The organism is Burkholderia pyrrocinia (genome assembly GCF_001028665.1).
Taxonomy (GTDB): Bacteria; Pseudomonadota; Gammaproteobacteria; order Burkholderiales; family Burkholderiaceae; genus Burkholderia; species Burkholderia pyrrocinia.
The window spans coordinates 1-57,671 of sequence record NZ_CP011506.1 but is presented as its reverse complement, the minus strand read 5'-3'; the positions used below and the strand labels follow the sequence as shown (position 1 = coordinate 57,671).

General features: G+C 62.5%; 43 protein-coding genes and 1 pseudogene (1 of these 44 running past the window's edge). 6 read left to right on the top strand and 38 right to left on the bottom strand.

Annotated elements, in window-relative coordinates; genetic code table 11:
• The 12 genes from ABD05_RS34950 to ABD05_RS34905 all read right to left on the bottom strand — a co-directional run.
• Positions 1-936, bottom strand: partial view of a DUF746 domain-containing protein gene (locus ABD05_RS34950; RefSeq protein ID WP_047904773.1) — the 5' portion only. The gene continues 117 nt to the left of window position 1, outside the view; only the first 936 of its 1,053 coding nucleotides appear in the window; its start codon is at positions 934-936; its stop codon lies beyond the left edge, outside the window.
• Complete coding sequence (locus tag ABD05_RS34945; protein WP_047904772.1) at positions 936-2,696, bottom strand: ShlB/FhaC/HecB family hemolysin secretion/activation protein; 1,761 nt, start codon at positions 2,694-2,696, stop codon at positions 936-938. The genes ABD05_RS34950 and ABD05_RS34945 overlap by 1 nt, the downstream gene beginning before the upstream one ends.
• Before the next feature lie 63 nt (positions 2,697-2,759).
• A complete protein-coding gene (locus ABD05_RS37200; protein WP_082146347.1) occupies positions 2,760-3,260 on the bottom strand; it encodes an SMI1/KNR4 family protein in 501 nt (166 codons plus the stop codon).
• On the bottom strand, positions 3,257-12,856 hold the full coding sequence (locus ABD05_RS34940; RefSeq protein ID WP_158361736.1) for a hemagglutinin repeat-containing protein: 9,600 nt from the start codon (positions 12,854-12,856) through the stop codon (positions 3,257-3,259). The genes ABD05_RS37200 and ABD05_RS34940 overlap by 4 nt, the downstream gene beginning before the upstream one ends.
• Positions 12,857-13,031: 175 nt before the next feature.
• Positions 13,032-13,358, bottom strand: coding sequence for a hypothetical protein (locus ABD05_RS34935; RefSeq protein ID WP_148669218.1), 327 nt, complete (start codon positions 13,356-13,358; stop codon positions 13,032-13,034).
• Positions 13,359-13,587: 229 nt separating this feature from the next.
• Entirely contained in the window at positions 13,588-13,884 is a 297-nt protein-coding gene (locus ABD05_RS38240; protein ID WP_148669217.1) for a hypothetical protein, read from the bottom strand.
• Between the two features lie 56 nt (positions 13,885-13,940).
• The gene (locus tag ABD05_RS34930; protein WP_047904770.1) at positions 13,941-14,612 is read right to left on the bottom strand and encodes a DUF2971 domain-containing protein; all 672 of its coding nucleotides are present in this window, start codon (positions 14,610-14,612) and stop codon (positions 13,941-13,943) included.
• A gap of 78 nt (positions 14,613-14,690) precedes the next feature.
• Entirely contained in the window at positions 14,691-15,116 is a 426-nt protein-coding gene (locus ABD05_RS38235) for a hypothetical protein (RefSeq protein WP_148669216.1), read from the bottom strand.
• A gap of 18 nt (positions 15,117-15,134) precedes the next feature.
• Positions 15,135-15,575 carry a hypothetical protein gene (locus ABD05_RS34920; RefSeq protein ID WP_047904768.1) on the bottom strand — a complete coding sequence of 147 codons (441 nt, stop codon included), beginning with the start codon at positions 15,573-15,575 and terminating at the stop codon, positions 15,135-15,137.
• A 19-nt stretch (positions 15,576-15,594) separates the two neighbouring features.
• Positions 15,595-16,416 carry a hypothetical protein gene (locus ABD05_RS34915; RefSeq protein ID WP_053060046.1) on the bottom strand — a complete coding sequence of 274 codons (822 nt, stop codon included), beginning with the start codon at positions 16,414-16,416 and terminating at the stop codon, positions 15,595-15,597.
• Positions 16,417-16,460: 44 nt separating this feature from the next.
• A complete protein-coding gene (locus ABD05_RS34910; protein WP_047904767.1) occupies positions 16,461-17,234 on the bottom strand; it encodes a hypothetical protein in 774 nt (257 codons plus the stop codon).
• On the bottom strand, positions 17,221-17,700 hold the full coding sequence (locus tag ABD05_RS34905; protein WP_238594253.1) for a hypothetical protein: 480 nt from the start codon (positions 17,698-17,700) through the stop codon (positions 17,221-17,223). The genes ABD05_RS34910 and ABD05_RS34905 overlap by 14 nt, the downstream gene beginning before the upstream one ends.
• Before the next feature lie 136 nt (positions 17,701-17,836).
• Between ABD05_RS34905 and ABD05_RS34900 the strand changes: the two genes are divergently transcribed.
• Positions 17,837-20,473 carry an AAA family ATPase gene (locus ABD05_RS34900; RefSeq protein WP_047904766.1) on the top strand — a complete coding sequence of 879 codons (2,637 nt, stop codon included), beginning with the start codon at positions 17,837-17,839 and terminating at the stop codon, positions 20,471-20,473.
• 373 nt (positions 20,474-20,846) lie between these two features.
• Here ABD05_RS34900 and ABD05_RS34895 read toward each other — a convergent pair whose 3' ends face one another.
• From ABD05_RS34895 to ligD, 10 genes are all read right to left on the bottom strand, one after another.
• A complete protein-coding gene (locus ABD05_RS34895) occupies positions 20,847-21,923 on the bottom strand; it encodes a BsuBI/PstI family type II restriction endonuclease (protein ID WP_047904765.1) in 1,077 nt (358 codons plus the stop codon).
• Positions 21,920-23,707, bottom strand: coding sequence for an HsdM family class I SAM-dependent methyltransferase (locus ABD05_RS34890; RefSeq protein WP_047904820.1), 1,788 nt, complete (start codon positions 23,705-23,707; stop codon positions 21,920-21,922). Before ABD05_RS34890 ends, ABD05_RS34895 begins: the two co-directional genes overlap by 4 nt.
• A 156-nt stretch (positions 23,708-23,863) precedes the next feature.
• A complete protein-coding gene (locus tag ABD05_RS39495; RefSeq protein WP_338012480.1) occupies positions 23,864-26,698 on the bottom strand; it encodes an IS1096 element passenger TnpR family protein in 2,835 nt (944 codons plus the stop codon).
• Between the two features lie 19 nt (positions 26,699-26,717).
• Complete coding sequence (locus tag ABD05_RS34880) at positions 26,718-26,960, bottom strand: hypothetical protein (protein WP_047904764.1); 243 nt, start codon at positions 26,958-26,960, stop codon at positions 26,718-26,720.
• Positions 26,961-27,307: 347 nt separating this feature from the next.
• Positions 27,308-27,508: a hypothetical protein gene (locus ABD05_RS34875; RefSeq protein WP_047904763.1), complete on the bottom strand. Its 201-nt coding sequence runs from the start codon at positions 27,506-27,508 to the stop codon at positions 27,308-27,310.
• Between the two features lie 48 nt (positions 27,509-27,556).
• On the bottom strand, positions 27,557-27,916 hold the full coding sequence (locus tag ABD05_RS34870) for a hypothetical protein (RefSeq protein WP_238594252.1): 360 nt from the start codon (positions 27,914-27,916) through the stop codon (positions 27,557-27,559).
• A 79-nt stretch (positions 27,917-27,995) separates the two neighbouring features.
• A complete protein-coding gene (locus ABD05_RS38700; protein ID WP_167347872.1) occupies positions 27,996-28,136 on the bottom strand; it encodes a hypothetical protein in 141 nt (46 codons plus the stop codon).
• 79 nt (positions 28,137-28,215) lie between these two features.
• Positions 28,216-28,626 carry a type II toxin-antitoxin system VapC family toxin gene (locus tag ABD05_RS34865; protein WP_011695140.1) on the bottom strand — a complete coding sequence of 137 codons (411 nt, stop codon included), beginning with the start codon at positions 28,624-28,626 and terminating at the stop codon, positions 28,216-28,218.
• The gene (locus ABD05_RS34860) at positions 28,623-28,865 is read right to left on the bottom strand and encodes an AbrB/MazE/SpoVT family DNA-binding domain-containing protein (protein WP_047904761.1); all 243 of its coding nucleotides are present in this window, start codon (positions 28,863-28,865) and stop codon (positions 28,623-28,625) included. The genes ABD05_RS34865 and ABD05_RS34860 overlap by 4 nt, the downstream gene beginning before the upstream one ends.
• Before the next feature lie 120 nt (positions 28,866-28,985).
• The gene (gene ligD, locus ABD05_RS34855) at positions 28,986-29,954 is read right to left on the bottom strand and encodes a non-homologous end-joining DNA ligase (protein WP_238594251.1); all 969 of its coding nucleotides are present in this window, start codon (positions 29,952-29,954) and stop codon (positions 28,986-28,988) included.
• Between the two features lie 517 nt (positions 29,955-30,471).
• Between ligD and ABD05_RS34850 the strand changes: the two genes are divergently transcribed.
• The 3 genes from ABD05_RS34850 to ABD05_RS34840 all read left to right on the top strand — a co-directional run bounded on the left by ABD05_RS34850 (position 30,472) and on the right by ABD05_RS34840 (position 34,642).
• Positions 30,472-31,143, top strand: coding sequence for a nucleotide-binding protein (locus tag ABD05_RS34850; RefSeq protein ID WP_047904759.1), 672 nt, complete (start codon positions 30,472-30,474; stop codon positions 31,141-31,143).
• On the top strand, positions 31,143-32,108 hold the full coding sequence (locus ABD05_RS34845) for a ParB/RepB/Spo0J family partition protein (protein ID WP_047904758.1): 966 nt from the start codon (positions 31,143-31,145) through the stop codon (positions 32,106-32,108). The genes ABD05_RS34850 and ABD05_RS34845 overlap by 1 nt, the downstream gene beginning before the upstream one ends.
• A gap of 1,307 nt (positions 32,109-33,415) precedes the next feature.
• Positions 33,416-34,642: a replication initiation protein gene (locus ABD05_RS34840; RefSeq protein WP_047904757.1), complete on the top strand. Its 1,227-nt coding sequence runs from the start codon at positions 33,416-33,418 to the stop codon at positions 34,640-34,642.
• 34 nt (positions 34,643-34,676) lie between these two features.
• Here the strand turns inward: ABD05_RS34840 and ABD05_RS34835 are convergent, their stop codons facing one another.
• From ABD05_RS34835 to ABD05_RS34805, 7 genes are all read right to left on the bottom strand, one after another.
• Positions 34,677-37,826, bottom strand: coding sequence for an error-prone DNA polymerase (locus ABD05_RS34835; RefSeq protein ID WP_047904756.1), 3,150 nt, complete (start codon positions 37,824-37,826; stop codon positions 34,677-34,679).
• Positions 37,827-37,831: 5 nt separating this feature from the next.
• Positions 37,832-39,310 (bottom strand): Y-family DNA polymerase, encoded by a 1,479-nt coding sequence (locus ABD05_RS34830; protein WP_047904755.1) that lies wholly within the window; start codon positions 39,308-39,310, stop codon positions 37,832-37,834.
• Positions 39,231-39,947, bottom strand: a complete 717-nt coding sequence (gene imuA, locus ABD05_RS34825) for a translesion DNA synthesis-associated protein ImuA (RefSeq protein ID WP_047904754.1) — start codon at positions 39,945-39,947, stop codon at positions 39,231-39,233. Before imuA ends, ABD05_RS34830 begins: the two co-directional genes overlap by 80 nt.
• A 75-nt stretch (positions 39,948-40,022) precedes the next feature.
• Positions 40,023-40,934 (bottom strand): SOS response-associated peptidase family protein, encoded by a 912-nt coding sequence (locus tag ABD05_RS34820; protein WP_047904753.1) that lies wholly within the window; start codon positions 40,932-40,934, stop codon positions 40,023-40,025.
• A 697-nt stretch (positions 40,935-41,631) separates the two neighbouring features.
• Positions 41,632-42,534 (bottom strand): Crp/Fnr family transcriptional regulator, encoded by a 903-nt coding sequence (locus ABD05_RS34815; protein ID WP_238594250.1) that lies wholly within the window; start codon positions 42,532-42,534, stop codon positions 41,632-41,634.
• 315 nt (positions 42,535-42,849) lie between these two features.
• A complete protein-coding gene (locus tag ABD05_RS34810) occupies positions 42,850-43,299 on the bottom strand; it encodes a hypothetical protein (RefSeq protein ID WP_238594249.1) in 450 nt (149 codons plus the stop codon).
• Between the two features lie 36 nt (positions 43,300-43,335).
• A complete protein-coding gene (locus ABD05_RS34805; RefSeq protein WP_047904817.1) occupies positions 43,336-47,718 on the bottom strand; it encodes a beta strand repeat-containing protein in 4,383 nt (1,460 codons plus the stop codon).
• Between the two features lie 112 nt (positions 47,719-47,830).
• On the opposite strand from ABD05_RS34805, the gene ABD05_RS38230 reads away from it, so the two are divergent.
• Positions 47,831-48,088, top strand: coding sequence for a hypothetical protein (locus tag ABD05_RS38230; RefSeq protein ID WP_148669215.1), 258 nt, complete (start codon positions 47,831-47,833; stop codon positions 48,086-48,088).
• 41 nt (positions 48,089-48,129) lie between these two features.
• Here the strand turns inward: ABD05_RS38230 and ABD05_RS39605 are convergent.
• The 8 genes and pseudogenes from ABD05_RS39605 to ABD05_RS34775 form a co-directional block, all read right to left on the bottom strand.
• Positions 48,130-48,300 (bottom strand): annotated as a pseudogene (locus ABD05_RS39605) (hypothetical protein); the annotation flags it as partial.
• 135 nt (positions 48,301-48,435) lie between these two features.
• On the bottom strand, positions 48,436-49,248 hold the full coding sequence (locus ABD05_RS34800) for a hypothetical protein (RefSeq protein ID WP_047904751.1): 813 nt from the start codon (positions 49,246-49,248) through the stop codon (positions 48,436-48,438).
• Between the two features lie 38 nt (positions 49,249-49,286).
• Positions 49,287-49,559, bottom strand: coding sequence for a hypothetical protein (locus ABD05_RS34795; RefSeq protein WP_047904750.1), 273 nt, complete (start codon positions 49,557-49,559; stop codon positions 49,287-49,289).
• A gap of 60 nt (positions 49,560-49,619) precedes the next feature.
• A complete protein-coding gene (locus ABD05_RS34790) occupies positions 49,620-50,192 on the bottom strand; it encodes a PH domain-containing protein (protein WP_238594247.1) in 573 nt (190 codons plus the stop codon).
• A complete protein-coding gene (locus tag ABD05_RS38695) occupies positions 50,189-50,356 on the bottom strand; it encodes a hypothetical protein (RefSeq protein ID WP_167347871.1) in 168 nt (55 codons plus the stop codon). The genes ABD05_RS34790 and ABD05_RS38695 overlap by 4 nt, the downstream gene beginning before the upstream one ends.
• On the bottom strand, positions 50,353-51,669 hold the full coding sequence (locus ABD05_RS34785; protein ID WP_047904749.1) for a DUF1173 domain-containing protein: 1,317 nt from the start codon (positions 51,667-51,669) through the stop codon (positions 50,353-50,355). Before ABD05_RS34785 ends, ABD05_RS38695 begins: the two co-directional genes overlap by 4 nt.
• Positions 51,666-53,078, bottom strand: coding sequence for a zeta toxin family protein (locus ABD05_RS34780; protein ID WP_047904748.1), 1,413 nt, complete (start codon positions 53,076-53,078; stop codon positions 51,666-51,668). The genes ABD05_RS34785 and ABD05_RS34780 overlap by 4 nt, the downstream gene beginning before the upstream one ends.
• Before the next feature lie 10 nt (positions 53,079-53,088).
• Complete coding sequence (locus tag ABD05_RS34775) at positions 53,089-53,355, bottom strand: hypothetical protein (protein ID WP_047904747.1); 267 nt, start codon at positions 53,353-53,355, stop codon at positions 53,089-53,091.
• Positions 53,356-53,998: 643 nt separating this feature from the next.
• On the opposite strand from ABD05_RS34775, the gene ABD05_RS34770 reads away from it, so the two are divergent.
• Positions 53,999-54,379, top strand: a complete 381-nt coding sequence (locus tag ABD05_RS34770) for a hypothetical protein (RefSeq protein ID WP_020980049.1) — start codon at positions 53,999-54,001, stop codon at positions 54,377-54,379.
• Here ABD05_RS34770 and ABD05_RS34765 read toward each other — a convergent pair.
• The gene (locus tag ABD05_RS34765) at positions 54,369-57,422 is read right to left on the bottom strand and encodes a conjugal transfer protein TraG N-terminal domain-containing protein (protein ID WP_047904745.1); all 3,054 of its coding nucleotides are present in this window, start codon (positions 57,420-57,422) and stop codon (positions 54,369-54,371) included. The genes ABD05_RS34770 and ABD05_RS34765 overlap by 11 nt on opposite strands.
• Between the last annotated feature and the right edge of the window lie 249 nt (positions 57,423-57,671).

Here is a 57,671-nt window from a genome sequence, read left to right as displayed (position 1 = left end):
GCTGCCGACGCGGCCGCAGAACGGGCATGGCGTCGTCTCAGTGGGTTCGATGCCCAACCGCATCCGTGCCGACAAACTGCCGCTCGGCGCCAGTCGGTCCGCGAATTCCGTGAACATCGTGCTCCATTTCTGGATCATCCCGTGGCTTGTACCGACGAGATCCGCCGCCTGCATAACCGAGAGCGGCAACGACAGGTGTCGAATGAACAGGCGCATGCGTTCGAGCGAACTCATCTTTGTATTGACGAACGGCGTGCCTCGGCGCCGGGTGAATCTGATTCGGCAATTTGCGCACTTAAAGCGCGGAAATGCTCCATTCGGACATTCATCGAAACGCGTTTTGCGACTACCACAGTCCGGGCACGCTGGCGGCCGATGACTGAGCGAATTCAGTTCGTCGAACGCGTGTGTGAGCCTGGCAGTCAAAACGAGATCTTCGCTCGCTCCGATCTCTTGAAAGAGCAGCGGTGCAGGATCCAGCTCCGTTGGGCGCCCGCCGAGCCTAACCCGTCGCTCCCACTCTCCGGTCGAATCGATCTGCAACAGCCACGTGCGCCAGGCCATTACGCGTTTTCCAATGTCGGTTGACAGGCTTCCCATCCGTTCACCGGCGTCGACGCACGAAATCGGCCGTGATAGCAGAGACACGAACAGATCGAGCTTCTTGAGGTGCTTTTCACCGAGCGGCGTGCCGACCGTGCGACTGAAGTAGCGCCGGCACGTCTGGCACTCGAACATCGGAAGTCGACCAACGGGGCGCGTCCTGAATCCCGCGCTATTAATGTGGCTGCCGCCACAACGCGGGCAGCAGGGACGCGGATCGTGGCTTTCGGACAAGATCGCGGCGATTTGCTCGGTCAGAAATGCCGTAAGCTCAGTGTCTTCGCCGACGTCATCGGGGCCTTGACGCGCCGTTCCACTCAATCGCGCTTTCATCAGAACTGGGCCGTCACCTGAAATCCCAGCGTGACCCGGGCCGTCGGAAACCCGGACGGCTTGTACACCGGCGTGCCGGCGAACAGGTCGTAGCCGAACCCACCGTAACGCGTCGCGACGCTGCCCTTGACACCGATCACCGCACCGGCAAGCTGCGTTCCGACCAGCACGACCGGCTGCGGGCCCCACACGCGGCCGTAGTCGATGCCTGCGTAAACTGCCTGGCCCGACTGCCCGATCGGCGCCTGTAGCTCGTTGCGCCAATAGAAACCACGCGTCGCAGCGAGCATCGTTTCGCCGTCGAAGCCGCGAACCGTGTAGCGGCTGCCAATCGTCAGATCGTCGATGTAGTACAGCGTGTTGCCGGTGTACTGGCCATGAACGCTAGTCACATACCGGAACGGCTGCTTTGCGATCGCGAACGGCACCGACAGATTCGCATCCAGTACCGCCATTCGATAGCGGTAGGTCGGGCCGCCGCCAGCTGCGAGTATGTCGTCCCGCGCACCGAGTCCGCCGACACCCTGACGATAGGCGAGCGTACCGTCGAACTGTGCACCGTCGAAGTAATGACGATCGGTCAGGCCGAATTCAATAGCCGTGTTGTTGCGGCGCTGCTGCGTGATTTCCGTGTCTTCGATGAAGCTTTCACCGAAGCGCCGCGACAGACGGGCGTATCCGCCGAACACGTCGTTTTGACTGCGTAGCAGTACGCGGGACAGCTTGAAATCTAGCGTCTTTGAATTGCCGCTCGCGACAAACGTCTGGTTCACGCCCGCAATCTGTTGATAGTAGGTGTTCGTGTACGCGGCCAGCGTCGCGGTCCAGTAGCCCCACGGAATCGAATAGAAGCCGTTCCAGCCATGTGACCCAAGGCGCTTGTCGCCGAATTCGAGGTCTTGGCTGACGCCGACGTTGAATACGTCGTTCAAGCCAAGCGGGTTATCGATGCCAATCGCGAGATTGCCCTGCAGCTTGCCAGTCGCGCGTGTGCCCGAATTGTCGATCGAGGCGACGACGGTCCACGGCTTACCCCGCTTCACGTCGAGGACGACATTGCTCTCCCCCGGCACGTCGGCCGGCACGATCTGCATCGACACGTCCTGGCTCGTCACGCGCTTCATCTGCTCGAGGCCCTGTTCGAGGTCGCGCAGGTTCAATAGTTCACCGTCGCCGGTCGGGAACGCGGTCTTCCAGGTGCCGCGCAGCTTCTCGTCCGCAAGCCGCACATGCCGGATTACGCCGGGCACCAGCGCCAGCTTCAGCGTCCCCGTCGACAGGTCCTGTTCCGACAGTAGGACACGCGTCGTGATGTAGCCGCGCGCCAAGATCGCACGTGACAGTCCCTTGACGATCGTATCTATGCCTTGCTTCCCGACGCACTGGCCGGAATAGTGAGCGAGCCATTCGCGCGCGAAGGCGAATCGATCCATCGGCAGCGCGGACGCGCCTTGCGCCTTCACGGATACAGTCAAGGAATCAGGGACGTCGAGCGTGAAACGGTCGATACGAAAACACGGCTGTTCGACCGGTAGTGGAGGATACGTTTCGACACGTGGCACTTCCGACCGCACGGAAGGCGCACGCACTGCCGCGTCACGTTGCTGCGCGTCACGTTGTTGTTGTGCTTGCCGATCTTGTTCAGCGTTCGCACGTGCGGCGGCTGCCCGATCTTCAACCGTGGGAGCTTGCTGTGCGTGTACTGCGAGCGACACCAAAGCCGTAATTGGTATCGTCGTTAGCCGCAAAAGCGTTTTCATTATTTATTGATCCCGAGACGCCGTTCGTAGCGCGCCCTTTAATTGGCATATCAATTTTATTCTTTAATCATCTTTTAAATTCTTTAGAAATTCAGGATCTACCCAAACACTCTTAACTCGGGCCGGATCGAGATAAATTTCCTCGGGCTTAAATGGACGAAGGGAATCCAAAAATACAACCAATGAACTCCCAACCTTCGACAAAGCCTCATACCCGGGAATTTCATGATCCCAGAAATAAATGCACCCATAATCACCGTCATGAAGTGATATGCAAACATAGTTTCCACCTTCGGCGTGAGCTATTGGGAAATAGCCCGAAACCTCAGTCTGCTCCATATATCCGATATTTTGATGAATCTTATCAAACGGAATAAATTGACCAATTCCAGAACCACCCCCACCCGGAATATCAAACGCATTTGAGTCAAAATAAGCTCCGTTTAGTTTCTTCAGAATTTCTATATACTCGGACGGAAGCGTCCTTCCAATTTCGCGCTCGACCTTAGCAATAGCTTCAGGTGTCGGCGCAGGCAATGCGTTGCGTGTCTTAATAATCATCATTGAGCTCCTGGGGGCGGCTTTAGAACGGCACTGCCTCCGGTATGGCGAATCGCATCATGCAGGTCTTGGGGAATCAGGAGCATCGTCCCGGCATTTTCGACGTGATGCCATACATAGCCACTGGGCGTCTTCGTAAACCCTGCCGCCTGATTTGAGAGTGCAGCATCTTTATTATAGTCCCCCGTCAAATCGACGACATCGACTCGCGCCTTCGCGTATGGCGCAAAGTCGGGGAATCCCTGCGAGTTGAACTTGACTCCTTGCGGATACTTCTGCTGAATTTCGGTGGGAAGTTTGTCCATCGGAAACTGCTGGTCCGCGTATTTGCTATTAATTGGGTAGCGCCCGTTAATCAGGGGTAACCCATTGCGACCAACGCCAGTAATGGCCGCCGCCACGCCGTAGCCAGCACCCGGCGACGCTCCGATCCCAAGCTCCGCAATCAGCTCCGACCCCTGCAACGACTTGAGCGCATCCATACCAGCATAGCGCGTGTAGCTCTGAAGCGCTGCTGTACGGAGCGACATCAAATTCGTGTCGGACGACTTGAGATTCAGCAGCTCGTCCATCTCGGCGGCAGACAGGCTCCCGGTATTCCGAAGCTTCTGTTGCAGTTCGTTTTCGCGAGCACCGTATTCGACTTGCTGCTGCCGAAGATCGGTAAGCACGGCCTTACATGCATCGGCACTGGCGCAGTCCTTTACCTTGGCTTCGTTCGCTTCCCAGAGCTTGCCATACTGCTGCTTGACCTTCTGGTTACACACCGACGGATCGGCTGCCGTCGAACAACTGATTTTCGCCAACGAGCGTGCGGTCTGCTCCGGCTGCGTGAGGAAGTTGTTTTCGACTTCCGTTTGACCCGCCGTCGTTGCTGTCGCTGCGTTCAGTCCGCCAGCGGTGGCAACGCCCGCGACAATACTGGAAATCAGGTTCCCCTTGGCCTGCTTCTCCGTCGCGGTTTCGTTCGGACTATCGGTGAACAGATTGCTCAACAGGCTCGACGTCGCTGCCCCCATCGCACCAGCGCCGCAATTCTGACTACTTGCAGCCGCGCCAGCACAGGCCACAATCGCATGCATTGCTGCGTGCAGCGGACTGCCTTCCGTGACCGCGCCCGTCTTGACAAGATCACCGATGTACGACGCGCCCTGTTGTTGCAAGTAGTTCACGACGCCAGCTTGAACAAACTGTCCGCTGCTACCCGTGACGTTGCCGCCTGCTGCTGCCGTCAACGCCGACAGTACCTGCCGGTAGGTCCCACCCGGCCCCCAATCTGCCATCAACTGATCGGCTTTCTGCTGCGCTGCTGCCCGTTGTTCGGGCGTCAGGTCGAGATTCTTCGATGCCGCTTTTGCTGCATCCGCTTCCTTTAACCGATTATCGACAAACGTGCCAGCCTGATTGATGAACTGACTGGTGATATCAAACCCGGCCTGCACCTTGTCCTTGTCGAAAATAGGCGCGAGCGTGCCGCCCGTATTCGACGTATCGCGATTGACGCTCGCGACTGTCTCGTCGGCAGACTTGCCAGTCATCTGCTGTTGCTTGACGTTGTCGGTGATCTTGAGCGAACCGCCACTGATCCCGCTACGCGTGGTTGAACTCGCATTGTCCGATGCGCTCAACGCAATCGGGGGAGTAGCGGAAAATCCGCCGCGATCCGGGAGGTTCGTGCCGGCAACAGGATTTACGTTATCGGCCGTTCCCTTTTGGTTCTTGCCGATGCCGCCGCCGTAACCGCCAGAAATCCCGACCGACGACGCGTCGTAAGACGCATGATTCAGGATATCGCTCGTCGTCAGCGTCGCCGTCGTCAGGCTGTTCTTGCCGTCCTGTACAGCCTTGTCGTTACTTGCGATCACGCCACCTTTCAGGTCCGTATTTCCCTTTACATCGACCTGATAACCGCCGTCGCCAGCCTTAATGCCCGACTGTTCGGCGACCGACGCGTAGTCGCTGTTCATCTTCTGCTGACTGATGTTGCCCGATACACTCGACGGGCCGGCACACAACGGCGGCACGCACACGCTGACCGATACGCCTGCGCCTTGTTGCTTCGAATTGTAATGGTCGGTGTCCTGCAAGCTCTCGACGTTCAGGTTGCCGCCCACGTCTGCGACGACTTGCTTGCCGGACGCGACCGCACCCTTGATGTTCGTATCGCCGCCGGATTGAATCGTCAGCGTGTCGCCTGCCGTGACGTGCGTATTCGTCCAAGCGGTTGAATTGCCATCGGTGTTTCCTCGATTGCCCGCGACGCCAGCCGTGAATGCAATTCCATTCTGCTTACCGCCCCCAATCGACACGCCGACGCCGAAGCTTCCGCCACTATTTTTCGATGACTGGCTGCTGGTACTTTCAGCCGCTTCCAGATTCACCTTGCCGTCTGCGGCAAGCTTAGCGTTGCCACCGGCCGAAATCGTACTACCGATTACGTCGATATTGCTATCGGCACCAGCGCCCGTTGCCTTTATCGATACGTTGCGGCCAGCCGACACCGTACTACCGACTGCCGTACTCGCTTGCGATTGCGACTGGTTGTCGCTCTTGCTCGCGCCGACGGAAATATTGATACCGACGGTCTTGCCGAGTGCCGACGGATCGCCGCCGCCCGTTGCATCATAGGCGTTCTTCGCAGCAAGGCCCGTCGTTGCGGCCGCCAGCGCGGTCAGACGTGCATCGCCCTTGGTTTTGCCGGCCGCTTCGACCATCTGCCTGCCGGTCTGTGCCAAGGCGATGACGGGGCTGGTCACGCCGACCGTCACGCCAGCCTGTCGGTATTGCTGCTGTTCCGCCTGACTCATCGTGTCGTAAGCCGAATCGATCTTGACAGTCTTGCCTTCGAGCGACACGTCATTACCTGCGTGCAACGTGCTACCGGTAGCGTGCAGGTTGCTTCCGGCGGTCACATTCAGATTACCGTTCAAGGAACCGACCATGCTGCCGGTGTTCGTGACTTCCGTCGAATGCTGCTGATCCGACATCGAGCGCGTGCCGATCGAAACCGACATGCCTCCGTTCGACATGAGGCCCGATTCCTTTTTCTCGAAGCTGTTCGCCGACTTCACCGTATCCTGCGAAGTCGTGATCCTGACGTCACGCGCCGCGTACAGATCGACATCGTTTGTGCCGACTACGTTGCTGCCCCGAACCGTGATGTCCTTGCCGGACTGAATCCTGACGGTATCGCCCGATACGGTGCTCGCGACACCGATGTTAGCTTGCGTGTCGTGCGATTCCTTGGTGGTCGAACCCGATACGAAACTGCCGCGCTTCGTCTGGACGTTCTTGTAGCTGTCGTGTTCCTCACGGCCTTCGTTGATCGTCACGTTACCGCTGCCGGCAATCGTCACACCGCCCGGCGTCACGCTGTTGGTACCCGACGTAACCGACGAGCCCGTCAACGTGACATTGCCTTTCGACGCATCAGCGATGTCGATGGCCGACAATGCTGCATTGCGACCAGCCGAGAAGGTGGTGCCGACTGCGGTTTCGTCGTAGGTATGGTCTACTTCCTTGCGCGCGCGCCCATCGGTTGCGACGTTATCGAGCTTCGCTGTGTCGGTGACCGTCGTTGCCGTGAGGTTGCCGCCAGCCAGTACTGACAAATCCTTGCCGGCCGATACATTCGCGCCCTTAAGCGTCGTATCGTTACCGCTTTGCATCCCCAGGGTACCGCCCGCGGTAATGCCGCTCGTCACGTTCTTCGTCGTGGATTCTTCCCAATGATGCTGATCGTTCAGGTACATCGACTGGTTCGTTGTGGACTGCACCGTATCGACGTTGATGTTTCGGCCTGCCGTCACGAGTGCATCTCCGCCGGCCGACAGATTCGCACCGTGCAGCGACAGGTCGCGACCGGCCTGAACCGACAGGTCGCCCGTCGCCGCGATCGAGCCTTGCTGACCGACCAGGCTTGTACTGACCTTGCTTGCGCCCGATGCACCGGTCGCGCCCACGGCATCAACCAGCGTCGTGTTGACGATATCCCGGCCGGCGCTGACCGCGACCCGGTTGCCGGTGATCATCCCCGACGCGTTCACCACGTCGTTGCTCGCCGACACGACCGTCGTGCCGTTGGCGCCGCTACTCGAAATTGTGCCGCCGCGGTTCAGGATATCGGTTGCGGTCAGCACAGTCTTCGTGCCGCCCTTGATGACACCCGTATTCGTTGTGCTGCCGGCCGTATGGATTTCCACATCGTCGGCCGCGATCAAGCCGCCGGTCGGCTGCAGGTCGTTCGCGTGGGTCTGCGCCATGTAGACGACCGGGGCCAACACATGCGTCGTTCTGCCATCGGGCAGCGTGACGGTCTGGTCGACCAACCACACGATATCGCTCGTCAGCGCGTCCATTTGCGCGGCGCTCAACGCCATGCCCGGCACCAGACCAAACTCCTTGGCGTAGTTCGCGCCGTTCGTCATCAGCGCCCGATATTCGTCTTCTGCGCTCGCATAGCCCGGCAGGAAGGTGCGCCCCGTCAACTGCGTGATCTGGTTGCGCACCATTTGCTGCTCATACATCCCGTCGCCCAAGCGCTTTTCGATGCTCGCGGGGTTCAGGTTCAATGCCCCAAGCATGTAGTCGCTCGAGATGAAATTCGTATAGCTCGTCAACCGAGGATCGGTGACGATCAAATACGGTTGGCCCGGCGCGGAGTGGATCGAGTACATGCCGCTCGTCGGCAGCGTGATCGACAACGCACCGGTTGCGCTTGCGACCGATTGCAGGGCCGGCACCGTGGTCGAACCGCTTGCCGCGCCGACCTTGTTCAGCGTGCTACCCGATACACCCTGATTCGCCGAATTGTTGCCGAGCGTGCCGCCCGTTGCGCCGGTCGCTGAATTCTGCGCTGCGACGTTCTGGTTATTGACGCTCTGGCCGGTGATCGACACCGACTGATTCGCGATGATCGTGCCGCCCGTTCCGCCAATGGCGACTGGCGTATGGACTACCGGCGGTTCAACGATCGTGCCGCGATCCTGCGTGGTGTCTTCGTTCCACGCGTACATCGACACGATGTTGTCCGTTTGGTACTGATACAACGTCTGCCCGACGTTGTTCACGACCGTGCCGCCGTAACTGCCGCTACCAACGGAACCGTTCTGCTGCGTGCTGCCGATTTGAATCGACTTGCCGGCCGCGATCACGCTGTAGTCGTTGTTGATCGTGCCGACGTTCGCCATCGTGATACTGCCGCCCGCCACGAGCTGCGCCTGCGGCGCCTGGCTCGTTACCTTGTCTTGCTGAGTCGTCGACGTGGTATCGCGCCAGATTTCAACACGTTGATAGCCGTTGTGGCCGTCGCTGCGTGTCTTGTATTCAGTATCCGGGACGTAGTTGACGTGTGGGTCGTAGGCATCCCAATAGTTGACCGTCACCGACCCGTCTGCGTTGGTCGTCAGCGTGTTGTAGTAAATCGTCTGCTGCTTGCCATTCACGTTGACGACCAGCACCTTGTCGATTGCGTTCGGTCCGGACGATTCCGATACGATCTGCGATGGGCTATAGCTTGAGGTGAGCGCCGTCTTATAGCCATTCACCCACATCGCCTGCGAGCAGCCACCGTTCGGGTCCGCGTTCATCGTCGCGCATACGATGTATTTCTGGCGCTTGGTTTGGTGCGAGGTCGTCGCGCCGGTCGTTTCGGTCGTGACTGTCGGCGCAGGACGCGAATTGGTGAACGTGCCCGCGGCGAGCTCAAGATTGCCTTGTGCTTCGATCGTGGATTGATCGTTCAGCACATTTTGCGTGCGATTGGCGAGCAATCCGTTCGCATCGCGCTGGCCGTTCGCCGCAATATTGATATCACCGACGCTGAACAGGTTCGCACCACCCGTATTCGACAATTGATTCGTCGCGTACAGGTTCAGTTGATTGGCGGCTGCAAAGACGGCGGCGGCTCCGGTGTTCGTGATCGTATTCGCGTTCGCCGTGACGTTGGCACCGATCACGGTCCCCGTGTTGTTCAACGTGGCGCTGCTGGTCGTGACCGAATCACCTTCGATGCGCCCAGCGTTATCGATCGTTCCACCGTTTGCGTTGACCGTCGTGTTCGCGGAATTCAGATCCGCACCGCTCTGGTTTTCGACATTCGCCGCATTTACGGTCAGCGCGCCGTTCGCATCCAGTACGCCCTGGTTCGTCAGCTTGCCGGACGTGGTGAAATTGAGGTTGCCATTCGCGTGAAGCCTGTTCGCGGCCGTCTGCGTGTAGTCGCTCCGGAGCGTGATCGAACCGTTACGGCCCGCGACGATGGACCCATCGCCGGACAGCGTACCGGTGTTCAGCGTCAGGTCTTGATCGCTGCCGATCGCACCGCCCTGATTCGACAGTGCACCAGTCTGAATCGACACGCTACCACCACTGCCAGCGTCATTGCCGATCTTGCCCGAGGTGTCGTCAATCGTCGCAGCGGTCAACGACAGCGCGCCGTTGGCGCGTATAGATCCGTTTTGGTTAGACAGCGCTGCGTTCGCACCGTTGAATGTTAGGTTGTTCGCCGCGGACAGCACACCGCCTGCGTTGCTCGCGTTGCCGCTGACATTCAAGGTCAGGTCGTGGCCCGCCAGCGTCTGGCCGCCTTGCGCATTGGTGAGGGTCTGCGCGGTCAACATCACGTCACCATTGCCGCCGATCGTACCTGCGCCGGCCTTACCGGAGGCATCGGTGTTCGTAATCGACGCACCACCGTTGATTGAAGTCGCACCGGTTCCGATGTTTGCGACGCGACCATCGCTGTTGTCGATGCTTGCACCGGACAGTTGCAGGGTCGACGTCCTACCGTTCGCCTCGATTTGTCCGCCTTGGTTGAGAATTGCCCCCTGCGCGCTGGCCGTCAGATTGCCGTTGTTCGCCTGGATGAGGCCTGCGGAATTTTTCAGCTGGCCATTCGACTGTACTGACAGCGATTGAGCGGCGAGCAGAGAACCATTCGAGTTGTCGACCGAACCGCCGGAAACCGACACGTCACCGTTGCCGCCAATCGTGCCGCCTGCCGTGTTCGAGAGTACGTTCGTCGTCGTGACGGACAACGCATCGGTGCCGAGCGCTTTGACGGCGCCGCCGTCGTTTGCCAAGCTATCGGCCGAGACCGTCAAGGCATGATTCGACTCGATCGCACCCGCTTGGTTGTTGACCGCTCCTTGAGATTTGATCGTCACGCTGTCGGCACCGATGTAGCCGGCCGCGCTATTGTCGAGCGATTGAACACTGAGCGTAGCCTGCCGCTGTGCGGACAGGGTGCCGGCCTGATTCGACACGGCGGCGGCGGTCAGCGCGAGCGCGCCGTTGGTCGCGATCGAACCGCCTTGATTCGACAGTGCACCGGTCCCGATGGTCAGTGTGCCGCTGCCGGCGTGCGCGATCTTGCCGTGGTCGTTGATCAGTGTCGCCGGCGTCAGGCTTAGATCGGCGCTATTCGTCTGTACCGTGCCGGAACTATTGTCAAGCGTGCCAGAAACCGCGATCGCGGTCGGGTTCGTGCCGGTCTGCGTGATCGTGCCCGACCGGTTCGCCAGGTCGGTCGCCGACAGCGACAACTGGCTGCCCTGAATCGAACCGGAAGTGTTGTCCAGATTGGACGCGCGAACGTTTGCCAATGCGCCGGCGGAAATGCTGCCGGAGGCGTTAGCCAGGTGCGTGCCGGCATCAACCGATGCGTTCTGACCAGCCGTCAGCGAACCGCTACCGTTGTCGACGGACTGCGCACCAACCCTCAAATCGGTCGCAGCGCTGATCGAGCCTTGGTTCGCGATGCTGCCGGCCTGCACCTTGATGCCGCCGTCGCCGCCGATCACACCGCCTTGCGCGCCGTTCGCGGACGTACCTGCCGCGTTCGTGAGCTGGCCGGTCGTCGTAATGGACAGGCCGTCGCTGTTCAGGGACGTCACGCGCCCGGCGGTATTCTGCAGCGAAGCGCCAGCCACCGTCATTTGACCGGCACTCTGGATGATGCCTTGGTGATTGTCGATCGCACCGCCTTCCACGTCTGCGGTGTTCTGCGACACCAGCGTGCCGGCCTGATTCGAAATCGCCCCGGACGTGTGAACGGTCAGCGGCCCCTGCGACGACACGGTGCCGTTTTGGTTCAAGACGCTGCCCGCCGTCAGCGTGACACCATTCTGGCTCGAGAGGCTACCGTGATCGTTGACGATCGCGCCCGCTGCGGTCGCACTCAATGCGCCCAGTGCGCTCGTCGTCGCGTTGGACAGGTTGATATCACCCGCTGTTGCGTTCACATCAAGCGTGCCGTTCGTCGCCGTCTTGCTGCCAGCGAGATTGACGCCGTAACCGCGAAGCGTCGTATTTCCGCCTGCGATGTTCTGGCCGGTCGCGGTCAGTTGCCCCGTCGTCGTTACTTGCAGGTCACCGGCTTGCGTGACCGTGCCGTTACTGTCCACACCCGCGCCAATCGCACCCGCAGAATTCAGCGATCCGGCATTGATGCCGACGTTGTGTTGCGCGGCGAGCGTACCAGTGTTGGCCACATCCGCGCCGGTATTCAGCGACACGGATTGCTGGCTGTAGGTCGTGCCGCTGTTCTCGATGCCGCCGCCGGCCAACACGGCGACATTGCCAGCCGAGCTGATTTTGCCGGACTGCACCAACCGACCATCGGTCGTGAGCGTCATACCGGCCGCGTCTGCCGAAAGCGTGCCGGCATTCTGGACACCGACAGCGCTCCCCGAGCTCACCAGAAAGATGCGGTTACTGTACATACCGCCGAGTTGGCCGACATCGATCGCAACCGTCGGGGCCGCACCATCGCCTTGAATCGGCGTCGCCGCGAGCGTGTCGTGATTAACCTGATTCGCACCCGCGATTACGTTCAGATTTTTCGCGTAAATGGCCGCATTTGCTTGGACGGCGCGAGCTATAATGTCGACCTGATCAATATTGGCTGCGTTCAGGCCCGATCCCGACACCGTTACAAGCCCACGATTCACGTTGAAACCAGCCACGGAACCGTCTGCGCCGTAATACGGCACACCAGTTGTCAAAACGGCGCGCGATGTGTTAACAAAGCCGCCGCCGTCGATTAGCAATCCAGCCGGATTGCTAATGATGAGTTCCGCTTTTTGTCCGGCAATCTCAACGAAACCGCGAATCGAGCTCGGATTATTGCTGTTAACTTGGTTAACGATGATTCGCGCAGCGTCGTTCGGCCCGAAGTTCGGGTTGCCGTTGATCATACCCGCTTGCTGCGTGTTAACAATCGTGGGTGAATTGTTAATTATCGCGCCAGGCTTTTGAACGTCAAACTGATTATACGTATTTAAAGAAACACCGGCACTTCCGGGCTTATTGATGTTGACTTGCGGCAATCCGTTTTGCGTTTGGATGACCGAAGGTGCATGTGCACCGCCACCCACAATCTGAGCACTTGCCAACATCGGAGTCGCGCCGGCCGCCACGAGTACCGCAAATGCTGCGTGACGCAGTGCAAACCTCGCCAACATGTTTGGCGTCGAATTGTCGGCCGCACACTCCGCCTCGCCCTTACTCGCCTTCCCCGCCGAGGTTGCGGTCTCTTCCACCGCGACCAACATGCCGCGCACGCGGTTGAACACCAGTCGATATTGATTCTTGTTCATGATTCTGGTCTACCCGGAAATTCGTGGTCCGCGCGTCACGCGATTTAGTTGTTGAATGGTCTGCTATGACACGAACACGCGACCATGAATGCGAGTCAAAGAATGTTAGACGTTGTGCGGCCGAGCCGACAATGTTGCCGCAACCGGACTGAATGTTTGCGAAGGCGGAATGGATTCAATGCATTGCATTTGATAGCCGCGTCCACTCGTCGCCTTTATGCATTGCGTGTAGTGCGTAAGCAGTGCGCAAGACATCCTCTTGCTTGCGCGCCTCGCGCTCGTACTGCTCGCTCAGTTGCTCAATGGACGCCAGCAACACGGCATGATCGATATCGGGGCACTGAACCCGGGTCCCATATCGCGCGATCGCAGCCAGACGCGCAAAATGCGTCACGCGGTTGCCGGCACTTTCCAGAGCCAGCTGCGCGATGGATTCAAGCACGGCAACGTCGTTGGTCAACGCCCGATTACGCTCAGTCAGATTATCGTTATGCAAACTCATATATCCCGGCCTCTCGGATGCTGTCGGCTGTATGGCACGAGGCCCCGACAGACGGCAACGCGCACGCACCAGGCGGTCGCGACTGAACACTACACGGGAAAGCGCGCTACCGTCCATCGGAACAACAGGGTTTTTTCAATCCTTGACGATTTCTAAATCCCTACAATTATCAACAATTGTTTGGGATATTTTTTATATATCCTATCTCGATATATAGGAATGCCGCCATTCAATTAAAAATTTCTTTATGATCGTCTTGCTGCTCCGTCTTGCGTGGCATGGCCGATCGCTCTTCCCGGGCAATACCGGCCAATGTATCGGCTTGGCTTGCAAATGCGCAGAGGCCGGGCCGGACCTTTCCCAACGCGTCGGTATTTGTTTCTGAATGATGAGATGTTCGTGACACGCCTGCTTTGCGTCTATTGGGACGACTGTCCTGGGCAGCAAGGCGATCGACCTCGGCGACGGCGGATTGACCCACTTCAACCCAACCAATGAATACGACGGAACGAAGTCGGGTAGTCAAGCCCCCCCGGGCGGTGAACCACTTCGCTGCGTCTTTGTTTTCCGTGCGTGACCGCTCTACTCCGAGCGGCGGCCAGCCACGAGAACAGGCATGTTTTTCTGTTCGACAATTTTGAATTCTTTGAACGCCAACCGTGCTTTTCGGATTTCAACGTCGTGACCAATGTCACCGATCCAGGACGCGACCTCCCCTTGTGACGTTTCACAGCGCACACCGATGACCACCTCTCGCAACGCCAGATGGTCACCAAAGTCCGCGTAGTAGTGTCCATCCTGATCCCGATCCTGAAGATCCGCCATTACCCGATACTCGCCTTCGTATCGCCACGCATCGAACTTCGTTAGCAGCATCGCTTTCACCATGTCGGGGGTAACCCCAGCGTTGTGCGCATTTAGGTCGGCGTCGAAATCGAGGCGATTTGGCTCGTAGTTGATCTTCATCGCCAATTCATCTGGTACATCGAACCCAAGACATATGCCGTAGTGCTTGTTCCCGTAATGTGCCCACATGACCGGACTTTGCCAATGCGTTGAAAAACAGATGACACCACGCTGTGTGGATAGATGCTGGCGAAGCACCTGTGCAACCCTTCGATGCTGTTGAGTAGGAAGGACGTGTGGCAGCAATTCAAAGGGATCGTTAAGTTCTTCGAAAAGCGAGATTTTCATGCGACGTTCGTCGATAATCTTCTTCGCCCATTTTTCTGCTGTCAGGTAGTAGAGTCGCATGGTCGGTCAGGCTGGAACGGAGTTGTGCATTGTATCGGCTGCCGGTAACCGATCCGATATTGAGATCGGGCCATGAATTCAACTCCTACTCGGAAAAGGTACGTAAAGTTCGGACACCCACAGCTCACCGCGGACCAGGGCAAAAAAATCGCCGGCGGCCGCCGGATGCTCAACGAAGTGCTGGACGTATGGCGGCTGCGGATACGCGACGTCGAGCAGCTCGCCGGCCGCCGTGCGGACCAGCGAGTGCGACACGAACCGCTGTTGCGCATCGTTGCCGCCATCAGCAAGCCAGCCGCGCACCGGCGTGTCGGCCGGATGCATTGCCAGCCAGCATTCGACCTGCTCGTGACAACGACCTGGTGCCGGCACCCAGTCTGCCAGTACTCCAGTTCCTGCGTAGCCGTCGATCGGGAGCGCGTCCATATAGGCACACGCGACTGCGTCGGCGAGCGTGGACGTCACGATGGACAGCGCGGCGGCCCGGTCAAAGGTAGAAGACATGATGGTTTTGCTCCCGTGTCAGGCCGCTGCAGGGATCGGCGAGCGACCGCCGGACGCCATGACACGCTGCACCTGTTCCCACGCGTCGAGGTAACGGTACGCCGGCGCCGCGGCCAGCTGTGCGTCGTGGGTGACGACCAATTCCTCGAGCGCCTGCCGCTCGGTATCCGCGACGCTCCAGGGTTCTCCGCGCTCGGCTCTCCGGATGCAGTCGTCAAGCGCCACTTCCGCGCGTTGGCAGCTGTCCAGCGCGGCGGGACCGCTATCTCGCAGGAAGAACGCGAGGTACAGCACGTTCAGCAGCGTGATGATTGCCTCGATGTCGCCGCGGCCGTCGCGTAGCATCGCGAGCGCGAGATGGTGCTTCAGCGAGAGGGCGCGCACCTGGTCGACGGGCAGCGGTAACAGCTGCGCCTTGGTCAATGGTCGCCGGGAATGAGAAAGTGGTTTTCGGGTCATCGAAGGTTCATCGATAAAGTCATCGGGGTGAGTCCACATAACGCGGCGCGATGCGCTGCGCCCGCAACCAGCCGTCGTCGGCCAGCGCAGCGATCACGGTCGGCGGCACGGTCTGCCAAGTCAGGCCGGCCTCGGCACGCGCTCGCTGCCCGAGCCAGCGGCGCCATGCGTCGTGCCTGCCACCCGGTGCCGGTATCGGCTCGATCTGATCACCGTCGACATGCCAGTAGCGATCCGCTCCTGCACTGCGTGCGCGGATCAACACGGTCTCGCAATCCGTGTTGATCGCCGCATGCACCGTCTCGCCCCGCCCCAATGCATCAACCATCACCGTCACCGCGGCCCGCTTCACGTCGTAGATCTGTAGCTCGACTTTCCGCAGCCGGGCCTCGACGCCCTGTTGGGCGGCCAGCCAACAAACGCCGGCGACCAGGCGGTGCATGCCGTTCACGCACACGACGGCGCCGCCATAGGCGCGCAGGATCAGCGGGTAGGCTGCTGCCGGCGCTGGGAAATGCGCGTCTCCGATCTCGGATTCGAAGTACGCCAGCGTATCGCTGCCCCACCCTCTACCGTGCAGTCCGTCCAGCAGCGACCGCCAGGTCGTGGCGTCCGGCGCCCAGGTCCGGTGGAACAGGCCGACCAGCGCGGTAAGCGGAACGTCAGCATAAATCCGATTTTCGCGGTTGCGGCGCAACCCGAACGTCGCGGCGGTCAGCTCACGATCGAGCGCGACTGGTCGGTCGACGATCGCGGACGGTGCAGCGTCGAGTGCGTCGTAGATGCGTTGCAGTGCCGGCGAATCCTGGTGGCGATCCGCCGACGCACGTTCGTCGCGCATTGCTTCATCTCGCGCGTTCGCCTCGCGGGTCGTGAAAGGTGCATTCATTGCGGGCGCGTAAGCGTGCGAACAAAGAGTTCGGCCCATTTCAGTACATCGAACACCAGCGGCTTGAGCACGGGCTTGCTGCCATGCACATCGCCCATCTTCGAGCGCAAGGTCTGCATCACGTAGGCCCCCCGGGTTAGTGCGCCTTTGAAGTTATTCGCGAAGATCTTCACGTCGTCTGCATCCCAACCCAGTTCACGCAATCCCGCGTCGAGATCCATAACGACCGCCACCGCGCGATTGCAGCCTTCCTGAAACGACTGGGCAGGCTCACCCAGCTGATATTCGTCATAAATTGCCGCCACCGCCGTGTCGACCGCGCCGCAGGCCGCGGCGATCGCCCCGCTCAGATCACCATCGCGAAAGCGCTGCGCGGCCTTGACCAGATCCTCTCGGGGCCCTTCTGGCAGACTTGTCAGCTCGGCCGGATCGAACAGCTCCAGCGGAATCAGACGGTTGTCGACTAGGCCCCATCCGTGCCGCGCCAGCTTCTCCTCAAGCTCTTCGCATAAATTCGGCCGGCGCGACAACACCTCCTCGGCTACGAGCATCACGAAGCGCCGACGCTCATCGGCTTCCATCAGGCCGACCAGGCCGTCGATCGCGCTGCGCAATTGATCCTTCGTGACCCCGTTCCCCGACTTTTGTTGGAGATGGGAAAGTTCGGTGACGTCTACGCCGGCCAGGCCGGCGACATCTCGGATATCCGAGAAGCTCAACTGGCCGAGGCTGGCGCGAACCGTACCCCACGCGACTTCAATGGTTGCCATGATTTCGGTCCTTGGTGTCGTCAACGATTCCCAGCGCGGCGGCAAAGCATTGTCCGACCGCATCACTCACAGCTTGCGGATCTTCGACCGCTGAAAACAAGACCTCAAGACTAGATGAGGATGCCGCGCACACCAACATGACGAGCTCCTGGGCATCGTCAATATCCTGCCAAAACTGCGCGAGATCGAAGAACCATCCGCCCTTGAAATTCCAACAGGCATGCCACGCATGTCCCGGTCGACGACCAAGCTCTAACATGCCGGGATCCATAGGCGTCGCCCAGGGACGCCGCGATACCTTGAGCCTGAAGGTGGCGTCGTACTGTTCGACTCCCTGCTTGATCAGCGAAGCGTCGTCATGGGCTCCGTGCAACCAGTCCCTGACGAGCACATCCGACCATTGCGGATCAGCCCGAGAATGGTTATTAAACGATGACATCGCGCGTACGGCAACTTTGTCGGCCAAAATAATGCTGTTACTTCAACTCCGTTCGAATTAAATTTGTCACTTTGCGTACTGGATTTCGGGACCTGTCCGTAAGAGCCTGATTCCATAGTCGTATCCCGGCATAAGTCGCAACCGGCTGATAGAGGAGAAGCCCGTGACTATCCTCCAAGAAATCCATGCGTGGTCCAAGGCTCTCGCCGTCTGGCAACAAGACGCCATCGCCAGGCTCTATGCCGACCGGGCGCTTAGCGCGGCCGACCTGGACGACCTCTACGCGTTGGCCAAAGCCGAGGTGGGCATCCCGGATCCTGAAGGGCGCCTGGCCAAAAAGCTCCACGATGCCCAAGTTGCGCCGCCGGCGAATCCGACGCGCGTCGTTCTACTGACGGCCATCAAAATGTTGGCCAACGTCAATGCGTTGGCCAATGGTGCGTGCCTGCCCGTTGCCCGGGCAGGCATCACGGGCATCTACGGTGAGAATGGCGTCGGGAAGTCGGGATACTCACGCGTGCTCAAGAAGGCATGCCGGGCGCGCGACCGGCGCGAACCCATCCTGCCCAACGCGAATCTGGAACCCGGGAAGAGCGGACCGGCCCAGGCCACGTTCGAGACGGAGATCGACGGCGTCGTGAGGGACCTTCCCTGGAAAGACGGCGCTGAGCCGCCCGAGCCCATGTCGGACATCGCCATCTTCGACTCGCACTGCGCTCGCGCCTACATCGACAACCAGGGTGATTTCGCCTACGCTCCGTATGGGCTGGACATCCTGGAAGGCCTGGTCGGCGCGTGCAACAAGCTAAAGGCTCGGGCCACGGCGGAAAAGGCTGCGAATGCCCCGAGCAATGCCGCCTATGCGGGCCTCGCCGGGGAGCAAACCGAAGTCGCCAGAAAGCTGCTCGGCATCCCTGCCAAGACCAAGGCAGAGGACATCGAGATACTGGCCACGCTTAGGGAAGCCGAACTTGAGCGGCTCGCCTTGCTGAACAAGACCTTGGCCGAAGCCGATCCGAAGCAAAAGGCCTTGGCCCTGCGGCAAAAGGCCAGCCGCCTCACCTCGCTGAAGGAACGTGTCGCCTCGGCGATCGGCGTCGTGAACGACGAGAAGGTCGGTTCGCTTCAGGCGTTGATTGGCAAGTCGAATGCTGCCAAGGGAGCGGCAGAGCTCGCGGCCACCGAGTTCAAGGCAACGCCCGGCCAACTGGTCGGGACGGGTGGGGAGGAATGGAAGGCCCTCTTTGAGGCCGCCCGAACATTTGCCGAACTCAACCATGCGGGCCACGATTTCGCTGAACTTCCGCCGGAGGCTGTCTGTCCTCTCTGCCAGAACGCCCTCGGGCAAGAGGGAGCGGCTCGGCTGCGTCGATTCGACGCCTTCATCAAGGCCACTGCCGAGAAGGCGGCGAAGGATGCGCACGAGGCCGCTGCCATCCCCTTCAGGGCGATTCAGCACGCGAACTTGGACTTGATGTTTCGCGACGCGTTGGTCGAGGAGGTGACCGAGATCGGGCCGGAAGTTGCTGCGGCCTGTACGGCCCTTCAGGAAGCCCTCAAGGTGCGCCAATCGGGCATCCTGCAAGCTGCCGGCGGTAAACTGGTCTGGGATGCGCTTCCCAAACTCTCCGACGATCCGCAGCCCGGCTTGGCCGACCTCATCAACCGCCTGCTGGAACAGTCCAAGGCGCTCGACGCCACCGCAGACGAGAAGCTCAAAGCTGCCATGGTCGCAGAGCGGGCGGAGCTCGATGCTCGCCGCAGGCTGGCTGAAGTCAAGGCTGCGGTGCTCGAGGCGATGACCAAACACGAACTCTGCCATAAGCTGCAGGCGTGCATCGATGGCATGGAGACGCGGGGTATTTCCAGGAAGTCCACGGAGCTCTCTCGCACGACGGCCAGCCAGGAACTGGCCGATGCCCTCAACGCTGAACTCAAGCTCCTCAAGGTCCATCACCTCCGCGTAGTGATGAAGCCCGAGTCGCCAGGCGGTAAAACCCAGTTCAAGCTGACCCTCCAGTTGCCGGGTGGCGGGACGCCGGCGGCGATCCTCAGCGAAGGCGAGCAGCGGGCCATTGCGATTGCATCCTTTATGGCGGAGATTCGGCTTAGCAAGGGGCGCGGCGGCATCGTTCTCGACGACCCCGTCTCGTCGCTGGACCATCGGCGCCGCTGGGAGGTCGCCGAGCGCTTAGCGAGAGAGTCGCTGACCCGGCAGGTGATCGTCTTCACCCACGACATCTACTTTCTTCTCATCTTGGAGCAGAAGGCAGAGGAGGTCGGTGCAACGCTGACCAAGAACTACATCCGGAGGACGGCAGACGGCTATGGTGTTCATTCCGAGGATTTGCCCTTCGACGTGCTGGGCACAAAGGACCGCCTAGGTCGCCTGAGGCAGCTTCTGGTCGGTGTGCGCAAGGCGGCGAAGGAAGGCGACGAAGACCTGCAGCGCCAGCTAACGGCCAAGTGCTATGGCCAACTCCGACTCGCGTGGGAGCGCTGCATCGAGGAGGTGCTGCTCAACGGGGCCGTGCAACGCTTCGGCGAGGGTGTGTCGACCCAACGCCTCAAAGGGGTGACGGTCACAGACGACGACTATCACGAGATCGACGCCGGCATGACCAAGTCTTCGAAGTTCGAGCACGACCCGGCCGCGCCTGTCGGCAGGCTTCCTATACCAGACCCCGACGAACTCAGCGACGACATCGAGCGCTTGGCCAAGTGGCGCGAGACGCTCAATAAGCGAGTGGACGGCATTGCTAAAGGCACGGCCAGTAGGTCAGCCCTTTTTACTGCCTGATCTCCCGTTTCACTCAGTCGTCGGACGCGCGTCCGTCATGAACGCCTTTCGAATCAAACCGCACAAGCTTGCTGAGCTTCAATCGATCTTGCGGGGACGTAGCGTACCGTTGTACATGGCATACGGAAGCTTTACGCATCGTACGAACGTTGAAGTTACAGGCGCTGGGAGCTTCATAGCCGGAAGCGCCTTAAACGGGTGTCGTCAGCGACGCGTACTTGCCCCGTCGGGCCACAAGCCGCGCGTGATGCTTCACCGCTTCCTGACGCAACCGCGGATGTTTCACGTTCACTGCGCCCGTCGCCAAGCGTCACCCTGTCACCATCAAGTTCAGGAATCCGTAGCGCCGAAGTAGAGCCGCGGTTCAACCTTTTTAATTGGTGAGTTTGCGGGCTTCTCCGGTCCAGAGTTCCATCACGTACTCCGGCTCTGACGCACACCAAGCGTAAGATCCCCAAGCCAGTTCCGAAATGCTCTTTCTGAAGGGTTGTCCAGAGCGATCTAGGTATGCGGTCAAAAACGCGAGGTGCCGTTCGTCGAATCCAGCCTCCAACGCCATCGAAGTAAGCGCCACTTTTCGCTCGCGAGTAATAGGACCGTCGGACGCGACCACCTCCGTGAACACTACCAGCATGTCCGAACCACCATCGTCGGCCCCCAAGTCAACGAGGATGATGTCAGGAAGCGCCTTCGTCACGTCGATCTTTAGACCCAGTTCGTTGGCGAGATTTTCGTCACGCGCGACGACTTTATTGCCCGACTCCGATAGCCAAAGCACGGTCGGCTGCTTTAAGAAGCGCGGCGCAAATACCTCTATGACCGCCTTCGCAATCACGCTCGATGGTCCTGGGGCAAGTGTCCTTGTCTCGCCGTTGGGAAAGGTTACTACAACGGCATCTTTCGCCACAGCCGCACCGCGCTTCATCAAACGCAAGCGCGACATTGCCGCTTTTGAGAGGTGGGCCGTTTGCCACGTCTCGATGGCTAAACCCAGCGCATCATCCGTCAGGTCAGGATTGAAGAGTGCTGCAAACTCGGCGTTTAGTGCGTATTTCGGTTTGGACGATGTCGTGGGGATTCCGTCGCGCTCGACAACGGCACGACAGGGAATCAAACCCGTACGGATGGTCTCATCTCGAACCGGCTCGCGACTGTTGGGGGCGTACCATGCATGCGCGGGTCGAACCTTCTTCGTCGACATGGAGTTTGCGATCCAGGCTCGACGACTACTTTCGTCGGTCTTCTCTGCCTGCTCGTCGCTCATATCGGTCACTTGGCTCGGCCGCAGCCATTCGTCTGTCCCTTCAACGGCACCGACGTAGAACATCACGTAGATCGTGCGCGCAGCCATTTCACGCACCACATAGTTGCGGTGCTCAGTACCCTCTGGAAATATAAGAGGCAAACGTTCGGCGATGATGTTGAGTGGGGGGATGGCGCAGAGCGTCACAATTCAATCGTTCCGTAGTAGCTGGCCACCGCACGCTCGACAGCCTGTTTCGAACCGGCTTTGTCGATCAACTTTTCCAAAGCGATCAACTGATCAATACTGGGCAGCGGCAATGCGTTCAGCTCATAAGCCGATACTGCCACGCTCCCGCTGATGCATCGGAAAGCGCGGTCAACTGCCTCGGTGTTCAACAACGCCTCGATCGTGCCTGGTTTAACACGGACCACATCCAGCGACGGCGCGATAATCATGTTCAAATGATTCTCAACGACGGCGCCGCCCGATTTATCCAAGTACGACTGCGGCAGCACCGCGGCCAACAGACGGCGGTTCTGCTCTTTCGACGTGGTTCGTTGAACGAGCACACACGATTTCCGGATGATCAAATGCGGCTGGTCTTCATGTACCGCAATATACGGCACGTGGTTTCTACGGTCCGCACTGAAAACGAACCCGTCAGATGTGACCGATTCCGCCCAGATCAGCGGCAGCGCACCGTCGCCTGTCTCGGTACGCAACTGCGCCTTGTGGCGGTTCCAGACCAAAGGCCCTGTTGAAACCGTGTACCCGAGGTCCGATAGCCTGGTAGGCATGCTCGCAATCGCTTTGAGGAACGATGCATCCGCTGCAGTTCTCGGCAACAACCACGGATCGCCGGTTGCGGTAAGCGACACCTCACCGACGCGTTCGATCTTCGCAGCGTTCAACCCCTTCGGCACAACCACCGAGACAATCGGAGCGAAGCAATGAGGTTTTCGCGTGTATGCCGTCAGCAACGTCTCCTGCAACACGTCATCGAACACACCTTCGCGATCGGCGACAAAATCGAATGCCACGGGCGCCGCCTCGTCGATCAGAAGTTGACGCAACGCCTTGAAATACTGCCCACCCAAAAATGACGTAGGCGTCAGGTACGCGACCACGCCGTCGGGTTTCGCCAGCCGCAAGGCAAGATCGGTGAAGAGGCCATAAAGATTCGCGTGACCGTAAAGCGACCGAGCGTAATGATTGCGCATCGGCTCGTCCAGGGTGACGCGCCCGTAAGGGGGATTGCCAATCACCAGGTCAAAGGTGCCGACGTCTTGCGGCCGCAGCGCGTCGGCGACGGTAACCAGGTCGGGTAGTCGACGCTTGGCAGCCACACAAAGCGGCATCAGGGCTGCTTCGAGCAGAACCCGCGTCATCCATGCGGCGAACGGATCAATTTCAATCCCGCGCAATCGCTTCGAAATGCGCCTGAAGGTCCATTCCGGAGACGCGCCCTTATCCCGCTGCCACATCCGTAACGCGACCGGCGCGAGAAATGCGCCTCCGCCACACGCCGGGTCGATTGCGGTGCCGTGAGTGAAGTCAAAACCTGCTTGTTCAGCGAGATCAAGCAAGCGTGCAACCAACGGCGGGGGCGTGTAATACGCGCCGAGTTGAGAACGCAGCGCGGGCGGCAGCATAACCGTGTAGATCGAGCCGATGAGATATCCGGCATCTTCTACCGGAAACTCGGCGATAAGGCTGCCCACATCCTGAGCCGTTCGTTGTACGTCGATGGCGAGGGTCGGTGCGGACAAGGGCATCGGCCGAACTTTCATTGCCGTCTTATGCCGTTCGCACAACGTCGCCCAATAACTCACGATGACAGCGGTACAGAACGCGCGCGCATGCGAGATGCGGGTCTTTTCGGTCTTGCGTGCTTCGGCGTACCCCCGCGCCATCGCCTTGCACGCGGCATATCGCGTGAGCGGATCGACAGCGGGATCGACCCAAGCCTGACGGGCTGGTTTGGACATGGTGAAGGGTCTCAGTTCAGAGTTGGCCAGATTGTATCGCGTCAGCACAATCTCCAGCGGGCCAACGGCCTTGCAGAAATATGCCAAGACAAGCCGGCGCCAGCACAACGTCCGGAATCCGGACAGATCCCCAAAATACACAATGGCCCGTAGACGTCAAAGCACTGCAAGCCGCGCATTCGCCTCTGGCAACCGAAACACGTCCGGATCGAACGGCTCGCCGAGCCATTCCAGAAGTTCGCGCTTTTCGTCGGTTATACGGCCGGCGAGCGTGCGCACCAGCTGCGCATAGCCCGCCGGGCCGCCGCAGTCCTCGGGTGGGCACGCCCCGGCGCCGGCGACGCAGCGCGGATAGCACGTGCCCAGGGCCGCCGGCCCGATCGCTTCGATCGTGATCACATGCTGCCAGCCTTCTTCCGGATCGTACGTGTAGATCAGCCCCGCACTGATCGTAGCCACCTCCTCGAGCCGCACGTCGGCGGCACCGCTCGCCAGTGGATTGAGCGCCCCAACCTGCCCCGCAAACCCGAACCCGTAGCGATGCCGGTCGTGCCAGCCCATCGCCGCCTGGATCACGTCGTGCAGCTCGGCCAACGAAATGTCGGCCGGCACCTCGAGGCGACGCCAGACTTCCGGAGCCACGTCCCGCAGACTGACCCGCAGCCGTATCACGCGCGGGCCAGGCGGCGCCTCGACGATATCTCCTTCGGCCGACGCCGAACTACCCGCCCCGCCCGGAAACGGAATCACGTTGCCGGCCGGCACCCGATAGGTCCACGTTCGCGCCGTGCCGACCCACTGCGCATCAATCTCGGCCACGCAATTGTGAAGATGCGCTTCGTCGCGGATCTCGTCGAACAGATCGTCGAGCGCAACGTCAAGCGCCGCCTCGTCTTCGTGCAGCACCTTGAGCGCGTACACGCCAGGCGCGAGGCGTTCGGCTGCGTGATCGGCGAGGATGCCGCCCTCGAGCGCACGAATCGTGCGCGCGCGGCCCCGACCGCCTGGCGCGACGTTCTCGATGCGCATCATGAGCTTGATCGGGGCGCACCGCATCCCGGCCACCTCGTCATCATCGCGCGCGCTGAAGGCATCACCCTCTTCGTCGTCACCGATCAACTGCGGCGCGAACGACGTCGATTCACGCGTGATAGGCGGCACCGATTCGGCGGCGGGCAGCGCCCGCGCCTGCTGCTGGTAATAGTCGAGCGCCGCCTCGAGCACGCGTTGCTGCTGCGCCTTCACGTAGATCGATGTGGTGGCCAGCGACGCGTGGCCGAGAATCTGCTGCACCACATCAATCGGCACACCGCGCGCGGTCGCATCGGTGCCGAACGTATGGCGCAGCGCGTGCGCACTGGTCTTTTGCAGCTGCGCGGCGTCCCACAGCGACAAAGCGCCCCAGCGCTGCAGCTCGACCTGCAGGCGCTTGAGCGCAGTCCGTACCAGGCGCCCGAGCGCATCGGGGGCATAGGCGGCCGGCTGGCCGCCGTGCCGCGCTTGAGCCGCTGCGGTGCCAGGAATCGCCAGCGGCGCGATCAGCGGCGGATCGTTGGCCGCCGCAGCGCTCGCATCACTGCCCTCCCACGTGAGTCCGCGATCCGCCCAGTGCGCGCGCAGCGCCTCGAACGTCGCCGGGCTGACCGGCACTGTGCGCACCTTGCTGCGCTTGCCGACCAGCGTGAGCGTCCACACCGATTGCCCCTTGATGCCGTCGACGCGCTTGACGCCACTGCGCCGCGCACGCGCCGCTTCGGCGCGGCGCAGGCCCGAATCAACCATCAGGCCGATCGCCGCGCGCGCGATCCGCCATTGTGCGGCGTCATCGTCCGGCCGTGCGCAGTGCGCATCCAGCGCGTCGCGCAGCGTGCGCAGCAGTTCCGGCGCCAGCGCGCGTTCAACCTGCAGCGACCACTCGCGCGTGAGCGTGGCCGGCAGCGTCACCGCGCTGAACGGGTTGCCGGCGAGATAGCGGACCTTGACGAGCCAGTCGAACGCCATGCGCAGCGTACGCACCGCATAGGCCTGGCTGTCCGCCGACAGCGAGCCGGTAAATGGCCGCCAGCGGCCACTCGCGCGGGGGCGCTTGGGTCCACAGAAGTCAGCGTTCGGCTGCGCTAAAAAATCCTTGTACGCGTCGCAGTCCTCGACGCGCAGCGACGAGACCGCGACGCCGCGCACCTTGAGCGCCCACAGTACGAAGCGCTCGATTTCGCGCGTATACGCGCGCAGCGTCGCGGGCCGGTCGCGGTAGCGCGCGAGCCACGCGTGCAGCGCGGCCAGATCGTGCTCGGCGCGAATGAACGGGAACCCGACTGCGCGATTGGTGCCGCCCGCGCCCGACAGCTCGACCGGCGCGGCTAGCCGCTCGAGCGGCGCCAGCGCCCTCGTACCCGGCCCGACCACGACCGCGCGATCGGGTGCGGGCGTGAGCGGGGTGGTGTCCACGGCGGCGTCGACGTCAGCATCGATCCGCGCGCCCAGCGTCGCCTCGTGCCGGCGCAGCCAGGCCACCAGCGTTTTGGCGCGCAGCGGGCCGATGCGGGGAATCGAGCGCCACCAGCTGCCGCCGTGCCGGTTGCAGTACGCGATCAACGCGCCGAGCGTCGCGATTCCCTCCCCGACCAGGCGCTGCGCGACGAGGGGCCGGAACCACAGCGCGAGCGCGTGATCGGCCGCGGGCGCCGCCGCGGCGAGCTTGGCCGCGTCCTCGACCATGCGCAGCGTCAAGGCGGTGAGCTTCGCTTCACCGTGCTGACGCATCGACGCGCGCAAGTGGTCGGCCAGCGCTGCGGAGCCGTTCAACAACGCCAGGCGCACCAACTCGTTGCGCATCGTAATTAGATGCCGCTCGACCGCGTCGGCCTCGGCCGGCACCGCGCTGTCTTCGACGTCGTAGAAGCGTCGCGCGATGGTCGCTGCGGGGATGCCCTGGATGCGCGCGCGCAACGCCGCGAAGTCGGTGCGCGTATAGGTCGCCGGCGGCGGCACCGTGACCGCTTGCGGACGGTTAGTCATTGGACTGCCCTCCCCCGTCCGGACCGATCACGCGATCGCCGTGCGCCCCGAAGAAAGTTCCCTTGGGGGAGCACTCGAGCAGCGCGATCGCATCGCGAATCTGCGCGAGCTCGAGCGGACTGCGCGCGTTGCGGTGGCACGGCGCGAGCGTGAACACGGCAGCGCCGAAGCGCTGGCCGAGGGTATCGCGGCGGGTGACGCGGGTGGGCAGGCGGGCGGAACGGCGGAGCACCATGGCGAACGGCTTTTTAAAAGGGCTCGGCCCTAAATATTTAAATGGCAACTGCAGTATTCTAGCAATTAAACGATGGGCTGCTAATAAGAATTAGCAGACAAGGCTGCACGCTAAAAAAATTGGGCCGCCCGTTCCCATGTCGGCGGCCCGCATTCAACCCAACTACCGCGGCGGCCAGGCTGTCGAGGCCCAAAACGACCGCCGCCGAACTAGCATAGGCGCTGCCCGACCAGGCAGCAAGGCCGATTTCGCACCCTTCCCCGCCAGGACGCCAATGCCGCTAATAGGAGTTATCGGCATTGACGACGCGCCACAAAAACCCGGCCGCAGCCGGGGTCGCCCATCGCTCAGGACCGCACGATCAGGTACGCGGCCACGAACGGCATGTTCGTCGCGGCGAGCGCCGCCAGCGGGTGAACCAGCCCGTAGCTCGCCGGCCACATGACCGAGAGCCCGCGGTCGACGCACGCCAGCGCGATCAGCGCCGCTCCGGCCGCCACGCCCCTGTCCCACCCGCCTTTCTTGAACTGCCAGGCTGTCAGATTCATTGTCGAGATCCTCTGGATTCACACGGTGGATGCTATCGTGCCGGCCGCTCACGCAGCGGGCTCGCCGTCCGGCAGTTCGGGGTCCGGCAGGAACGACACCTGGCCGGGCGGGATGATGAAGCTAGGCAACCAGTCATCGAGGGCCGTACACACGTGCTCGTAGGCGGCATCGAGCCCGGAACCCTCCGGTGCGTTCGGCGCGTCCGGAAACAGGCGCCGGCCAATCTCGATCATGTCGTCATCGAGGAAGCCGTACCGCCCCTTTTGCAGCATGGTCCACAGCGCATCGTAGCGCTCGGCCTCGAGGGACATCAGACCGACCGACATCTCCTCGGCGATCCGGAATTTCATGTAGCCGATGCACCACTCAAGGTACATCTGCTGGACAGCCGTCATCGGTGTTGTCACTTCGCCATCTCCTTCGCCACGCCCACGTCTCGCAGGACGGCCATCGGCATACCTGATGCGCCTGGCCGTCGGCCGGCGCTTATTGCTCGCCCCGGGACGCGTTGACCGTGCACACGATGCACGCGGCGAACGTTACTCCCGCCGGTACGTTCCAGCCGAGCGCGAGGCACCCGACAGTCAATAAAAAGGCCAAAATCGCCGCACCGGCGAATCCGTTCATCCCCGCTCCTATTCTGTTCTCAGGCACACTGTCGTGCGTCGGTGGCGCCCATCGTGCCGCCGGCGGCCGCCACGCCGCGTTACGTCGCCGATCGCAGCCAGTTTTCGACCGGCAGCCCGGCGACGCGGGTGAATTCAGCCGTGTTGTCGGTGACCAACACGGCGTCGACAGCCAGCGCGTGAGCGGCGATCAGCATGTCGTTGGCGCCGATCAGCTGACCTTGCTTTTCGAGCTCGGCCCGCAACCGCCCGTAGCACCGGTCCGCGTCGGGCTGCAGCGGCAACACGGTCAGGCTCGCGAGCAGCTGCTCGACGCGCTGCGCGAGCGTTGACGAGCCGCGCTTCCAGACGCCGAACCGCAGTTCCGCGGCGACGACGATCGAGGTGCACACTTGCTCCGGCGGGGTCTCTCCGATCCGCGTGGCGCATGCGCCGCGCGGGTCGCGGATCACGTTCGACAGAATGTTGGTATCGAGCAGATACAGCGTCATTCGATGTCGACCGGTTCAGGCGGAAGGTCCTCGATGTCCGGAAAGGTTTCGTCCAGCGGGGCCCATTGAGCGAACAGCTCGCGCAAGGGTGCCGCTTCTACGGGTTCAATGATCAAGCGGCGGCCTTCCCGGTGGATGGTGACCTCCGAGACCGGCAGCTCGAATTCGCGCGGTATCCGCACGGCCTGGCTGCGCCCATTGCGAAACAGGCGCGCGTGGCGGGTGTCATGGGTTGGCATCAGGACGCCCCCTCTTCAATCGGGTTAGCATATGCCACAGCATATACAAGCCGACGCGAATTCGCAATGCGCTCATGTCCATGCGGCGCACCGATCGATCGGACTTCTGCTTGGAGGAAATCACTTGCTGTTGCGGGGGCGTTTCGGTTCGCGCGGGTCTTCGCGGGTCACGCTCCGTGCTGCCTTGTCGGCACGCAGCCCGCGAAACGAGGGATGACGCAACTGTCCGGTCGGAGTCCACTCGAGAAACGCTACTTCGGCAACGAGCTCTGGCTTCAGCCAGTGGAACTCGCGATCGGCTTCGGGTTCTGGCGCGCGGACGAACGGCGAGCGCTTGCGGCCCAAGGATGCTAGGCGGTCCTCGAATTCCCGTGCCTGGCGGGGCGCGAAGCGCGGCGCGACGTGCCCGACGTAACGCAGCCGTCCGCCCTCCTCGTACACGCCGAGCAGGACCGCTCGCACGCCCCCAGTGGCGCCCTTGCGGCGCGAAAATCCGCCAATGACGAACTCCTGACGTCTACTGCATTTGAGTTTGATCCAGCTGTCCGATCTTCCCGAGCGATACGGCGCGTCCACCCGCTTGCCCATGATTCCCTCTAGGCCGAGGGCGCACGCCGAGGCCAGCATGGCGTCGGGGTCGGCATCGATCGCCTCAGAGAAGCGCACCTCGTTCCCGAGAATTTCGGCAACGAGCTTCGTTAGCGTGGCGCGGCGTTCACGCCATGTCCACGGCCGGAGATCATTGTCGTTAAGCCACATCAGGTCGAAGACGACAAGCGAGATCCCTGCAGTTCGACGTCTATCAAACGCATTCTGCAGGCCGTTGAAGTTTGGCCGCCCTTCTATATCGAAGCAGACAGCCTCCGCGTCAAGCCACGCACGGTTGACCTGCAATCGTTCAAGGACGGACCTCAGGTGCGGGAGTCGGGCGGTCCAGTCGTGGCCGTTCCTGGTGAAGATTCGAACGTCACCAGCTTCGATACGCGCGAGCATCCGGTAACCGTCGAATTTGATCTCATATCCCCACTCTCCCGACGTTGGGGGTTCTGCAGCAAGCACGGCAAGCGACGGCTCGATGAATTCCGGCATGCATCTATTTCTGGGTACTGGCGTCCGGGCACGGATGCCGCGCTCACTTGTCCAACGCCCCATATCACCTCCTCGCTTTGCAGGTATGTGGGCAATCTATATGCCCGTTGCCTGGGGCGTTTGACTAGGTCAGACCCATCTTGGCTCGAGCCAAGATCGGCCGTCCAGAGACTGAAAGCACTGTTCAGGATTGGTGGCAATCGTAACCGCCCCAATCTCAGTAAGCTGTTTCCGCGGAATATTGGCTCGAGCCAACTTTTGGACATCTTGTGGGACTCCCTATGGAACCCGTCTTGGCTCGAGCCAAGACCGTTAAGAACCGAGGTTCATACGTGACCATTCAACATCGGATCTGCGAGCTTGGCTCGGGCCAAGCCTGTGGCATTTTCGATTTCAATCGTTGTTACTTGACCACATTCCGTAAAAATCACAAAAAAATATAGAGATTTTATTGACTTATTTTGACTGAAGAATAAAACTCCGAACGTCGAAACGAACACTTTCCGATGGAGGTGAAATGGTCATCACAGTTGGGGCGGAAAAAGGCGGCGTTGGGAAGACACGCTTAGCAACGCACATAGCAGCGTTAGCGGCAACGAACGACGTTGACGTGGTTCTTCTCGATACGGACAAGCAGGGGTCCGCGATGAGCTGGTCGCGAATTCGAAACGAGGAGGGCGTTACACCAGCCATTCCAGTGCTCGCTCTTCCGGCGAATCCAGCACGAGAGCTGGCAAATCTCGCCAACAAGTACACCCTCGTCGTGGTCGACATCGGTGCGCAGAACTACCGGACGATGCTCGAATGCGCACTGTTGTCCGATCTCGTGTTGGTCCCGTGCGGGCCTGATCAACAAGAGGTGGAGTCGACCCTGAACGTGTTTTCGACCCTTAAAGACATGGGCCCACGACATGAAAGTGGGGAAGTGCCCGCATACGTTGTGCTCACCCGAGTGTCGCCGGTCGAAGGATCGAAAGCGACTGCCGAATTGCGAGCTTTTTTGCAAAGCGAGGACATTCGGCTTTTCGATTCTCAGATCCCGCAAAGAGAAGCTTGGCGTGCGACCGGGAAAACAGGCCGGGCTATTCATGAGCTGAAAGGTCGAGATCGGTCGAAGAAGGCGATCGACGAGATGGACGCTGTCTATCGGGAGATCATCGAGCGAATCAACGGGGCGGAGGTCGAATAATGGCTACATTTCGGAAAAAATCAGTAGCAGTCGAGAGGGTTGCCGCAGTGGAGGATGCAGCCTCGTCGGCTCCAATCGTGGGCGATCCGCGCATGGCGCCGTCGGTAGCGACTATCTCGCAGCTTAGGGGCGAAGAGGTTGGCTCGAGCCAAGGTGCCACGAAGTACGAAATCGGGCAGACGTATGAAGTTCCGATTGGAAAAATTAAATCAAATTCTGTCAATCCGAGAGCCATCTATACAGCTTCTGCTGTATCCGAGATGGCGGAGTCGCTAGCGGCCCGGGGGCAAGGCCAGTCGGCGAGCGCGTATGTCGATGAAGCAGGCGACATCGTGCTCATTGACGGAGAGAGGCGCCTTCGTGGTGCTCGAACGGCCGGGCTGCCGACGTTGCGGGTAGAGATTCGTCCGAAGCCAGCAAGTGAGCGGGAACTGTATGAAGAAGCACGTGCTGCCAACGTGGAGCGTAAGGATCAAAGCCCGCTCGATGACGCGCTCAAGTGGAAAGAGCTGCTTTCGCGGAAGATTTATCCGACACAAGTGGCTTTGGCCAAAGCGCTCAATCTCGGGGAAGACCATGTAAGTCGGACTCTGTCGCTCGCTCAACTGCCAAGCAAGATTGTTCAAGCCGCCGCCGAGTATCCGGAACTTCTCTCTCTTAAAATGCTGAACGCAATTCGAGAGTTCTGGGAAGTGAAAGGGGAAGAGGAGACCCTCGAACTGATCTTCGATGCTGCTAAGACCGGGATGGGGTACCGCGATGTCGCCGCTCGCAGAAAGGCTGCGGCAAAAGGGACGGTCAAGCGGCCGCGGTCGACGCGCGAGCAACTGTCCTTCCGTGGAGCGAAGGGAGAGTTCAAGTCGTTCGAGGAAGATGGCCGGATCGAGTTGAAGCTGAAGGGTTTGGCGCCGGACGTCGCGGCAGAGATCAGCGAAAAGATCTTGGCTCTGTTTCCGAAGGAATAGGGCGGTTGCTAGACCGGGCAGCGAGTCGGAGTCGATATCGGTGTGTCTCTGAATGACGCTGGAGGACATTGCTCACGTGACCGAGCAAAGTACACGACTATCGGTTATGCAGTGATGGAAGCCGGCGTCGCGCAGTCCTGTAGGCGACGCCTTGGCATCACTTCGCCGGGCAATCCCAGACGTCATTTTCTGGAGGGGGCGAGTGGTCTGCGGACCGTCTCCGACGGCCGTCCCACACACACCGGGGTTGGCGCGACGATGTTCGAGTTGATCTCTGGGGAGCGGGTGACGAAATCTCACAGAGAAACAACACCTGTGGTTGCCTTTAAAAGACAACCCCTTTAAAACCTTTAGCCTCCTGAGACCCTTATCCAGCAAGCGTTTCACGGATGATCGGTCATCCTTTATGGGGTGAAAGGTCAGGGTCCGTGGGGCGGCTCGGTCGTAGTTTATGGGGTGGGGTCATGTTTTGTGGGGCAGCGTGATTTCAACTTAAGACTGCGCCTCAACTAATTGAATACAAAGGGATATCTTCGAAACTCGGACGGAGTCGGATGGCCGCAGGTCGTACTTTGTGGGGCGAAAAGTCATGATTTGTGGGGGCGGCTCGGTGGACCTATCGAAAACGGCGCCCTTATCGCGTCTCAAGGTCATGGTTTGTGGGGGTATGCCGACTGGTGAGTAGGCGCACACTTCCTTATAAGTCTTTGAAACAATTCACTAATTTCTCGCCGGATTGGAAAGGTCATGGTTTGTGGGGCGCCCATGTGTCCGCCTTGGTCGCTCCAGGTCATGGTTTATGGGGCTTGCTCTTGCAGCAAATGTTGTGGCCCGAGAGGTCGTAGTTTATGGGGAGCGTGTGCGGCCCGTTCTGTCCGGCTGCTGCTCACTATTCGTGCGGAGTTCGGTGTGCGGCGAATAGAAACCAGAGCCAAAGGTCATGGTTTGTGGGGGGCAGAGGCCGGAGAGCGGGGCTCCGCAGCCAGAAAGTCATGACAGGTAATGGTTTGTGGGGCAGGGACACAGCAGGTCATGGTTTATGGGGAAGGCGCGAAAGGTCATGGTTTGTGGGGCGGATAAGGGCGTCCAATAGCTTCCGGCTCAAACAAAGGTCATGGCCTATGGGGACGCCACTTCTGTGCGCGATAGGTCATGGTTTATGGGGCCGGCCCCATGCCCGAGCAAAAGTCATGGTTTGTGGGGCACTGAAATGGTCGTGGTTTGTGGGGAAAATCTAAAGGTCATCCACAAGAACTTGCGAACATGACTTTTGCGCCCTAGAATGCTCCTCAACCTGTGAGGAGAGTATGGCGGTAGGAAAACAAAAATCCGGTAGCTCATTGGTGGCCAGTGTGCCCTCGAGCGAACTTCGCAAGCACGTTGGTACGGTGCATGTCGGAGGCGATCTCGGGTTGCTTGGGCGGAAGTTGTCGAATGTCCTACTGCTGAACGCCTACGACAATCTGTTGAAGAAGTCAGTTCATGAGATTCCCGTTGGGATCATGAGCGAGATGCTGGGGTTCGATAGTAAGAACACGAGCGCACTCAAGGAAGCGCTCAAGAAGATCTCGACCACCCCGATTGAGTTCGATATTTTGCATGCGGCTGGGGACGAGGAGTGGGGAGTTACAACCCTTCTGAGCTCGGCGAACATCCGAAACGGGATCGTCACATACGAGTACAGCAGCGCGCTCGCAAACAAGCTCGCGAACCCCGAAATCTACCTGCTCATCAACATCAACGTCCAAAAGCAGTTCAGTGGGGCGTATGCGCTCGCTTTGTATGAAAACTGTTTGCGATTCAAACGCACAGGGTCGACTGGTTGGATATCGGTCGACATCTGGCGAAAGCTTCTCGGTGCCGAAGCGTCAACATACGACGAGTTCAAACACTTCAATTCGGAAGTGATCAAAAAGGCGGTGAAGGAAGTAAACACGGTATCGAATATATTGATCACTCCGGAGTACGAACGACAGAACCGTCGTGTCGCCAAGATCCGTTTCTTGGTGGAGGACAATCCGCAGCGGTCGATGTACGACGAGAGTGATAGTGAGGAGCAGGCCGCGATCCGTGATTCTGAAACCTATCGTCGACTCGTGAAGCTTGGTATCTCGGGCCGACTTGCTGTCGATTGGATCCAGCATGATCCAGAGCGGGCGACGAAGACGGCCCAGTATGTAGAGCAGCAGATTCGGAACAAGAAGATTAAAAAGAATGCTGGCGGATACGCGCGGACGGTATTCGAAGGCGGGGGAGACATCGAGACGGTTGAGGTGATTGAAGAGTCCGCCCGTCGGGCGCAGAAGGCAGTGATCGATGAAGCAGAGGCAGCGGCGGATGCGAGGTCGAAGCTGATCTCCACCGCGATTCGCGGTTTGTCGTCGGACGAGCGGAGCGAGTTCGTGCGCCAATATGCAGCGTCTGGGGGCGCCGTCGGGTCGTATGTCGAAGCAGAAGGGGTGTTCAAGAACGTTCTCGAGAAAACTGCCTTCACTGCATGGCTTGCGGGTAGGATTGGCGAAACGCTCGCGTAAATCTTCCTGTAGCTCGGCTTCGATAGCGTCGTCCCTAACAAAACTCCCGCGCCGTCGTCGGTAGCGCACCGAGCAACTCGGTCCTGTCGACGAGCTTGCTCGCGATGAGGTGCCGCACCTGACCTTCGGCCTGCCACACGCCGTACACGGCGAGCAGCGCAGCGCCGAGCGCTTCCTTCCGAAACTTCTCCAACAGACCGGGCCAGAGGATCACGTTGACCTGGCCCGTCTCGTCCTCGAGCGTCATGAACAGCACACCGTTCGCTGTGCCCGGCCGTTGCCGAACCGTGACCAGTCCGCACGCACGCGCGAGCTGGCCGTTCCGCAACGTCGCCAGCTGCTCGGCCGACTGCAGGTGATCGAGCGCCAGGCGATCGCGCAGCAGCGCCAGCGGATGCCGGCCGAGCGTGAAGCCCATCGCGCGATAGTCGGTCACGATCTCGTGGCCCTCCGATGCTTGAGGCAACGCCGGCACCGCGTCGTCGCGCTCGGTGCCGCGCAGCAGATCTCGATCAGGCACGGCAGCGGCCGCGAGCCAAAGCGCCGCGCGTCGGTTGCCGCCGGCGAGCGAGCGAAGAGCATTCGCGCGCGCGAGCACCTGCAGGTCGTGGCGATCCAGCCGCGCGCGGCGCGCGAGGTCCGCGACGTCGACGAATGGTCGCGCAGCGCGTGCGAGCTCGATGCGGCCGGCCACGTCTTCGCGCATGCCGCGCAACAGCGAGAAACCGAGGCGCACGGGCGCCGACGTCGTCGGGCCTTCGAGCGCTGAATCCCATGTGCTCACGTTGACGTCGACGGGCAGCACCTCAACGCCGCGGCGTCGTGCGTCCTGCAGCAGCTGCGACGGCGTATAAAAGCCCATCGGCTGGCTGTTGAGCAGGGCAGCCAGAAACACGGCCGGTTCGTGGCGACGCAACCATGCGCTCGAGTAGACGAGTAGCGCGAAGCTGGCCGCGTGGCTCTCCGGGAAGCCGTAGTCGCCGAAGCCCTTGATCTGCGCGAAGATCGCCTCGGCGAACTCGTGATCGTAGCCGCGCGCGAGCATGCCGCTGACCAGGCGCTCGTGATACGGCTCCAAGCCGCCCTTGCGCTTCCAGGCCGCCATCGCGCGGCGCAGCTGGTCGGCTTCGCCGGCCGAGAAGCCGGCCGCGAGCATCGCCACCTGCATGACTTGCTCCTGGAAGATCGGCACGCCGAGCGTGCGCTTCAGCGCCTTCTCGACGTCGGGTGACGGGTAGGTGACGGGTTCGAGCCCCTGACGCCGGCGCAGGAACGGATGGACCATGCCGCCTTGGACCGGGCCCGGCCGGACGATCGCCACTTCGATCACCAGGTCGTAGAAACACTGCGGCCGCAAGCGCGGCAACATCGACATCTGCGCGCGCGATTCCACCTGGAACACGCCCATGCTATCCCCTTCGCAGAGCATGTCGTAGGTCGGTTTGTCCTCGGCCGGGATGTCCTGCAACTCGAATGTCTCGCCGCGCTTTTCGGAAATCATATCGAGCGCGCGGCGCACCATCGACAACATTCCTAGGGCTAAGCAATCGACCTTCAAGATGCCGAGGGCCTCGATGTCGTCCTTGTCCCACTGGATGATCGAGCGATCGTCCATCGCTGCGTTCTCGACCGGCACGAGCCGCGTGAGCTTGCCGCGGCTGATCACGAAGCCACCCGAGTGCTGCGACAGGTGCCGTGGATAGCCGAGCAGCTGCGCGGCGAATCCGGCCCACTGCTGGTTTAGCGGCGCTTCGGGATCGAGGCCGGCCTCGGCAAACCGCTGCAGCAGATCAGCGCGCGAGTCGAACCAGTGGTGCTGCTTCGCCACACGTTCGACGATCGCTGGATCCACGCCGAGCGCCTTGCCGGCTTCCCGCAACGCGCTGCGCGGCCGGTACGTGGTGACGGCGGCCGTCAGCGCTGCGCGATCGCGACCGTACTTGCGGTAGATGTACTGCATGACCTCTTCGCGGCGCTGATGCTCGAAATCGACGTCGACATCGGGTGGCTCATTCCGTTCCTTGGAAATGAATCGCTCGAAGAGCATCGATTGCCGCGACGGATCTACTTCGGTCACGCCGAGGCAGTAGCAGACTGCCGAGTTCGCAGCCGAGCCGCGTCCCTGGCACAAGATCCCTTGCTCGCGCGCGAACTGCACGATGTCGTAGACGGTCAGGAAATACGCCTCGTACTTCAGGTCGGCGATCAGCTGCAGCTCGTGTTCGATCTGCGCCTGGACGTCGACCGGGATGCCGGCGGGGAAGCGCCTGCGCGCGCCGATGTAGGTCTGCTCGCGCAGGTAAGTCGCCGGGTCGGTGCCGGCCGGTACCAGTTCATCCGGATACTCGTACTTCAGGTCGTCGAGCGAGAAGGAGCAGCGCCGCGCGAGGCGAACGGTTTCCTCGAGCGCGCCGGCGGGATAGAGGTTGGCGAGCCGCAGACGCGATCGCAGGTGACGCTCCGCGTTCGGCGCGAGCTCGTACCCGCACTCCGTTACCGGTCGGCCGACGCGAATTCCCGTCAGCACGTCCTGCAGCGGCTTGCGCGACCGAACGTGCATCAGCGGCCAACTGGTGGCCACGACCGGCACGCCGTGGCGCGCGGCCATGCGCTCGACCACGCCGCGGTGGATATCGTCCATCGCGCGCGCGTGCAACGTCAGCGCGACCCATGCGCGATCGCCGAACACGCGTGCGAACCATTCGACCTGCGCGTCGAGGCGCTGCTCATTGGCCGGGAAGTCGGGCGACAGGATCGCCAGGCAATCTGGCAAGCCGCGCAGGTGTTCGTATGGCGCTTCGGGATGATCGACGTCGAGAGGTGCGAGTCGATACGAGCCCTTCTTACCGCGCATGCGACCGAGCGAAATGAATTCGCAGAGGTTGCCGTAACCGTCGCGATTCGTCGCCAGCGCGGTGAAGGCAAGCGCGGGCGAGCCGTCGGCGGCCGTCAGCCGGAAGTGCGAGCCGATGATCAGCGGCATGTTCGCCGCCTTCGCTTCGACGTGCGCACGCACGACGCCGGCGAGCGAGCATTCGTCGGTGATCGCAATTGCGCTGTAGCCGAGCTGCGCCGCGCGCGCGACGTATTCTTCCGCGCGCGACGCGCCGTGCAGGAAGGAGAAGTCGCTTGCGACTTGGAGTTCAGCGTAGGCGGGCAGGGCGCCGAAATTGCCGGCGTTCATGACGATCAGCCGAAGAGGCCGTGAAGGAAAAAGCGGGATTCGCTTTCGTCACTGGCCGTCGGCCGCTCCTTGTAGATCCAGTAGCAGACGCCGTGGTCGTCCTCGGCAACGAAGTAGTCGCGCGTCACGGTCTGTCCGTCCTGCCAGCCGCCTTCGATGCGCTCGCCGGGCGACACCATACGCAGCGGCGTGCCGTAGAACGGCCGATGCTGGCGCGTGAGCAGCGGCACAGGCTTGGCAAGCAGCCAGGCCGGGCGCGGCAGATCCGCCGGCAGCGGCGACGGCTTCGGCGCGTCGCGCATCGGCACCCATCGCGCGGCCGCCTCCGGACGGTAGTCGGCCATGGGAGCCGGGACGAGCACGTTCTCGGCGCCGAGCCGCGCAGTCAGCAGTTCGAGCAGGCGCGCGTGATCCTGCGGCGTGCCGCCGGGCTCGGGAAACAGCGAGTCGCTCGGTGCGGCCGCTTCCTGCACGCGACGGGCGACGAGCCGCACGGCGATCACAGGGCCGGCGAGCTCGACATGGCCGAGCCGCTCCTTGACGAGCCGCGTGAGGTGTTCCTCGAATCGGGTGGGGGCGCCCAGCGCAATCTCGATCTCGGTCGGCGCGATCGCGTCGCGGCCGCGCTCGTGCTCGAGCAGCAGCGCGAACGCGCCGACGTCCAGCTGCTTCGCGGTCAACCAGCCGGTCAACTGCAGGATGAGGCGCCGCGCGACGAACAGCAGCGCCTCGGCGTGCTCGACGCGATCCATCAGTTCGACCCGCGTGTCGAACGACGGCGGCATTTCGAGCCAGTCGTAGGCGGCCGGCGCGGTGCCGGCGACCTGGTCGAGCCAGTCGAGCAGCTGCGTGCCGCAGCGCTTCTTCAATCCGGCGCGCGGCAAGCGCTGCAGATCGGCCAGCGTTTCGCAGCCGAGATCCTCAAACCAGTTCGCGTAGCGCCGCGCGTCCGGCGCCACGACGAGCGGCACGCGCGCGAGCGCGCGGCGCAGCGATCGGGCGGACAGCGCGAGGCCGCCGCGCAGGCCACGGGCAACCACCCACGCGGCTGGGCCCGACGACGCGACGGATATCGCCGCGGTGACGCCGAACGACGCGACGACGTCGCGCACGCGCTGGCGCAGCGCGCGGATGCCGTGGAACAGGCGCAGGCTCGCCGTCACGTCGAGCAACACCACGGCTTCGTCGGCGTCGACGACGCACGGCGTAAATTGAAGGAGCGCATATGCAACCCCGAGCACGAGCTCGCGCTCGCGCGCGGCGTCGCGCTCGCGGATCTGCGCCTCCGGCGCGAGGGACAGCACGCCACCGCGGCGCATGCCGGCGACCACGCCGAGCGCGCGCGCGGCGCGATCGAGCGCCACGACGCGGCCGCCCTCGAGCACGACGAGCCCGCGCGCATCGTCAGGCGACGGCGCCGGCGATCGCGGCCGGAACACTTCTAGGGTCAGATGGGATAAATGCACGCCGAGAAAGACTGCCATGGCGGTTCAACAAGATCGGCGAGGGGGTCAAGGGGACGAACAGCGGCGTGTCGCGTGCCGGCCCGCGGCGCTTCACGAACGTGACGTCGATGCCGTCACGCTTCGGCGCCAGCGCGAGCCGCAAGGGTGCCGGCGACGCATCGCGCGCGGCGGCCGCCGGCCGGAAGAGGTAGAACAGCGCCTGGCAGCTCTGCGCGGCGAGGTTGAGCCGCCGCAATGCGTCCGCACGGACGTGCGGCTGCCAGAGCAGCACGGCGGCGCACGTGCCGGCGCGCAGCGCCTGTTCGGCGGCCCACAGCGCGTCGGCCGTGCGCGGCGCCGGCAGCGTTACGAAGCCGGACGGATCGATACCCCAATACGCGAGCGCCAACGGTTGCAGCGCGTGTGGCGGCTGGATCAGCATGACCGGCTTGCCGGCCGCACGCGTGAGCACCGGCGCCAGCAGCCGAAGCTCGCCGATACCAGGCTGCGGTGCGAGCAGCTCGATCAGCGCGCCGGCCGGCCAGCCGCCGCCGGGCAGTTCGGCCGTCAGCTCGGGATGGCCCGTGTCGACGCCGCGCACGCTCGAGCGAGCCAGTTGGCTGGCTCGCCATAAACTGGGATGGATTGCTTCAGGGTGGGCGAGAGCGGGGTGCATTGGGGGTCGGTTACGCAAAATACTGTATGCTTGTACAGTATATGACAGAGATAACCGCCCTACCAACTCCCGCGTTTACGCTGCGAGCTGGTGCTCGTAGTACGGCCGCTCGCGGTCGGCGAGGATCTCGCGCAGCTGCGCGCGCCGGCTTGGGTCTGGTGCCAGCCAGGCGTCGACGTTCGAGGATTTAATGGGGACGATGCACCTATCGTGTCCGGCAGCCGCCACTTCCGGTGGTGGGTCGTCGGTGATCGCCGCGAAGGACCACAAATCGTCGGCGCCGGGGATCTCGGTGCGCGTCCACAGGCAGGCGACCTGCATGTGCTGCGGGGGCGTCGGGTCGAAGCGAAGCACGACGTTTTGGCCGTCGCGCTTCACGTTTTCGAAAAAAGCGTCGACGAGCAAGAGGCCGTGCGTGAAGCCAAAAACCTTCCGCCAGGCGGTACTGAGCGAATCGGCCCTGGCGTTATACGAACCGTCCTTGGCACGCTCGTCCGCTTCGGTCCAGCCAGGTATGCGGCATCGATACCGCATCGGCACGACCATGCGCTTGCCGTCGAGTTCGATCAGCACGGGCGCATACCAACCGGGGAAGATCCGCGAATCACGCTCCTGCAGGTCCTGCCGGCGAAGATCGTCGAGCCCGCGCGTTGCCGCATCGATCTTGTTTGTGGCGATCCGAACGTCCTCGCTGGCTTTCTTCGTGATCTTCACGGCGAGCTTCTTCTCGGCCGCGACGAGCCGCGCTCGCTGCTCGAACAGAGCGGTCTCCAGCTTCTGTGTCCACCGGCTCCGATACGCGGCGATCGCGGCCGAGATTTCGTCATCGACACCGGCGAACGCGGCCTCGACCGCTTTCGGGATCTTGATGTCGGCGCCGGATGCGCGCGCGAAAAAGATGCGCCGGAACGTCTCGATGTCCATGTCGGCGCCGTAACGTCGGACGTACTCTCGATAGTTCGCCTGGATCTTGGCCGAGTAGCACATCGTCGTCTCCCATAACCATTGCTCTTCCAACAGAGTATCGCGCTCAGGCACGGGCTGAACAGAATTGTGCGGATTCCACGAGGGTTGAGGGCGGCCATGTTCTTGTAGACATGGGGGGTGTGGAGTGGCAGCGGAAAATTTCGGCGGGGGGATCCGCATGACCGTTAGTTGCGTAATTAGATTATCCTCCCCTCTCTGAAAGCTAAGCTGCCGGGGATAGTCGACGGTGCTTGCGGGCAGCTGGGCGCGCACGCGCGCGCGCTGATTTCGGGGTGCGGCTCTGACGCGCCCCGAAATCTTTTGTCGCGCCGTTAGCGGTGCGGCGGCCAGCGGCCGCCGTAGCGCTTACGGCCTGCCGGTGGAAAGCGCATGCAGCCCGTGGGGGTTTCCTGCCAAGCGGGCGGAGCCCGCGTGACACCGCGGCATTGCCGCGGCTGGATTTGGAGGGATAGGTAAGATCTGTGTCCTGAATAAGAGCCGACACTTAAATACGATCAGACCCGACATTTAAATGCTTTTATCCACAGCGCTGCACGCGGCGATCGCAAAATCGTGCAATCGCCGGCGCTTTTTCCGCCTGCAGGGCCCCGCGCGCGCGCGGGAAAAGCCGGCAAATCGGCCATCCGGACGTGCGGGTGCCTCGCTTGCGCGATAGGGGGAAGGTGGTCAGGTTAGAGAACCGGCCGCAGCGCGCCGGCTAAACGGAATCGCCGGGTGGGGCGAGCTGCCGCCGAGCGGCGGCATAGAGGGTGTCCCGATCCCAGTCCGGGTGCGCGTGCAGCAGTTCGCCGACACGCAGCTTGATCGCACGGTCAAGGTCGGCCGCTTCGCGCTGTGCGGCACCCGCTGCTGCAGCCTGGCGCCGGGCGCGTGCCTCGATGCCGGCGAGTTGCTCGACGAGCTGCGCGCCCAGCGCCGAACCCTGCTGCGTTCGCTTGCGCTGCTGGTTCGCGCGGCGCTGTGCACGCAGGTGCGCGCGCGTGCGTTCGTGCCGCAGCCATTTGCCGAGCCCGAACGCCTCGAAGAGCGTCGACGTCAGATACTTGATCGACGCGACGCCCTTGTACCGCACCCCTTGCTCGGTTTCCTCGAGTTCGCACTGGCGCCGCACCTTCACCAGCCGAGCCTTCTGCAGGTCGCGCAGCGCGCGCTCGGCACGGCGCTCCGACAGGCCAGCCTGGGCCGCAAGGTACGGCAGCGTGAAATCGATCCAGCCAGCCGCGCCCGGCACACCGATGCGCATCGTGCGCAAGTCGCAATACTTGATCATCGCGCGCGCGAGCTGCACGCACGCGAGACGTCGCTCGCTGCGCTGCTGCCGACGGCTGCCGTTCGCCGCGTTCAGCTGCGCGAGCCACTGCGCGGGCTTGTCAAGGTAGCGCGACAGGCGAGTCTTGAGCTCGCGCAGAATCCGCGGTGCGTTCGCCGGCGCCGGCGACGGGATGTCGTCGGGCCACACGCGCTCGGGCAGCACCGTCTTGGCGACGCGCATGCGGTGCGCGCCGATCGGCGCGGCCGCAGCCGTCAGCTGATCAGGCGCGCCCACGCCGACAGGATTGGACCGGTCGGGCAGATGCGGATCGAGGAAAGGGAAGTTCACGCGCGAACCTATCGGCAGCCGCGCTCCCTGCCGATCGACGTCGATCGATCGGATGTTCGTGAATGTGTTGTCCGGTGTCGGCAACGACAGTCGTCGACGGCCCCTGCTGGCGCAGTGCGCTGCGCGTGTCGGGAGTATTTCCCGCCCTCGGTCTTTCGATTCATCTGGCGCTCAATTTAGGATGGTTGTGGTCACACAGATGTCGCTTGACAGCGAAAAGAGCTTCGATAGAATCGGCTTCGTTGTGGTGTTGCCGATTGCTCTTTCTCCGTCGCGCTTCATCTTGAAGAGCCCCCGTCCGTCAACGGGGGTTTTTCATTTGTGCGGACGATTTCCGTTAAGTGCCCATGACAGGCCCGCGAAGGCGAAGATCGCGAGCGGTATGCACAGTACGGTGTACGCGAGCTGGCACAGGACGGCGCCGGCATAGCTGAGGATCGACGCGACACGCAGATCCCATTGCCGCTCCTGCGCGAGTTCGTGCTCGATGCGACGAACGACGTGCTCGGGCACTTCAGCCGCCGGCACATCATTGAGCCGTAACTCCCAAACGGTGGCCTCGGTAATCGTCACGGTGGGTCGGTCGGCCGCCTGCTGCCGGCGCCATCGATTTGTCGCTTTGACGAACAGTGATGCCAGCGGAATCGCCAGCAGCGTTGCTGCCACGATCGGCCAGGCGCGCTGGCCAAAGGCGGCGGTAACGAGGAACGCCGCAACGGCAGCACACGCGGCGAGCAGAGCAGAGCGATAGTTGGGTCGTTTCATCTGAGTCTCCAGGTAAATGAAAGGGTCGACGGGGCGTTACCAGACGTACGCGGCACCAGCACCGGCAGCGACCGTGCCGCGTGTGTTGGTCGAACCGGATGCCTTCAAGATCCAGCGGCCGGCGTAGGTGGACATGCCGACCGCCACTGCGGATTGACCCGCATACGTGCCCCCGCCGATCGACACGACGCTGTGACCAGGCGCGGGCGCCTGCGGCAGCGATGCGATCGCAACGGCACTGGCCGAGCCACCGTTCGCATCGGCCCGGTCGTGCTCGATCTGCGAGCGCAGCCCTCCGACCGCGTCGCTGAGCTGCCGGACATTGACGGCGTCGGTCGGTGCGACACCGGCAGAGACGTTCGTCAGCGTGCGCGTGAGCCCCGTCGCACTGTTGCCAATTGATACGGTGTTGTCGGCCGACGCGGCGGAACCCTGACCGAGGGCGATTGAGTTGCTTCCCTTGGCCGATGTATTCGCACCGAGCGCGAGAGCGCCACTGCCGATTGCCTGTGCGCCGGTACCGATTGCGACACTGTGGGCACCGGCGGCAAGTGCATTGCCTCCAGCTGCAACTGTCTCTGTGCCGCTCGCGCTCGCAGGTGCACCGGTCGACGATGCCGCGAAGTACTTCAACGCATCGGCACTGACGATCGGCTGCAGTTGCGCTGCGTTCCTGGCCATGGAGCGCTGGACGTCGGTCAGGCTGTTCGTGAGAGCGTCAATCGCACCCGTGTTAGCGGCGACAGCCTGGTTCGTCATGTAGAGCTGGGAGCCGTTGACGGCGTCGGTGCTATTGCCGGACAAAACGCCAGCCGCCACATTGCGCAACGTCACCGGCACCGATGCGCCGAGTCCGCCGAGGGTCACGATCGATCGCGCCGCGCTGTCGTAGACGACAGCATTCGCGGTCGCGCTACTGATGGTGGCATTGAGCTGGCTGACGTTGACTGCATCGGTCGCGTCAGTCCCGGCGGCAACCCCCTTCAGTTGCCGCGCACCGCTGGTGCCGGAGACGTCTATAGCGGTGCCGCCTGTTTTCGCGCCGATTGTGATCATCCCAGTGCCGGGTGCACCGCCTGCCTGCTGCACAAGACCGATCGTACCGGCCGCGATTCCTGTCGACAGGGCGTTGACGGTCGACGTTGTGCCGGACAACGCTTGATTCGTCGCATACAGTTGTGCGCCGTTGACGGCGTCCGTACTCGAGGCCGATAGCGCTCCGGCGGCCACGTTCGTCAAAGCAACCGGCGCTGCAGCACCTGCGCCGCCGAGCGTGACCGACGTGTGGCCCGCGTTGTCGTACTGCACCGCGTTGGTTGCGACGCCAGCAACTGCATTGAGCTGGCTGACGTTGACGGCATCGGTTGCGGCCGCGCCGGCGGAGACGCCAGACAGCTTGCGCGTCCCGTCCGTGCCGGAGAAGTCGACCGACGTGCCGCCGGTTTGCCCGCCGACCGTGATCTGCCCGGTGCCGGGTGCACCGCCGGCCTGTTGCACCAGACCGACCGTGCCTGCCGCAATGCCGTTCGACAGGTTCGTGACGACCGTCGACGTGTTGGCGACCGCCTGATTCGTTGCGAACAGTTGGCCACCGTTGACGGCATCGACGCTCGATGCCGACAGCGTGCCGGCCGCCACGTTCGTGAGCACCACCGACGCTGCAGCTGCCGCACCGCCGAGCGTGACCGACGTATGGCCCGCGTTGTCGTACTGCACCGCGTTCGCCGCGACGCCGGCAACTGCGCCGAGCTGGCCGACATTGACGGCATCCGTTGCGGCGGTGCCGGCCGCGACGCCCGAGAGCGTGCGTGCGCCGCTCGCCCCGGAGAAATCGACAGACGTGCCGCCGGTCTGCGCGCCGACCGTGATCGCGCCTCTGCCCGGAGCGCCGCCGACTTGCTGCACCACACCGACCGTGCCGGCGTCGATGCTTGCCGACAGATTCATCAGAGATCTCGACGTGCTCGCGACGGCCTGATTGGTCGTGTTCAGCTGTGCCCCGTTAACCGCGTCCGTGCTCGCGGCCGACAGCGTGCCGGCCGCCACGTTTGTGAGCGCGACCGGCGCTGCCGCCGCGGTACCGCCGAGCGTGACCGACGTATGGCCCGCGTTGTCGTACTGGACCGAGTTCGACGCGGTACCGACCACCGTGCTCAGCTGACCAACGTTGACCGCATCGGTCGCAGCGGTGCCAGCCGCGACGCCGGCCAGCGTGCGCGGACCGGTCGTCCCGGCGAAGTCGACGGACGGGCCGCCGGTTTGCGCGCCAACCGTGATCGGGCCACTTCCCGGCGCACCGCCCGCCTGCCGCACCAGGCCGACCGTGCCCGCATCGATGCTGGCCGACAGATTCGTCACCGACGTCGACGTGCTCGCGACGGCCTGGTTCGTCGCGAACAGTTGAGCGCCGTTGACCGCGTCCGCGCTCGCGGCCGACAGCGTGCCGGCCGCCACGTTCCTCAGCGCGACGGGCGCTCCTGCCGCGGTGCCGCCGAGTGTGACGACTGTATGGTCGGCGTTGTCGTACTGGACCGAGTTCGACGCGGTGCCGGCGACGGCATCGAGCTGCCCGACGTTCACGACGTCGGTCGCTGCGATGCCGGCCGCGACGCCGGACAGCGTACGTGCGCCGTTCGTGCCGGCGAAATCGACCGTTGTGCCGCCGGTCTGCACACCGACCGTAATCGTGCCGCTGCCCGGCGCACCGCCGGCCTGTTGCACCAGACCGACCGTGCCCGCATTGATGCTTGCCGACAAATTCGTCACCGACGTCGACGTGTTCGCTACGGCCTGGTTGGTCGTGTTCAGTTGCGCACCGTTGACGGCGTCCGTGCTCGACGCGGACAGCGTGCCGGCCGCCACGTTCGTCAGCGCGACCGGCGCTGCAGCTGCCGTGCCGCCGAGCGTCACCGACGCGTGGCCAGCGTTGTCGTACTGCACCGAATTCGACGCGGTACTTGCGACGACGTTGAGCTGCCCGACGTTTACGGCATCGGTGGTTGCCGTGCCGCCCGCGACGCCGGACAGCGTACGCGCACCGTTCGTGCCGGCGAAATCGACAGCCGTGCCGCTGGTCTGCGCACCGACCGTGATCGTGCCGGTGCCCGGCGCACCGCCGGCCTGTTGCACCAGGCCGACCGTGCCGGCGTTGATGCCGCTCATGAGGTTCGTGACCGACGTCGAGGTGTTCGCGACGGCCTGATTCGTCGTGTTCAGCTGTGAACCGTTGACGGCGTCGGTGCTCGAGGCGGACAGCGTGCCGGCCGCCACGTTCGTCAGCGCGACGGGCGATGCAGCCGTCGTGCCGCCGAGCGTGACCGACGTGTGGCCGGTACTGTCATACTGGACCGCGTTGGCCGTCGCGCCGGCGACTGCACTGAGCTGGCCGACATTGACGGCATCCGTCGTTGCCGTACCCGCTGCGACGCCCGAGAGTGTGCGTGCGCCGTTCGTCCCGGTGAAGTCGACGGACATGCCGCCGGTCTGTGCGCCGACCGTGATCGGGCCGCTGCCCGGTGCGCCGCCGGTTTGCTGAACGAGGCCGACCGTTCCGGCGTTGATGCCGTTCGTGAGGTTCGTGACCGACGTCGAGGTGTTCGCGACGGCCTGATTGGCCGCGAACAGCTGCGCGCCGTTGACAGCATCAACGCTCGTTGCCGACAGCGTGCCGGCCGCCACGTTCGTCAGCGCGACCGGCGCTGCAGCCGCGGCCCCGCCGAGCGTCACCGACGTGTGGCCGGTAGTGTCGTACTGCACCGAGTTCGACGCGACGCTGGCGACCGTGTTCAGCTGGCCAACGTTGACCGCATCGGTCGTCGCCGTGCCGGCGGCAACACCGGAGATGGTGCGCGCCCCGTCAGTGCCGGTGAGATCGACGGACGTACCGCCGGTCTGTGCCCCCACCGTAATCGTGCCGCTGCCTGGTGCGCCGGCCTGCTGCTGCACCAGACCGATCGTGCCGTTTACAACGCGCCCTGACAGGTTGTCGAGCATCTGCTTGTGGGTCGTGACGGCCAGATTGGTTGTGAACAATTGCGAGCCGTTGACCGCGTCCGTGCTCCCGCCCGTCAACGTGCCAGGAGCCACGTTCGTGACCGTCGCGGGGCCGACGCTGGCACCCGGCGTCAACATGTTTCCCATCGTCACGACGTTACCGTTGATCGTGCCGGGCAGCTGGCCGACGTTTGCCGCGTCCGTCGTCTTCGTTCCCGCCGTCACGTTCGTCACGGCGCGCGTCAGACCGCTCGCGCCAACGCTGACGACCCGATCGCGACCCGCGTCATTGCTCTGATAACCGATGGCGACAGATGTGTCTCCCGTGGCCGTCGCTTGCACGCCGACGGCAGTGTCGCGCCATCCTGCGTACGAGTTGGCGCCGGCCGCGACAGAGTTGCCCGATGCGTGTGCATCCACCCCCAATGCCGCGCCAACCCCGCTGGTATACGAGTTTTGCCCGATCGCGATGCCGCCCGGTGTGCCGAACGATGAAGGATCGGCGAGGGCGCCCGTGCCGATTGCAATCTGACCGTCGATGCCGGTCGACGCATTATTGCCGATCGCGATTGCCGCTCCGGCGTTGTGGCTGGAGGCGCCGATGGAGATCCCGCCCGACCGCTCCGACACTGCGCTCGTGCCGATCGCGATCGCATTTGAAATGTCGCCTGCGGTATTCCCGCCAACGGCCGCATTCACACCAATCGCGAGGTTTCCGGATGACGTGGTTGCACCGCCCGGCGCGACCTTCGCTCCGTATCCGAGCGCCATTGAACCGGTATCGGTAATGGGATAAACACGCGCGTTTGTGCCGATAGCGGTGCTGTCGCTGCCGGCGGCCGTGGCCGCAGAGCCTACGGCGATGCCGTCCGTTCCGCTCGCATGGGCAGCGCTTCCGGTGGAGTTGACACTGACGTACTGCGCCGACGCCTCACCGGAAAGCGCGAGTACAGCAGTCGTTACCGTGACAGCGATCAACTTCCGCCGCACGCGCAACGAATCGCGCATTGCAGGGTATGAAAGGTGATTCATCTACAATTACCTCAGAATAACAACGGTGGTTTGTGAATTCCCGCCGCAATCCGTCTCCCGGCCAAGGTCATCGGATTGCGGCGCTTTTTTTGTGCAGCTCCTGGATTAATGTCAGCAGGTCTCCTTCGGTTCGAGATACAGCCAGGTCATCAAAGTCGCGCGGCTCTCCGAGCAGAGCAACCAGCGATCGGTATCGGTCCAGCCATTGCGTAAAAACGGGATCGACGACGGATCTCGCGCCCCGGTAGTAAAGGAATGGACGTGGAAATCGACTTGCGCGCGCTCGCGCAGCTCGGCGTAGCGCTGCGCGCCGTCATGCGGGCGCATGAAGTCGTGAATTTCGACGATCACGTGTGAATGACGCAGGTCGTGGAGGCACTGGGCGGTGAGGACTTCGAACTCGTTGCTTTCGATGTCGACCAGGACCGCGGCACGACGAAAGTCGACGCCCGCTGCAGTGAGGTCACGGGCGAACGTCGAAGTCGCGGCACCGTAAAGATGAACCCGCCCGGCCACGCCGTTGTCGGCCGCGATCGCGGCGATGTTCGCGCGGCTCTGATCCTCGATCTCGAAGCAGTGCGATTCGCGAAAGTGCCCGCGTTCGACCATGCCGACCGCATAGAAGCCATCGGCGCCGCCCAGATCGACCAGAACATCACACCGTCCGGAAAGTCGGTCGAGCAGGGCGCACACTTCCTGTTCGTAGAAGCCCAGCACCTTGGACGCGTTGTCCTCTTCCCGCCAGGTCGCATGCCGGCCGATGTTGAAGCCCGCGAGCGGGCCGTGCTGGACCACCCCTCCCGTCAGGTGCATTACCCGACGCGTCAACAGAAAGCGGTACAGATCCGCGCCGTGCGAGAGTTGTGCATGCAGCATCTGCATGGCCTCGTCCGGTGTCAGGTAGTCTTTAACGTGCTGGCTCATAAATATCTCTGGTCTCGGATGGTTGGATTCCGCTGTCGTTATTGAGGGGAGAGGACTTCTTCGTTGCCGGAAAGAGTCTTGCGGGCGGTCGCCACAACGTCGTCGCGCACCGCTGCAGTCGCATGACTTGCACTGACGGACGGAGCAACGATCACTGCAGCGGGCTGACTCACGCGCGACAATCCCGTCATGACGGGCACGCCCATCAACGGAGTCGGGCGAGCGTCCGGTTCCGCGGCCATGGAGGCAGCGGCGAACACCGGACGGGTTACAGCGACGACGAGCAATGCAAGCGCGAGTATGCGAATCATTAAATTCTCCAATCTGTTTCGTTTAATCAGGTTTGCGGTGGGTCATGGCTTCCCTCGCCATCACAGGCGCCCCATGTTCACTTCACGCACGCCACGCGCGCTACGCAGCTCGAGCGCCTGGCGCGTCAGCACTTCACGCATGAACTCGACGTTCCGCACGCCCGGCAGCACCCATACCGGGCGGTAGGCGTCGCTCGTCTCCAGGATCAACGTGCCAAACCCGAGCGGGCGCTGCCACCAGCCAGTGACGGCGTCGACGTTCACGAGGCGATAGAGCTCGACGCTCGCCGTACGGCGCACCGCAATGCCAGTCTTCACCGTCACACGCGCAGGATCGATCACGACATGCATCGCCGCTGCGTCGACGGCCGCATTCGCGGCGATCGCGACGGGGATAAGCATCAGCGCGAAGCCGAACGGCCAGAATGGCGTATATGCCGACAGCAACACCGACACGAAACCGATTAGGCCGGCCGTCGCGGCGGCGGTCAGGAACTGCGGCAGGTTGACCATCCAGCACGGCGACGCGTCGTACCAGACGGGTAGATCCTGCATCGGCGGCAGCGCACCGCCCGACGGGCCGATCCGGCTCGACGCGAGCCGGCCGCGATCGCGGGAAAGCGGCGCGCTCATGACGGCTCACGCTCGCGTAAGTCCGGTGCCGCCCCCCCGCTAATCGGCAACCACCACGTGACGTTGCGCAGAACAGCGCGCGCGACACTGACCTGCGCGCGCTGCGCCTCGGCGACATACCAGCCGCGCGTGCCGATCGCGAACGGTTTGATGTTGAGCTTCATGCGTCGTGATCTCCGTGTTGGTATGGGTGGGAAGGTTCGCCGTCGAATGGCAAGTGAGCGTCATGCTGGGTTGCGCGCGCACCTTGCGCGGCGACGAGCTTGCGCCAGTTCGTCGCTGGCTCAGGCAGCGCCGGCATCGTGCCCTCCAGCGGCTTCCAGATCCATGGGTCGAGCTCGCTGTCGACCAGTAGTGCGTCGAGCGCCATCTGATACGCTTCGTCCGCACTCGGGGGCACGACGTAAAGCGCCGTGGCCCGTTCGACGTCGGTAAGCACCGCGCTCGCAAGCGGCCGGCTCGATGGCAGGTTGTAGCGCAGGCATTTCACGTAGCGCCGGCGCGCAAGTGTCTGCAGCAGCGCGTGCTCGCTGCTGTCGTCGAACGGGATCCATTGCTCGGTGGTCAGCATCAGCGAGCATTCCTGGACGGTCGCGATACCGGTGCGCGAAAGGCTGGCCGTCGCGATCACCATAAGGTGCGTGCCCTCGAGCGCGTTCCAGAGCTCGAGCTCGGCCTCGAAGCGGTCCTTCAGCCGCTTGTGGGTCGCCTCCTCGAGCATCAGGCCGTAGTCCGGCAGGTGTTTCAGCACCAGCTTGAAGCCGAAGCGCGCCGAAGCGATCTCCTTCAGTTCGCCGATCACCAGAATGAAGTGCGGCTCGCCCGATTCCGACACCGAGATATGCGTCAGGTGTTCTGTTCGGCGCTGCTGGATCTGGTCTTTCTGGTCGAGCACGAACGACTCCGGGATGTACAGCATGTCCGTGAGGTTCATGCGCTTCGCCTGCTTATCGGCGGCCGCCTGCAGCAGGTACTTGCGCACTACGTACCAGCTGCGCTTGCCCGCCATCGCAGGCGACCAGCGGTTCAGCCCGGCCTGTTCCCACAGGTAGTGCAACGTGCCGCGCAGCGTCAGCTTCTTGCTGTCGGCCTTGATGCTGTCGGGTTCCTTCCCGGACGGTTCGGGCATCTTCCTGGCCGCGCCCTTGGACAGCGCAAAGCCAAATTTCAGCGTCACCTGGCCGGATTCGAGATCCTCGACGATCGCGCTGCCCTCGACGTCGCCGAGCCCAGACAACTCGGGCGGGTAGTCGTACGAGTCGCAGCCGAGCTTGTGCTGGCCGGCCGTACCCGGCATGCGCTTGATCAGAAAGCGCCCGTCGAAGCGCGCGATGTACATCGGGACACCGGGTTCCGGATCCCGGCAACGGCACAGCGGCCGAACCTTCTGTTCGTACGCTTGCGCAAGGTGCGAATACAGATCACGGGTGTCCGCGTCGTAGACCTCGCCGAACAATTCGTAGCGGGCACTCATCATCGGCTCCTTTCCATGCCGGCGTCGCGGTCGCGTGTCAGGTCGGTCATTTCCTGCGCCTGCTGCTGCGTCATGACGCGGGTGGCGCCGTGCTGCTCGTGCGCAAGGCCAAGTTTTTCGCCGGGTTCGATATCGCGCTCGAGCTGCGCGCGGGTGTAGACGAACGCGATGTTGTCGCTACCTGCGACGTGGACCAGGGTGTGTTGTGACGAGCGCGCCAAGACTTCGCCCTGCACGACCCGATCCGGCTCGGGTTCGCGAACGACCAGATTGCGCTCGCGCGCGGCTGCGTTGATCACCCGGCGCGAATCCTCCGGCCCGACGTCGCCCTTGGGGATCTCACCGCGATGGAGCTGTTCCGACAGGCTCGCGACTGCGGCCGAATACTGGCGATCGCGCTCGCCTTCGGGCGTCTCGGGCGAGAAACCCTTGCGCAGGTCAGCCAGTTGCTTGTACGCACCGTCGAGCTCCGGATGGCAAGCGAGCGTGGCGACGCTCGGCCCGTCGTCGAACGCCTTTGCCCGGGCATAGGTAGGAGACTGCTCGAACTGCGCCAGTTCCTTGCGGGCGGCGTCGATCTTCTCGATCCAGTCGGCACGGTCCTGCGGGCCCCGGCCAGGCGAGACCGAATTGCGCACGGCCGTTTGCGCTTCGATCGTCGTGAGCGCATCGACGTAATCGGCTCGCTCGTCGCGGGTACGGCCGCGATCCCGCACGGCCACCAATGTTTGCGCGGCTTGCTGCGGTGCCTTCCACTGTCCGCCCTCGAGCACGTTCTGGTAGACCTCGCGACGCGCGGTGTCGTAAATCGTGATCCGGTCGACCAGCTTGTTCGCCTCGAGGCGCTCGACCGATTGCGGGACACCGGCATAGGCTGCATCGTGCTGACGCTGATTGACCACGCGCCCTGCCTGGGCTTCGTTATCGAGCGATTCATATCGCAGCCGAGCGTGCGCGAACGATACGTCGCCTGGCACAGCCATGACACGAGCGTCCACGATGTAACCCGCGTCCTTCAGTTGTTTGGCGACCCGCGCGACGTCGTTGGGATCGCGCATCGTGCCGTCGACGACGAGATTGCGCCGTTCAAAGATCGCGCGGTCGCGCAGCTGATTTGCCCACTGAGCCGCCGTCGGGTGGGTAAGGTCGGCAGCATGTTCGGGATCCGATGCCATCAGGCGCCGGTAGTCCGGGTTGTATTCGCGCATGCGATCCGCGTCGATCACGACGGCGCCGCCGCGTGATGCCAGTTCCTGCAGGGCGATGCCAGTGAGGCCGGTCTTGCCGGAGCCTGGCTGGCCACCGGTCATGATCGCGATGGGGGTTTCCTGGTGCGCCGTTCGAGAAATATCCGCCACCTCGACGGCACGGTAAAGACGATGGAGTTCGTTGTCGGTCAGTTCGCGGGGCATGGCCGGCTCCTCACAGGATCTGCTCGCCGCGGAGGAGCGGGCCGTACTGCGCAATGACGGAGTTGATTTTTTCAACGTCGAACGGATCGATTGCGGTGCGCAATACTTCCAGCTCGCGTTGCTTTGCCTGCAGATGTGTGACGGTTTCCATATCGGGCGGCGTCTGCCGCAACGCATCACCGATCTGATCAGCGCACTTGCTGATCACCGCGCCAACGACGCCAAGCGCCACCTCGTAGCGGACGATTCCGTGGTTGAAGAGGGCGTTTTTCTGCATGTCTGATCTCCTGAATTAGCGAAGCTCACAGCCGCGGCAAATCAATGCCGGTGCGGTCGATTGATATGGCGTCAGCGGCGTTCCAGCGAACTGCCGCTGCGGATCGCTGATAGGCGTGTTGACGCACCCGGCGAGTAGCAGCGACGCGCATGCGGCAACGCAACACGAGAAACGGACGGTGATAAGGCTGGACAAAACTCGGCGCATCGCGGTCTCCTTACATATGCAGGCTGTAGCCGGCCATGTCGCCCGGCTTGATCTCGTAGGGGGTGCCCCGGTCGCGCGGGCTACCCGATCGACCGGAACGAGGGGAACTGGCTGCAACTCCGGAAGCAACCCTCGGCGGGGTTGACGCGTTGCCAGGTGCCGGGGTGGCTGCAGCACCGCCCGCATCTCGCGGGGCAACTAACTCCGCTAGCCGCTGGCGGGCGATCGGAATGTCCTGGCAGCCGGCTAGGGAGGCGGCCAGTACGACCGTCAACGCTGTGACCACACCGGACAGCACGGGACCACGAGGCGTCCGAAACGCGGTAAACTCACGATGAATCATGGTGTTAGCTCCCTGTGGCACCCCAAACATACCGGCACGTATCGCACGCATCCAGCGCAAGAACGCGAAACGACGGTTGGAAGAGGATTCGAGATGAAAGCCTTCCTTCGTGTGGTGTGGCATCCGCTGCGGTATCTGCTTCGGTTTGCTTGGTTTCGGCGATTTGCGCCCGTGTGGCTCGTCGCGACGCTTCTGCTGTGGGCAGGCACGGTGGAACTGCTGAACCGCGTCGGCTGGATTGGTGCGGTTACCGTGCTGAACGACCTGATCGTGGTGCGAGTCGTGATCGCGCTGGTTGAGGCGCTTGTCGGCACAACATTCCGCAGATCCGCGACTTCTGCAGTCGCCACCAGCTTCGACGACGTGTCCTTCGCGCCCAAGTCACCGAGCGTTCCGATGTATGTGACCGCACACGGCGTAACCCCTACGCCGGTCGGTGATGAATGGACAACCGCGACGAAGCTCATTTCTTGATCTCCGGCGGGACATCCTTCGTGTCGTAGTCGTCATATTCCTTCATCCCGAGCGCCCGGCGCGGCGCATTCCATGACCGGCGGACGGTATCGGCAAGATCCCGATCCTCGTTCGCCGCATTCACCTCGGTCTGCGTCACGCGCCCCTCGCCAAGCGCCCGGTCCGGGCTCGCGTGCTTGTGCACGTCCGCGTCAAAATCCTTCGCGCGTTGGCCGATGCCGCGACCTTGATCAAGCGCGTGCTGTGCTGCCGAGATTTCGGTTGGCGACGTCATGTTCGGCTTCACCGGATCCGTCGAGGAGAAGCCCGTTGCCTTGACCCGGCCTCCGAAATCGCCGGCGCCAGCGGAGGTGTGGCCGGCACCAGCTCGACCACGCGACGACGCTCCGCTGTGGTGTGATCCGAAGTCGTGGCTCAACTTGGGAGCGACGGCATCGTCATTGGCTCCGGCTCCTTGCGGGCCGCGCATGTTTTGCGCCATCGCCTTCCAGTCGAGATACTCGGCGGCCATGCCGATCAGCTTGTCCTCGGACATCTGCCACATGCGCGTCGCCGAAACGTGGTTGCGCTGGCCAACCTTCATCATGAAGTCCGGATCTTCCGCCAGATTCCGCTCGATCGCGAAGCGCATCGAATTACCGTCTGACGAAGTGGAACGCGAACCAGCCTCGCTATGCACGCCATGCTCGCGCTGGAACGCGCTTTCGGAAAAACTTGACCGAGTGGCCGACGAATCGTGGCGGTCCGACTGCGACGATTGGGTGCCAGTTGCGTTACGTGTGCTGGCCGAGCCCGTTTGGCTCACCTCGCTGCCCGACGACACCGAATCGCCTGTACGATGATCCGATTGCGACGACCAGTCGCGATCGTGGCCAGCCGTGTAGTTTCGAATACCGGTTACTTGCGCCCCAAGGCTCAGCGATGCCCCACCGCCGCGCCTGACAGAAGGTGCACCTTCCGCCGCCGCTTGGTTGCCGCGCATGTTCTGCATCGCGGAATCGATTTGCTCTGCCGACGCGCCTCCTTGCTTCATAGCATTGGCAACCCGGCGCGCGTCGCGATCGCTCGCGCCGGCGCCCGGTGCGCGCGGAGAGGCGCCACCCTGGGAAGCATCGATTCCCAGGTGACCGCTCCCGCCGGCGTGAAGTTGAATGCTGTCGGTGGCACCGATGCCGGTACCAAACCGAGTACCGATCTGGTTGGTCTGCCCGACGCTCTCATCGTGCATCGCGCGGCCGCTGGTACCGCCGGACGTTGTCGTCGCAGTCTCCGCCCCGATGCTCTGAGTCGCACCGCGCTCGGAGGCGTGGCCGAAGCTCTCGCTGCTGCCCACCGAACTTCCCGAACGTGTCGAGCTGCTCCAACCCGACGTCGAGGTAGTACCGCTGAACCGGTCAAAACTGTGACCGGAGCTCTGTGCATCTTCGAGCTGCATCGACGTCAGAAGGTGGTTTGCGAGCTTCTGATAGGCAGCGCGGCCGTTGCTGGATACCGACATCGTCGAACCATCCGAAAGCTGGACCGTCTTCATGCCGGAATTCATCAGCATGTTGCCGTCGAACTTCTGCATCGTCGTAGTGTTAACGGACGCGGTGTCAAGGCCCGCCTGACCCATGCTGTAGTTGCCGGACGCTATCGCAGCGCCGGCGCGGGAACCGGCGGTGGCGAAGCCACTCAAGGCTCGATCGGCCAGGCCGAAGATCGCACCGTCGCCCATCTTGACGATTGCACCAGCGATGAACGGCACAAGCACCACCATGTATCCGATCATCGCCTGCTCGTCGACCAAGGTTGAGTCGAACGCAGAGGAAAGCTGGAACGGCACGCCGGCCGACAGGTGCAATGCCGTCAACTTGTAGTGCAGCCACATCAGCGACAGATGGTTGATGATTGCGAACAGCAGCGGCCACAACCCGATCCATACGAGGATCATGAAATAGCCACCCAGAACGTACTTCGCCTTCTCCTGCGGTACCACGATCATCAGCAGGACCATGACAGGGAACAGGGCGTAGGTGATCGCTTCGATCCAGTTCCGCATGTGCGGGATCGTTTCTTGGCCGAGCAGACTTAGGGCACTATTCGACCCGTTCGCCTGGCGCGCCGCTTCTGCCTCCGCGATAAGAGCGTTCGTGTCGGCGATCGCCGCCGGATCGTCGTGCGCACGCGCAATGCCGGGGCCCGCATCCCGCCAGATGTTGTTGAACATCGCCTGTTTCATGGCATCGGACGCTGACTGCGATGCGTCGAGCAGCCACGAGTAGGACGTCGAGACGGTCGACAGGAACATTTGCTGAGCGATACCGTCCGAGCTCGCCTGCGGAAACGCCTTGCGGCCATAGAACGCCTGTGCATCCGAGACGGCGGCGTCCACACGTGGCTTGAGAAGCAGCGCGACGTTCTGGCACGTGTCCGTCACGGGTTGAGCCGTCAGCACGTTGTATGTGACGAAGCGGGCAGGGCTCGTGTTACTGAAGATCGTGTTCCAAGTGTCCGTCGCACCGACGATTTGGCTGGGTGCGATCGCACCATCCAGGATGTCGTATTTCGTACATTCCTTGAAGAACTGCATCAGGTCGGCGCGGAGCGCAGGATCGCGTACCACTGCGGAATTCACCTGCCGCAGAATTCGGTGACCAAAGCCTACGTCACCCTTCGCGAGACCGAGATCGTCCGGAACATTGAACGCGGTCTCGTACGCGCGCGTCAGGAACCCGAACGAAAGCGAGCTCGCCTGCGCGATTGCGGCAAGCGCCACCGGCACATGATCGACCTGCCGAGGGGGCTGGAGGTCCGTGCGATCGGAAAGCATCACGCGCGCGATCGGCATATTGAGAATCGTGACAAACGCGAACGCCTGAATGAACCACATCGCCATGTCGCCGTGGCGCCCCATGTACGCGAACATCGCGATGAGCAACGCAACGAGGAAGACGAACTTGATCAAGCCGGGCCACCCGCCGCTCGTCATCACCGATGCGACGGCGTTGAGCACGTAGTAGAGCGTTTCGACGTTCCAGTAGGTCTGGATCTCGATGTTCATAGCCGCCCCTTAGTTCAAGCTTTTTGCCGAAAGCCAGGGACGAACGCAACGTCTCCGACAGGTTCGAGTCCACCGCGCGCTGCATCGCCGCTAACTCCGTGGTGAGCGAATGCGTGCTGACGGTGCGCGTATATGCCTGCATCAGCGCTTCGTGCGCCGTATTGCGGATACGCTCGAGCTGCGGTTTCAGGTCGCTCAGCGCCTGCGTCTGTGACGAGTCAGCGAGCGCTGCATATTTCCCGATCGCGT

What these genes read in the sequence shown, in the direction of transcription:
- ABD05_RS34860 (WP_047904761.1), bottom strand. Translation starts at nt 28,865, where the DNA reads ATGCCAACCCATGACACCCGCCACGCGCGCCTGTTTCGCAATGGGCGC.
- ABD05_RS34940 (WP_158361736.1), bottom strand. Translation starts at nt 12,856, where the DNA reads ATGAACAAGAATCAATATCGACTGGTGTTCAACCGCGTGCGCGGCATG.
- ABD05_RS37200 (WP_082146347.1), bottom strand. Translation starts at nt 3,260, where the DNA reads ATGATGATTATTAAGACACGCAACGCATTGCCTGCGCCGACACCTGAA.
- ABD05_RS34850 (WP_047904759.1), top strand. Translation starts at nt 30,472, where the DNA reads ATGGTCATCACAGTTGGGGCGGAAAAAGGCGGCGTTGGGAAGACACGC.
- ABD05_RS34795 (WP_047904750.1), bottom strand. Translation starts at nt 49,559, where the DNA reads ATGATTCGCATACTCGCGCTTGCATTGCTCGTCGTCGCTGTAACCCGT.
- ABD05_RS34910 (WP_047904767.1), bottom strand. Translation starts at nt 17,234, where the DNA reads ATGGCAACCATTGAAGTCGCGTGGGGTACGGTTCGCGCCAGCCTCGGC.
- ABD05_RS34785 (WP_047904749.1), bottom strand. Translation starts at nt 51,669, where the DNA reads ATGATGAGTGCCCGCTACGAATTGTTCGGCGAGGTCTACGACGCGGAC.
- ABD05_RS34820 (WP_047904753.1), bottom strand. Translation starts at nt 40,934, where the DNA reads ATGTGCTACTCGGCCAAGATCCAGGCGAACTATCGAGAGTACGTCCGA.
- ABD05_RS34890 (WP_047904820.1), bottom strand. Translation starts at nt 23,707, where the DNA reads ATGTCCAAACCAGCCCGTCAGGCTTGGGTCGATCCCGCTGTCGATCCG.
- ABD05_RS34845 (WP_047904758.1), top strand. Translation starts at nt 31,143, where the DNA reads ATGGCTACATTTCGGAAAAAATCAGTAGCAGTCGAGAGGGTTGCCGCA.
- ABD05_RS34930 (WP_047904770.1), bottom strand. Translation starts at nt 14,612, where the DNA reads ATGCGACTCTACTACCTGACAGCAGAAAAATGGGCGAAGAAGATTATC.
- ABD05_RS34835 (WP_047904756.1), bottom strand. Translation starts at nt 37,826, where the DNA reads ATGAACGCCGGCAATTTCGGCGCCCTGCCCGCCTACGCTGAACTCCAA.
- ABD05_RS34765 (WP_047904745.1), bottom strand. Translation starts at nt 57,422, where the DNA reads ATGAACATCGAGATCCAGACCTACTGGAACGTCGAAACGCTCTACTAC.
- ABD05_RS34780 (WP_047904748.1), bottom strand. Translation starts at nt 53,078, where the DNA reads ATGCCCCGCGAACTGACCGACAACGAACTCCATCGTCTTTACCGTGCC.
- ABD05_RS34840 (WP_047904757.1), top strand. Translation starts at nt 33,416, where the DNA reads ATGGCGGTAGGAAAACAAAAATCCGGTAGCTCATTGGTGGCCAGTGTG.
- ABD05_RS34920 (WP_047904768.1), bottom strand. Translation starts at nt 15,575, where the DNA reads ATGACCCGAAAACCACTTTCTCATTCCCGGCGACCATTGACCAAGGCG.
- ABD05_RS34945 (WP_047904772.1), bottom strand. Translation starts at nt 2,696, where the DNA reads ATGAAAACGCTTTTGCGGCTAACGACGATACCAATTACGGCTTTGGTG.
- ABD05_RS34875 (WP_047904763.1), bottom strand. Translation starts at nt 27,508, where the DNA reads ATGAATCTGACAGCCTGGCAGTTCAAGAAAGGCGGGTGGGACAGGGGC.
- ABD05_RS34865 (WP_011695140.1), bottom strand. Translation starts at nt 28,626, where the DNA reads ATGACGCTGTATCTGCTCGATACCAACATTCTGTCGAACGTGATCCGC.
- ligD (WP_238594251.1), bottom strand. Translation starts at nt 29,954, where the DNA reads ATGCCGGAATTCATCGAGCCGTCGCTTGCCGTGCTTGCTGCAGAACCC.
- imuA (WP_047904754.1), bottom strand. Translation starts at nt 39,947, where the DNA reads ATGCACCCCGCTCTCGCCCACCCTGAAGCAATCCATCCCAGTTTATGG.
- ABD05_RS34770 (WP_020980049.1), top strand. Translation starts at nt 53,999, where the DNA reads ATGAAAGCCTTCCTTCGTGTGGTGTGGCATCCGCTGCGGTATCTGCTT.
- ABD05_RS34880 (WP_047904764.1), bottom strand. Translation starts at nt 26,960, where the DNA reads ATGGTGCTCCGCCGTTCCGCCCGCCTGCCCACCCGCGTCACCCGCCGC.
- ABD05_RS34915 (WP_053060046.1), bottom strand. Translation starts at nt 16,416, where the DNA reads ATGCGCGACGAACGTGCGTCGGCGGATCGCCACCAGGATTCGCCGGCA.
- ABD05_RS34790 (WP_238594247.1), bottom strand. Translation starts at nt 50,192, where the DNA reads ATGAGCGCGCCGCTTTCCCGCGATCGCGGCCGGCTCGCGTCGAGCCGG.
- ABD05_RS34830 (WP_047904755.1), bottom strand. Translation starts at nt 39,310, where the DNA reads ATGGCAGTCTTTCTCGGCGTGCATTTATCCCATCTGACCCTAGAAGTG.
- ABD05_RS38230 (WP_148669215.1), top strand. Translation starts at nt 47,831, where the DNA reads ATGCCGGTCGACGCATTATTGCCGATCGCGATTGCCGCTCCGGCGTTG.
- ABD05_RS34935 (WP_148669218.1), bottom strand. Translation starts at nt 13,358, where the DNA reads ATGAGTTTGCATAACGATAATCTGACTGAGCGTAATCGGGCGTTGACC.
- ABD05_RS38695 (WP_167347871.1), bottom strand. Translation starts at nt 50,356, where the DNA reads ATGAAGCTCAACATCAAACCGTTCGCGATCGGCACGCGCGGCTGGTAT.
- ABD05_RS38700 (WP_167347872.1), bottom strand. Translation starts at nt 28,136, where the DNA reads ATGAACGGATTCGCCGGTGCGGCGATTTTGGCCTTTTTATTGACTGTC.
- ABD05_RS34810 (WP_238594249.1), bottom strand. Translation starts at nt 43,299, where the DNA reads ATGAAACGACCCAACTATCGCTCTGCTCTGCTCGCCGCGTGTGCTGCC.
- ABD05_RS34800 (WP_047904751.1), bottom strand. Translation starts at nt 49,248, where the DNA reads ATGAGCCAGCACGTTAAAGACTACCTGACACCGGACGAGGCCATGCAG.
- ABD05_RS38235 (WP_148669216.1), bottom strand. Translation starts at nt 15,116, where the DNA reads ATGTCTTCTACCTTTGACCGGGCCGCCGCGCTGTCCATCGTGACGTCC.
- ABD05_RS34775 (WP_047904747.1), bottom strand. Translation starts at nt 53,355, where the DNA reads ATGCAGAAAAACGCCCTCTTCAACCACGGAATCGTCCGCTACGAGGTG.